Source organism: Affinundibacterium fentianense, from assembly GCF_018139545.1.
Taxonomy (GTDB): Bacteria; Pseudomonadota; Gammaproteobacteria; order Burkholderiales; family Burkholderiaceae_D; genus Undibacterium; species Undibacterium fentianense.
The window spans coordinates 461,373-503,683 of record NZ_JAGSPJ010000004.1; the positions used below are offsets into that span (position 1 = coordinate 461,373).

General features: G+C 46.6%; 31 protein-coding genes (1 of these 31 only partly in view). 16 read left to right on the top strand and 15 right to left on the bottom strand.

What is annotated here, in order from left to right; translation table 11 throughout:
• Together KDM90_RS11770 and KDM90_RS11775 are read left to right on the top strand one after the other, a co-directional pair.
• Positions 1 to 1,449, top strand: partial view of an efflux RND transporter permease subunit gene (locus tag KDM90_RS11770; protein WP_212675794.1) — the 3' portion only. Its footprint begins 1,767 nt before the window's first position; 1,449 of the gene's 3,216 nt are visible here — the last part of the coding sequence; its start codon lies off the left edge, out of view; it ends in the stop codon at positions 1,447 to 1,449.
• 336 nt (positions 1,450 to 1,785) lie between these two features.
• Positions 1,786 to 3,753: a PhoX family protein gene (locus tag KDM90_RS11775; RefSeq protein WP_212675795.1), complete on the top strand. Its 1,968-nt coding sequence runs from the start codon at positions 1,786 to 1,788 to the stop codon at positions 3,751 to 3,753.
• A gap of 73 nt (positions 3,754 to 3,826) precedes the next feature.
• On the opposite strand, the gene chrA is transcribed toward KDM90_RS11775, so the two are convergent.
• On the bottom strand, positions 3,827 to 5,164 hold the full coding sequence (gene chrA, locus KDM90_RS11780) for a chromate efflux transporter (RefSeq protein WP_212675796.1): 1,338 nt from the start codon (positions 5,162 to 5,164) through the stop codon (positions 3,827 to 3,829).
• Positions 5,165 to 5,300: 136 nt separating this feature from the next.
• Here chrA and KDM90_RS11785 point away from each other — a divergent pair, with 136 nt between their 5' ends.
• On the top strand, positions 5,301 to 5,885 hold the full coding sequence (locus tag KDM90_RS11785; protein WP_212675797.1) for a TMEM175 family protein: 585 nt from the start codon (positions 5,301 to 5,303) through the stop codon (positions 5,883 to 5,885).
• A 56-nt stretch (positions 5,886 to 5,941) separates the two neighbouring features.
• Positions 5,942 to 6,994 carry a proline iminopeptidase-family hydrolase gene (locus tag KDM90_RS11790; protein ID WP_212675798.1) on the top strand — a complete coding sequence of 351 codons (1,053 nt, stop codon included), beginning with the start codon at positions 5,942 to 5,944 and terminating at the stop codon, positions 6,992 to 6,994.
• 152 nt (positions 6,995 to 7,146) lie between these two features.
• On the opposite strand, the gene KDM90_RS11795 is transcribed toward KDM90_RS11790, so the two are convergent.
• Positions 7,147 to 8,781 carry a DUF4214 domain-containing protein gene (locus KDM90_RS11795; protein ID WP_212675799.1) on the bottom strand — a complete coding sequence of 545 codons (1,635 nt, stop codon included), beginning with the start codon at positions 8,779 to 8,781 and terminating at the stop codon, positions 7,147 to 7,149.
• 262 nt (positions 8,782 to 9,043) lie between these two features.
• Entirely contained in the window at positions 9,044 to 9,739 is a 696-nt protein-coding gene (locus KDM90_RS11800; protein WP_212675800.1) for an HAD family hydrolase, read from the bottom strand.
• Between the two features lie 218 nt (positions 9,740 to 9,957).
• Here KDM90_RS11800 and KDM90_RS11805 point away from each other — a divergent pair, with 218 nt between their 5' ends.
• The 3 genes from KDM90_RS11805 (at position 9,958) to KDM90_RS11815 (ending at position 12,941) form a co-directional block, all read left to right on the top strand.
• Entirely contained in the window at positions 9,958 to 10,515 is a 558-nt protein-coding gene (locus KDM90_RS11805) for a GNAT family N-acetyltransferase (RefSeq protein WP_212675801.1), read from the top strand.
• A 95-nt stretch (positions 10,516 to 10,610) separates the two neighbouring features.
• Positions 10,611 to 11,162: an adenylyl-sulfate kinase gene (gene cysC, locus KDM90_RS11810; protein ID WP_212675802.1), complete on the top strand. Its 552-nt coding sequence runs from the start codon at positions 10,611 to 10,613 to the stop codon at positions 11,160 to 11,162.
• 270 nt (positions 11,163 to 11,432) lie between these two features.
• Positions 11,433 to 12,941, top strand: coding sequence for a peptide MFS transporter (locus KDM90_RS11815; protein WP_212675803.1), 1,509 nt, complete (start codon positions 11,433 to 11,435; stop codon positions 12,939 to 12,941).
• Between the two features lie 92 nt (positions 12,942 to 13,033).
• Here the strand turns inward: KDM90_RS11815 and KDM90_RS11820 are convergent, their stop codons facing one another.
• From KDM90_RS11820 to KDM90_RS11830, 3 genes are all read right to left on the bottom strand, one after another.
• The gene (locus KDM90_RS11820; RefSeq protein ID WP_212675804.1) at positions 13,034 to 14,539 is read right to left on the bottom strand and encodes a YdgA family protein; all 1,506 of its coding nucleotides are present in this window, start codon (positions 14,537 to 14,539) and stop codon (positions 13,034 to 13,036) included.
• Between the two features lie 329 nt (positions 14,540 to 14,868).
• Positions 14,869 to 17,313 (bottom strand): sensor domain-containing protein, encoded by a 2,445-nt coding sequence (locus tag KDM90_RS11825; protein WP_212675805.1) that lies wholly within the window; start codon positions 17,311 to 17,313, stop codon positions 14,869 to 14,871.
• On the bottom strand, positions 17,310 to 18,587 hold the full coding sequence (locus KDM90_RS11830) for an HD-GYP domain-containing protein (protein WP_212675806.1): 1,278 nt from the start codon (positions 18,585 to 18,587) through the stop codon (positions 17,310 to 17,312). The genes KDM90_RS11825 and KDM90_RS11830 overlap by 4 nt, the downstream gene beginning before the upstream one ends.
• A 288-nt stretch (positions 18,588 to 18,875) precedes the next feature.
• On the opposite strand from KDM90_RS11830, the gene KDM90_RS11835 reads away from it, so the two are divergent.
• The 5 genes from KDM90_RS11835 to KDM90_RS11855 all read left to right on the top strand — a co-directional run bounded on the left by KDM90_RS11835 (position 18,876) and on the right by KDM90_RS11855 (position 26,890).
• Positions 18,876 to 19,619, top strand: a complete 744-nt coding sequence (locus tag KDM90_RS11835) for a metallophosphoesterase family protein (RefSeq protein WP_212675807.1) — start codon at positions 18,876 to 18,878, stop codon at positions 19,617 to 19,619.
• Positions 19,620 to 19,623: 4 nt separating this feature from the next.
• On the top strand, positions 19,624 to 21,117 hold the full coding sequence (locus KDM90_RS11840; RefSeq protein WP_212675808.1) for a bifunctional serine/threonine-protein kinase/universal stress protein: 1,494 nt from the start codon (positions 19,624 to 19,626) through the stop codon (positions 21,115 to 21,117).
• Positions 21,118 to 21,146: 29 nt separating this feature from the next.
• Positions 21,147 to 24,536, top strand: a complete 3,390-nt coding sequence (locus tag KDM90_RS11845; protein WP_212675809.1) for a ligand-binding sensor domain-containing protein — start codon at positions 21,147 to 21,149, stop codon at positions 24,534 to 24,536.
• 207 nt (positions 24,537 to 24,743) lie between these two features.
• Positions 24,744 to 26,372: a M28 family peptidase gene (locus KDM90_RS11850; RefSeq protein ID WP_212675810.1), complete on the top strand. Its 1,629-nt coding sequence runs from the start codon at positions 24,744 to 24,746 to the stop codon at positions 26,370 to 26,372.
• Positions 26,373 to 26,476: 104 nt separating this feature from the next.
• Complete coding sequence (locus KDM90_RS11855; RefSeq protein WP_212675811.1) at positions 26,477 to 26,890, top strand: hypothetical protein; 414 nt, start codon at positions 26,477 to 26,479, stop codon at positions 26,888 to 26,890.
• A 96-nt stretch (positions 26,891 to 26,986) separates the two neighbouring features.
• On the opposite strand, the gene creC is transcribed toward KDM90_RS11855, so the two are convergent.
• The 3 genes from creC to KDM90_RS11870 all read right to left on the bottom strand — a co-directional run bounded on the left by creC (position 26,987) and on the right by KDM90_RS11870 (position 30,464).
• Positions 26,987 to 28,435: a two-component system sensor histidine kinase CreC gene (gene creC, locus KDM90_RS11860; protein ID WP_212675812.1), complete on the bottom strand. Its 1,449-nt coding sequence runs from the start codon at positions 28,433 to 28,435 to the stop codon at positions 26,987 to 26,989.
• A 20-nt stretch (positions 28,436 to 28,455) separates the two neighbouring features.
• Positions 28,456 to 29,151 (bottom strand): two-component system response regulator CreB, encoded by a 696-nt coding sequence (gene creB, locus KDM90_RS11865; protein ID WP_212675813.1) that lies wholly within the window; start codon positions 29,149 to 29,151, stop codon positions 28,456 to 28,458.
• Positions 29,152 to 29,276: 125 nt separating this feature from the next.
• On the bottom strand, positions 29,277 to 30,464 hold the full coding sequence (locus KDM90_RS11870) for a serine hydrolase domain-containing protein (RefSeq protein WP_212675814.1): 1,188 nt from the start codon (positions 30,462 to 30,464) through the stop codon (positions 29,277 to 29,279).
• Between the two features lie 68 nt (positions 30,465 to 30,532).
• On the opposite strand from KDM90_RS11870, the gene KDM90_RS11875 reads away from it, so the two are divergent.
• The 3 genes from KDM90_RS11875 (at position 30,533) to KDM90_RS11885 (ending at position 33,388) form a co-directional block, all read left to right on the top strand.
• The gene (locus KDM90_RS11875; RefSeq protein WP_212675815.1) at positions 30,533 to 31,900 is read left to right on the top strand and encodes a glycerate kinase type-2 family protein; all 1,368 of its coding nucleotides are present in this window, start codon (positions 30,533 to 30,535) and stop codon (positions 31,898 to 31,900) included.
• A 151-nt stretch (positions 31,901 to 32,051) separates the two neighbouring features.
• A complete protein-coding gene (locus KDM90_RS11880) occupies positions 32,052 to 32,648 on the top strand; it encodes a methyl-accepting chemotaxis protein (protein ID WP_212675816.1) in 597 nt (198 codons plus the stop codon).
• Positions 32,645 to 33,388 carry an oxygen-binding di-iron domain-containing protein gene (locus tag KDM90_RS11885; protein ID WP_212675817.1) on the top strand — a complete coding sequence of 248 codons (744 nt, stop codon included), beginning with the start codon at positions 32,645 to 32,647 and terminating at the stop codon, positions 33,386 to 33,388. Before KDM90_RS11880 ends, KDM90_RS11885 begins: the two co-directional genes overlap by 4 nt.
• Before the next feature lie 99 nt (positions 33,389 to 33,487).
• Here the strand turns inward: KDM90_RS11885 and KDM90_RS11890 are convergent, their stop codons facing one another.
• From KDM90_RS11890 to KDM90_RS11910, 5 genes are all read right to left on the bottom strand, one after another.
• A complete protein-coding gene (locus KDM90_RS11890) occupies positions 33,488 to 34,033 on the bottom strand; it encodes a nucleotidyltransferase family protein (RefSeq protein ID WP_212675818.1) in 546 nt (181 codons plus the stop codon).
• A gap of 135 nt (positions 34,034 to 34,168) precedes the next feature.
• Positions 34,169 to 34,936 (bottom strand): class II glutamine amidotransferase, encoded by a 768-nt coding sequence (locus KDM90_RS11895; protein ID WP_212675819.1) that lies wholly within the window; start codon positions 34,934 to 34,936, stop codon positions 34,169 to 34,171.
• 171 nt (positions 34,937 to 35,107) lie between these two features.
• Entirely contained in the window at positions 35,108 to 36,727 is a 1,620-nt protein-coding gene (locus KDM90_RS11900; protein WP_212675820.1) for a M20/M25/M40 family metallo-hydrolase, read from the bottom strand.
• A gap of 212 nt (positions 36,728 to 36,939) precedes the next feature.
• On the bottom strand, positions 36,940 to 39,066 hold the full coding sequence (locus KDM90_RS11905) for a TonB-dependent receptor (RefSeq protein WP_212675821.1): 2,127 nt from the start codon (positions 39,064 to 39,066) through the stop codon (positions 36,940 to 36,942).
• Positions 39,067 to 39,461: 395 nt separating this feature from the next.
• The gene (locus KDM90_RS11910; RefSeq protein WP_212675822.1) at positions 39,462 to 40,289 is read right to left on the bottom strand and encodes a D-hexose-6-phosphate mutarotase; all 828 of its coding nucleotides are present in this window, start codon (positions 40,287 to 40,289) and stop codon (positions 39,462 to 39,464) included.
• 197 nt (positions 40,290 to 40,486) lie between these two features.
• On the opposite strand from KDM90_RS11910, the gene KDM90_RS11915 reads away from it, so the two are divergent.
• Positions 40,487 to 41,731, top strand: coding sequence for a GIN domain-containing protein (locus KDM90_RS11915; RefSeq protein ID WP_212675823.1), 1,245 nt, complete (start codon positions 40,487 to 40,489; stop codon positions 41,729 to 41,731).
• 176 nt (positions 41,732 to 41,907) lie between these two features.
• On the opposite strand, the gene KDM90_RS11920 is transcribed toward KDM90_RS11915, so the two are convergent.
• Positions 41,908 to 42,311, bottom strand: a 404-nt coding sequence (locus tag KDM90_RS11920; protein WP_212675824.1) for a M10 family metallopeptidase C-terminal domain-containing protein, incomplete at its 5' end; no start/stop codon positions are given.

The following is a 42,311-nucleotide window of genomic DNA, read 5'->3' on the forward strand; positions in this document are numbered from 1 at the left end:
CGGGCAGCAGAGATGGCGCGTTCGATTCCTGAGGTTAAGGAAACGAATAGTAATATCAATGCGGCAGGTGGACGGATCTATGTCGACATTGGCAAGAAGAATACGCGCAAGCGCAGTGCCAAAGAGATTGCAGTCGAGCTACGCGAAAAAGTGAAGCAATTAGTGGGCGCCGAATATGTGGTTTTGGACGACTTGAATAATGGTGCTCGTAAGCCGATACAAATTGAATTCACTGGACCAGATTCACGCAAGCTCATGGAAATTACAAATGCGTATATGGAACAACTACGCAAAGTGCCGGGTGCGGTGGATGTTGGTTTGTCAGAACAAGATCCGAAAAAAGAATTAAAAATAGAAATGAACCGGGGTTTAGCGAATTCAATGGGAATTTCTATTAATGACGCTGCACAAGCTTTACGGGTTGCTTTCGCTGGTATTGAAGTCGGCGACTGGGTCGATCCAACGGGTGAGACACGTGACGTCGCGGTACGCTTGCATCCATCTGACCGTGTCAGTAAAGAGAATATCGAACGCTTACCGATAGCCATTTCTGGCACCAATGAGATGGTTCCTTTGGATCAAATTGCGACAGTCACGATGGGCAAAGGCCCCTCTGCGATTGAGCACAGCAACGGCAAGCGCACGATCACGGTTTCCGCAAATGCACAAGGCCGTTCTAGTGGTGAGGTCACCAAAGAAGCGATGGCATTAGCAGAATCGTTTAATTACCCACCAGGCTATGGTTTGTCCTTAGCTGGGGCAGGTCAAGATCAGAACGAGTTGTTTACCGAAATGTTGATTGCTTTGATCTCAGGAATTGGCTTGATGTATTTGATACTTGTGATGCAGTTTGGTTCTTTCACCGCACCTTTGGCCGTGATGTTGTCCTTGCCTTTGTCTTTGATCGGCGTGGTGGTTGCTTTGATGATTACGGGTAGTACGATTAACTTGATGAGTTTTATTGGCATCATCATGTTGATGGGACTGGTGGCAAAAAATGCGATCTTATTGCTCGACGCAGCACGTAAGCAGGAAAAAGAAGGGATGGATCGTGAAGAGGCTTTGATGCACGCTGGGCGGGTTCGCTTACGTCCGATTTTGATGACCACGTTTGCTTTGATCGCGGGGATGATTCCGGTTGCACTAGGGCTTGGTGAAGGTGGTGAATTCTATCGTCCACTGGCGATCGCGATTATTGGCGGCACCATCACTTCTACCATCTTAACCTTGCTGGTAGTGCCGAGTTTCTACGACAGTATTGAAATTGCACGCGATCGTATGATGGCGAAAATGGGCCGGCGTGCTGCAAGTTATAACCAAGTATTAGCGGTCTGTGTCACATTGTTAGAAGCTGTGTTGACCTTGACGTTTGTCCGCTTAATTTACCGCTTGGTGATGAAAGTCTTTTATGCCATTAGTGGCAAGAAAGCGAAGGTGGTCGCCTCTTAGAGATTACTTTTGTTGTTAAGCGTATTCAAGTCAGCACCACTTTCTTGAATACGTGATCATGTAGTATGGAAGTGAGTAGTACCGGTTTGAGCCTGCAAATTTTTTTGCAGGCTTTTTTTTGCGTAAAAATGGCTTCGTCTTTATGACAGATTTTAGTGACTTCTGTGTGTCATAAGCTTTGTACTGAAATAGGTTTTCTAATTCATCAATTCGTCACATTTGCTTTCTATACTCGCCAAATCAAGTGCTTCGATCATTTGATCACGCATCCGTATCTGAAGGCGCTGAATTATTCTTGTTCAGCATTTTGTACTTATTGTTTTTGGAACTCTAATCATGTCAAATCAAATTCATCTTGGACGTCGTCAAGCGCTCAAATTTTTAGCAGGCGCACCTCTGCTGCCGCTTGGTTCAGTTTCTGTTGCTTCTATGCTGACAGCTTGCGGCGGTAGTACCAATACGGCGGAGCTTGTAACAAAACCAGCGCCAAGCTTTGTTTCGGCAGTATTTGGTGGTATGCCAGCGCCAACATTAGCAAATCCGGCCGCGATGGCAACGACGACAGTTGGTTCAACGTTAAAAGTGATTATGAGTGACAAGAGCGAGAAAGATTACAAGCTCGCGTATCAAACTTTCTTTATTACAGGTGATATGGTCGATGATGGAAAGGGCGGAAAAATACTCGCGGGTGGTTACTACGATATTAATAATAAGCCGATTTTGGATAGCTCAGTTGCAGGCAAAGAGCGTCAATTTTTTTCTGATTCTCCAGACGGCACCTCGTTACTGTCCCTGCCAAATCCTAGTGTTTCTGGGATTAAGGGCAAAGCAGTCTTCGCCGTTGTTCAATTTGAATACACCACTCGAGATCAAGCTCTCGCAGATCGGTACGGTCAATTACCTTCCCCTATTGCTGTTTTGACACTTGATCAGGACCAAACAACCGGAAAATTAAGTCTCGTCAAATACCATAATGTCGATACCTCAAAAGCCCACGGACTCTGGATCACTTGCGGCTCTAGTTTGTCACCGTGGAGCACACACTTATCTTCGGAAGAATACGAACCTGATGCGCAGTTTATCGACAGCGATGCGCAATTTAAGGCCTTTAGCAAGAATACTTTTGGTAGCGAGACTGCCGCTAACCCATATCATTACGGACACTTGCCCGAAGTGACCGTGAACCCAGATGGAACTGGTACGATCAAAAAACATTATTGCCTCGGTCGAATTTCACACGAATTGGTTCAAGTGATGCCAGATAATCGTACGGTCTTAATGGGTGATGATGCGACAAATAGTGGGCTCTTTATGTTTGTCGCGGATGTAGAAAAAGATTTGTCAGCAGGAACCTTGTATGTCGCGAAAATTGGTGCTGGATTTTCGATTGATCCGGCGGCTGCGGGCGCCAAATTGAGTTGGATCAATTTGGGTCATGCGACCAGCGCGGAAATTGAGACGCTGGCCAACACCTTGAAGCCATCCGACATTATGAGTGTGTCCAAAACTGATCCAGCGGATCCAAGTTATACCAAAATATGGTTTGGTGGAAAAGCAAATTGGGTCAAAGTAAAACCAGGTATGGAGAAGGCAGCAGCGTTTCTAGAGACGCATCGTTATGCTTATTTGGCGGGCGGTAGTATGGGCTTTACAAAAATGGAAGGTACCACCGTCAATATCAAAGACAAAATCGCTTACTCTGCGTTGCAAAATATGGTCGATTCCATGGTCAAAGACAATGCAAAAGGATGGAATGCGCAGAGTGGCATTGCATTGGAAAAACCTTTAGTCGCTGGCGGTATCATGGCGCATACGATGAGCGGTGGACAAAGCGATACAGCTGGAGTAGCTATCAAGTCAGAATGGGTTCCTAATCTTACTAAAGCCCTGTTAGTAGGTGAAGATATTGCGGCTGACACACTCGGCAATTTGGCGAATCCAGATAAAATTGGCAATCCAGATAATCTCAAATTCTCCGAAAAACTACGGACTTTATTTATTGGCGAAGACAGCGGCTACCATGTGAATAACTTCCTCTGGGCATATAACGTGGACACCAAGGTATTATCCCGCTTGATGTCGATGCCGAGTGGGGGCGAAGCGACAGGTTTGCATGTGGTAGATGATCTGAATGGATGGACTTATATCACAAGCAATTTCCAGCATCCAGGTGATTGGAGCGCGTCTTTGCACGGGAAAGTGCAAGCAACTTTGGATCCTTTGGTCCGTGCCAATTACAAAGATCGGTTCGGTGCAGCGGTCGGCTACTTAACGGCGGACGTTAGCGGCGTCAAGTTGGGTTAAGTAATTTGCCTGCGATTTGGATCGCACGAGAAAAGCGATACGCAATTTGGTATCGCTTTTTTTGTCTCAGTTATTATAAAAGCTGGAACGAGAGTCCTAGTCCTGCAAATAGAATCAGGGTCCATTGAATTTTGGCTTTAAAGTGAAATAAAGCAATCACGGCGCAGGCGGTCATTAAGCCAGCCAAAGTATCAATTTGTGCGTTGAATCCATGCGGCCAGACGATATGGTAGGTAAAAAAGATCGCCAAATTCAAGACTACGCCAACCACCGCAGCGGTGATCGCATTGAGTGGTGCTTCAACCTGTAATTTGCCCTGACTGCTTTCAATCAATGGGCCACCTGCTAGAATAAAAATAAAAGATGGCAAGAAAGTAAACCAAGTCACTAAAATTGCAGCAAAGCTTCCCGCTAAAAAGAGTTGTTCTGGACCGAATAATTGCTGCACGTAGGCCGTCACAAAACCAACAAAACTCAGCACCATGATTAAGGGGCCAGGCGTACTTTCACCGAGTGCCAGGCCGTCCATCATTTGGGTCGGCGTTAGCCATCGATAGTAGTCGACGGCCTCTTGCATCACGTAGGGTAAAACGGCGTAGGCTCCGCCAAATGTTAACAAAGCTGTTTTGGTGAAAAACCATGCCATTTGCGTCAAACTATGTTGCCAGCCGAAGGCAATCCAGAGACTGCATAGTGGTAAGGCCCATAGAAATAGGCCAGTCAGGATCACGCGAGATAAACCTGACCAATGGAATAGGGTGTGTTGCGCGCGGGGACTATCGTCATCGATCACAGCGCGCCTTTGATGTGCTGGCGACGGGTTTGTATTGGCCGATGCATGGGACCCGCAAAAGTGTTGAGGTATCCATCTTCCACCAAGAAGGCCCAGCACGGCAGCGCCTAAAATGATGAACGGAAACCCAACCTGAAATGCAAACAGAGCGATAAATGCGATCGCAGCGATACCATAGAGACTACTATTTTTTAATGTTCGAGTACCGATTTTATAGCTAGCGTGGATCACAATAGCAGCGACTGCGGGCTTTATTCCGTAGAGAATCCCTGCGATGATAGGCAAGTTGCCGAATGCCAGATAGACCCACGACAAAATGATGATAAGCAATAGGGAGGGTAAGACGAACAAACTACCTGCCACGATGCCTCCGGGTGTCCCATGCAAAAGCCATCCTAAATACGTCGCAAGTTGTTGTGCCTCTGGACCTGGCAAAACCATGCAATAGTTCAGTGCGTGCAGAAAACGACGTTCGGAAATCCAACGACGTTGTTCGACTAATTCCTGATGCATAATCGCAATTTGTCCGGCCGGACCACCAAAACTGATACAGCCCAATTTGAACCAGAATCGGCAAGCCTCTGAAAAGCTGGGAGAAGTGGTTGAGTGTTCTGACATGGTTTAATTTTCTAAATTGCAGGACGGGGATGGGTTTTTGTCTTTGAATCGGAGAATTCAGGAATAGATTGTAATCGTGGTCGAAAAAGTCGATAGCGTTTTATTTGTGATAAAAATATAAGCAGAGGAGATCAAAATGGGAAAGGGGCGGTTTGAAGCTTTTAGTGATGGTGTCATTGCGATCATCATCACAATCATGGTGTTGGAATTAAAAGTACCGCATGGGAGTGAATTGACGACGCTGTTGCCCTTGCTTCCGGTATTTTTAAGCTATGTGCTAAGTTTTATCTATATTGGAATCTATTGGAATAATCACCATCACATGTTGCATGCGACTCATAAAATTAGTGCGGGCAACCTCTGGGCGAATCTACATTTATTATTCTGGCTATCATTGATTCCTTTTTCCACAGGATGGATGGGCGAAAATCATTTCGCTGCGGGGCCGACGGCGCTCTATGGTCTGAACCTTTTTATGGCCGCATTGGCGTATTGGATGTTGCAATATAGTTTGATTTGTTCGGCCGGTGACAGCTCTTTATTACGAAAAGCGATCGGTGCGGACATAAAAGGAAAATTGTCTCTGTTGCTGTATGCGTTAGCGATTTTGTTGGCCTTTCAACTTGCCCTGCTCTCGCAGTTAATTTATGTTGCGGTGGCGTTGATGTGGCTCATTCCCGATCGCCGTATTGAACAAGTACTAAAAGAAAATAAAGAGTAGAGATGGCTGTCTCAGCAGTTGTCTTCAATAAGAAATCAACATGAAAAGGAGTCGAAATGAAAATAGGGATACTCGCGATATGCTTACTGAGTTTGATGGCCTGTCAAAAGGTCGAATCACCGAAAACCAACACTACCGATCAATTAGCGACCGCATCACCCGCCTACCTTGATTATAGCCAACGAGATGATCGTTTATCGGGTGGGGTTAAATTGGTCAAGATCACCACACCTAAGGGGGATTTCAAGGTATGGACCAAGCGTGTTGGTAACAATCCGACGATGAAAGTACTGCTTTTGCATGGTGGGCCAGGGATGACCCATGAATACTTCGAGGTATTTGATAGCTATTTTCCGAACGCAGGAATTGAGTACTACTACTACGATCAACTTGGATCGTATTACAGTGAACAACCTGAGGATGCAAGTTTGGTTGATTTGCCGCGCTATGTTGAGGAAGTCGAACAAGTGCGTATAGCGCTTGGACTCGATGCCAAAAATTTCTATCTATTGGGGCATTCTTGGGGCGGTATCCTCGCGATGGAATACGCGTTGAAGTACCAGAACAACTTGAAAGGGCTGATCATTTCGAATATGGTCGATAGTATTCCAGCCTATAACGACTATGCAAAAAATGTCTTGATGCCCGCTATGGATCAGTCCGTGCTAAAGGAAACGCAGGCGCTTGAAGCCGCAGGAAAATATGAAGATCCACGTTATATGGAGCTCTTAATTCCGCACCACTATGAGAAACATGTGTTGCGTATGCCCGAGGCAAATTGGCCGGATCCAATGAAGCGCGCGATTAAACACGTGAATGGTAAAATCTACGTATCGATGCAAGGACCGAGTGAACTGGGGGCAAGCGGCAAATTACTCAATTGGGACCGTAGTGCCGATCTTGGCAAGATCACTGTTCCCACTTTAACAATTGGCGGTCAGCACGACACGATGGATCCCGCCTACATGGCGCAGATGGCGACCAAGGTCAAGCGAGGTCGGGCTTTGACTTGTCCGAATGGCAGTCATATGTCGATGTATGACGATAGTGCAAACTATTTTCCAGGGTTAATTCAGTTTATCAAGGACGTCGATCAAGGTAAATTCTAAGGACATCGAAGAGATTAAGTAGCGTAACTAAGTTGAATTAAGTTGAAATAATTTGAATTAAGTTGAAATAATTTGAATTAGCTTGGAATAAGCCGAAATAAAAAGCGAGATTCACGTAATGTGATTCTCGCTTTTTTTCTTCAGTTTTTGAATTATTGGCCTTGTATGCTCAACTTAGTCGCGACCGTTAACACATCTTTTGCTTCGATTTTAGCAGTCAGACCACGGTACTTGGCATCCGCGATTTGCCAAGTGTAGGCGATCCCCGTCGCACCATCACTCGTCGTTTCATTTTTGAATTTGCAGGCGGAGAAGGTTCCCGCTGGAACAGTCACGCTCTCGATTCCTAAGAAGCTCAATTTATCAGTTTGCGTCACTTCTGGATAGGTAATCGGGAATGCACTACCGACCGCTTCTTGTTTTACTTTATAAGTCTGTTCGTAAGTTTCATTCACCGCCATCGAAAAAGGTGTGCGCTTGGGCGGCGTCATGGTTGCTACGACATTGTAGTCGCCAAAGCCTGGTAGAGTGAGTGTGACGATATTGCCATAGGCGAGCGATTCATTGTCGTAAACATTGATATAGGACTTAATTTTGCTGACCGTGCCGGTTCCAACTCCACTTAGTATGGTGGTATCGGTCAATAGTTCTTGCGCATTTGTGCCTTTAAAGTTCACCGTACCATTGGGTTTGTAATTCACTACATACACAGTGGTTGTTCCAAGACTAGCGACCGTGGACGACATCTCGGTGCTATAAGTAACCCCTTGCTTGATCAGATTCATGTTGTAGCAGTCTTTGGATGCGCCCGTTCCACTGCCTGAATTATTGCCACCGTTGTTACCGTTATTGTTTCCGTTGTTGTTTCCAGTATTGCCGTTAGGATTAAACGCAGCGCTTGCGTTGAAGCTGGTATCGAGCATGTTGATCGTGTTTTTTGCTTCCGTGGTACTCGCGGCGGTAATTTTCGCAACAATCGCCATAGTTTTTTCGATCGACTCTTGTGGGGAGTTGTAATTTAACCCTTGCTCGACCGCGAAAAATAGACCAACGTTGACTTTGTTGTCGAGTAATTGCGTGACCCAGCCCCAAGTCGGATCTCCAGCAAAAGTATGCGCTGAATTCAACATGGTTGCGACCAAATTGCCCTTCGATGAATTGCCGCTCGCTAGTTGACCAGCCCAATAGTTGATGTCGGCATCTGGTGGTGCAGTGGTCCCAGTACGACCGAGTACATTTTTATAAATGATTTTGACAAAGTCTGCATTCGACATGCTCGCAGAATAGCCGGTCAAACTGGAGTACTCGACTGCAGCACCGTAGAAACTATTGGATAAGGCATCGACCGTCATGCCATCTTTGATTTTGTCGATCCAATACGATAGACCATCCGCGTCGGGAACACGATTAAAGAAGGCAATATACAACTCAACCAAAGTTTTGAGGCTGGCCTCTGGAATCGTTTTGGACTTATCTCCCACGGCTAGATTGATGCTAACGTCATTGAATTTTAGAATGGACGTATTCGATACGTTGACAGTGCCACCACTGCCTATCTTATCTTGAACTGCAAAACCAGTGGCGGTGCGGGTAATGGAGAAATTGTTGCGAATGCCTGCAAAACTGACTGTATCGACTGGTGCTGCGGGTGGCCCGCTAAAGATACCTAAGCCGATAGCTTTAGGCGGCGGTGTTTGTTTGACGGCTTCCCCACCGCAGGCGACTAAGGATGCAGCAATAATGCTGCATAACAATGCACTCTGGCGCAATTTAACGACGTGACTCATGTTTTGACCCCTCTCAAATGGAATTGGCTTGGTTTCTCTTTGACTGTTCAAGCATGCCAAACGACCTTTGGCTGCGCATTCTTATTGCTTGATAGCATGACGAAATACATGCTTAGAGGTATACGCGAGAAGTCAGGTGAAAATAGCTCAAAAAATTCGACAAAGGCAAAAAACAGATAAGACAGGAATGCAAGGAATTCGCAAATGAAGGCTTCCGTTTTTGATAATGCGATGGAGCAACTTTCCATCGAGGCAAGTGTATTTAGCTTTCTTCAATCGATAAATCGAGTGTGTGGCGTATCCTCAGGCAAAGCTCACTTGGAGTACGAGCAATCAGTTCTTCAGGTATCTCGAACTTTTTATGCAGACGTTTAAAGTTTTCAAAGCCGTAGGAAACCACAAAAGGATGCATCCCAGCGCGGAGCGCGGCTGCGTAGTCTTTGTGTTCATCTCCACAAGTATAGGCGCGTGCTGGGTTGATCTCCCACTGTTGACGGGCTTGTCGAAATGCGTCGGCTTTACTCCCGTGCACTGGGACATGGGCAAAAAAATCGAGCGCAGCGAGATCGATATCGTGTCGAGCGAACAGCTTCTCCATCGTGATTTTAGGTTCAAAACTGACATTCCGCGTGACTAAGCCTAGCCGTATCTGTTTGTGCGCGATCAGATCCTTAATCAGCTGAGCCAAACCATCATACAAGCGTGCTTCCTCCCGATAGACTTCGGTCAGACTGGTTAAGATTTGTTGGCGACTTTTTTTCCCGATCTGCTTTTTGATATTCGTGGGAAATTCTTTGAGGCCGCCGAGATATTTAAAGAATTTGTGCCTTTGTTGAAAGCTGTCTAAATCGCCAATCGCCATTCCATGTAGCGCGAATGTTTGTTCAATTGCACTGAAGGCATCGATAATGGTGCCATCTGCATCAAAAATAATCAGTTTTTGTTTATTTGGGTACATAAGCCATTTTGTTTTTAATAAGCCAATGAAACGTGCAGGATGATATTACTCAACGAGATTGCGCCAGCTTGGAAAGCGACTGTTGGGGTCGGACATGCAGAGTCACAGGCTGCTTGCATCTTGCGTTTTCTTCGCTTAGCTTGTTCCTAGTGATCTTAAGGCGCAAAATTGACAACTTGATGACCCAGCGATGTGACGAAATCAAAGGACGTGTAACTATGCCCACGCAAGCTTTTTCCCAGACCTTCCCGATCCGTCGAACCGGGCGTTTTTTGCTTCGGCAGATTCAACAGTCCGACCGACCACAAATATTCGCAGGGCTCTCCGATCCGAGAGTGATTGCTCACTATGGTATTGAGTATGAGACGGAAGTCGCGACGCAAGAACAAATTGATTGGTATCGACAAATGGAATTGAGCCAAACAGGATGCTGGTGGGCAATCTGTGAGGACCTCAATCCAAACTTGATTTTTGGGTGCTGTGGGATTTATGAGATTGACAGCTTCAATCAAAATGCAGACGTCGGTTACTGGCTTTTGCCGAAGTATTGGGGTTTGGGGATCATGCATGAATGTTTGCTAAGTCTGCAACATTTTGCCTTTGATGAACTTGGTCTGCACCGTTTAGAGGCGGAAATAGAACCAGCGAATATCGCTAGTGCGAAATTAGTGAAAAAACTAGGATTTCATTATGAAGGGCGGCGTCGCCAAGTCGCGCGACGCGGATCGCAGTGGTTGGATTTGGACTATTACAGCAAACTTGCTGAAGACGAGTGATCCTATTCCGTTCCCATGGGGTGCTCGAAGAGTGGGTTTTTCACAGGGTTTTTTCTGTGTATGATGGTCTTTTTTGACGATACTTTCAGGAAACTATGGCAATTCAATCGACTTCAACTCCTAAGTTCGCGTTGACGTGGTGGCTTACCGGATTGTCCGGCGCAGGCAAAAGCACTTTGGCACAAGCCTTGGCGCAACGACTTAGGCAGCAACAAATGGCTGTTTGTGTGTTGGATGGCGATGAGTTACGGAGTGGTTTGTCAAAGGATTTGGGATTTTCCAGTGCAGATCGAGAGGAGCAAGCGCGACGTGTTGCAGAAATCGCGAAAATTTTGAATCAAAGTGGGATATTCGCAATTGTCGCGCTCATTTCGCCGACTGAACAAGGGCGACAAATGGCGCGTGACATTATCGGCACCGAACGCATGACTGAAGTTTATGTTTCGACGCCACTCGAGGTTTGTCAACAACGTGATGTTAAAGGCCTGTATCGTCAGGCTAAACAAGAGTTAAGCTTGCAATTGACTGGAGTGCGCTCCCCCTATCAGGAACCGCGTAATCCTGAAATGACTATCGACACCAGTGTGCTTTCCATTGAAGAAGCACTCGCCAAACTATTGGGCCGCTTAGACGGATGGGACGATTAAATCCAGTAAAGGTCTGAAAGAGGCATCATGATTGCCGCATTGCGCAATAAATCTTGCCTTCCGCCCCCGCACAAATTGGTCTCATCTCAGGCATTTCTAGTTTAGAATGCACCGTCGTTGAAAATCCCCTGCATTTTTTGTAAGTATTTACGAGAGAAAGTGTAGGAGGTGTTTGTCTTCAAATGGGAAGTATCTGAAGATGCAACGGAAAATAAGCGCTTTTAAAAAAATCAAAAGTGGGTTTTACAAAATATAAACAGGAGAAATTGCATGAGCGGTGCTGCAATCACACCGGGTCAAGAGACCCCAATCCCAGAGTTTAAGCAAATCATGGGGCATCCAGCTCCTCTGTGGATGTTATTTATGTCGGAATTCTGGGAACGTTTTGCGTTTTATGGAATTCGATGGGCCTTGGTTTTGTATATCGTCGATCAGTTTTATCAAGGTGACGGATCAGGACAAGCCGCAGCGAATTTGACCTATGGTTCCTATTTGGCATTAGTGTATGCGGCAGCGCTGTTTGGCGGCTATGTTGCAGACCGCGTGATTGGCTACCAACGTTCGATTTTGATCGGTGCCGTATTTATGGCTGCGGGACTCTTTATGATCTCGATTCCGAATCAAGATATTTTTAAATTGGGCCTAGCCACAATTATCATCGGTAATGGCTTGTTTAAACCGAATATTTCAACCATGGTTGGTAAGCTTTATAGCATCGCTGACACGCGCCGTGATTCTGGCTTCACGATTTTTTACATGGGCATCAATGTTGGTGGTTTCTTAGCACCGATTTTCACTCAGTTCCTTGCACAAAAAGTGTTCAGCACAGGTGATACCCCAGCTTACAAGATCGTATTTATCGCGGCTGGTATCGGTATGGTTCTGAGTCTTGTCTGGTTTGCGATTGGTCGTCGTATGTTGAAGGGTATTGGCGCACCGGCAGAAGGCACAGAAAGTATTTCTCGTGTGATTTACGTAGCAATCGGCGGTTTGTGTGTGATCCCTGTCGCGTATTTCTTGTTGTCCATGGGGGCTGCAAAACTGCAAGGCATTTTGACTGTCTTGTTCATTGGATTGGCATTGATGTTGATGGTCGAAGGTATTCGTAATGGTAAAGTCGCGCGCGATAAAGTAATCGCAATGCTACTGATCTTTACGTTCAACATTTTGTTTTGGATGTTTTTTGAACAGGCCGGTAGCTCATTTACCTTCTTAGCAGAAAGTATCGTTGATCGGAATCTGGGCGGTTTTGTCTTCCCAACGGCTTGGTTCCAAAGTGTGAATTCATTGGCGATCATTGGTTTTGCGCCAGTTGTTGCAACGATTTGGGTGATGTTGGGTCGTAAAAATATGAACCCATCAATTCCGCGTAAATTCGGCCTAGGTTTGATTGGCAACGCATTGGCATTTGGATTATTGATGTACGCTTTGACTTTCTTGGTCGATGACAAGAACAAAATTCCTTTCTGGACCTTGTTCATGGTGTATGTGATTCAATCGATTGGCGAATTGTGTTTGTCCCCAATTGGTTTGTCGATGGTGACAAAATTAGCACCGGTGCGCTTGGTTGGCTTAGGCATGGGCGGATGGTTCCTCTCCACTGGTATCGGGAATAATTTGTCAGGTATTTTCGCTAGTCATGTGAGTGGTGATAGCGGCATGTCAGTGGCTTCTGCTTTGAGTGGTTATACATTTGGTTTCTACTCATTGTTGGGCGCTGGTATTGTTTTATTCTTGATTGCTCCCTTGATGCAAAAGTTGATGCATGGTGTGAAGTAAATACTAGGGTGGCTGGAAGATTGATAATTTGATCTTCCAAAAACAAAAGGCCCGCACGAGTGTTTCGTGCGGGCCTTTTGTTTTATTTTTTGTCAGCGGCTAGGTGCCAACGGCGCTGGCGCACCACCCGCGATGCCAGCTTGGTCAGCGGGTAGTGCCGGGAAAGGCTTACCATTGACGAGGAACTGCCCTTCCTTCCAACTGATCTGTGCTTTGTACTGTTTGTTTGCATGATTGATGAAACCTTGTGTTTCCCAAGTTTGAATTTGTGAATAGAACATGCTACGCATCATATTGCGTGCCTCGGGACTTGATTGGCTGCCATCAATTAAATCGTCCACTAATCCATCGTCCAGCTGAATTTCACCTAGGCCTTCTATTTTTGCTAGAACCGCCTGAGGCGTATCAAAATCGCTTTCTGTGACGCCCACGGTACGCAAGCTAGCACTTGCCTTAAATTCGCCACCTTTGCCAATTAATCCCAGGCGGTCTAAGGCAATCACAGGATCATGTTTGAGTATTTCGATCGCGTATTTTTTCCAATTCTGTTCAATTTCCAGCATGGCATCGGGATCATTTTTTTGTGACTCGAGTTTTCTGAGATCGACGATAAATTGGTTGAAACTGGGACCATGCAAATTACGTAATGAGTAATCATAATGAAATCTGCCAATTTTCAGATCATTCATGGTGATGTCTTGAATTCCCATTTTTAGATGGGAATCGATGAGATCATTTTTTGATGAAGTGGTACTTTCCAATTCGACGTCTTTTAGAATGAGGCCTTTGTTAGATGCTTGTGCATTGCTAAAGCTGACATGATTAATCGTTGCTTTCGTCGTGCCGAGATAAATAATGCTGTCAGGATATGCTCTCGTCGCTTCACCTTGTAACTTGATTTCACCAATCTTCAAATTGGCGCTACCATTTGTCGCAATCATTTCTAAGCCAGGAGAAAGTAAATCAAATTGGAGCTTCTTGTATGTCGCATCAAAGCCAATCTCGAAATTCAATCCCTTCCAATCGAATTTGTCCTGACTTGGTCCGACTGTGCTGACCACGGCGGGACTACTTATGCGAAAACGACCGCCACCTGTGTAATGCAATACAGTACGTATTTCGAGAAATTTCTTGTTGCCAAATACTTTCTTAATGCTCGCGAGAGTGGATGCATCTAGGACCAGTTCTGTTTCAATTTTGCCCGCTGCGAACCCAACGATACCTGGTATCGGACCATGTACGATATGGTTGATGACCTGAAGTTGCAGTGGTTTGGGGCGTATCACCTCGGGTAGTTCGGCACTTGCTTCTGCATGACTCTCCTGTGTCGCATCTTGCAAGGCGTTTTCTTGAAAACGATGTGGTTCTGCTTTAGGCGACATACTTGCGATGTCTAATTCGATCGTGCTTTCCTGGGTCGAGGAAAAAATGCCGCGTGTGTACGTTTGCTTGACCACTTTAAAATTGGAAAACAAGATGTCTTGCCCTTCCAATTTTGCTAATTTTGCTTCTAGACGTTTGCCAGTTACCCAAGACGCGGAAGGATACGCAACGGCGAGAGCGGTTAGTACGGTAACAGCAAGCAAACTCTTTTTCATGTCTGGAATCCTTTGTTGACACAGTTAATCAGTTGGGGGCGACGCGGATATTGGTGTCGCTAGTTGAGCGAGAATCATCAATGCGTGAGAAAAGACTTGAGCGAGCCGGTGTCTATTCGCTCCGCTATTTCAAACAATTCGGTCGACGATTGCGGCTAAGATCGTCGCTGCGTAAGGAGCAATGTTAGGGCAATGTGTTCGAATAGTGTAACGATAATTGCACGACATTTGCGCATTTTTTTCGCTATTTTTTTACTTTTCTTTATTTTAGCTGGTGGCGCAATCGGCCGTCTCTTAGCCGTGTAGTCGTGCACTTGCGCGAGAATCGATCATCGTCCTAGTAAAGTCTTATTCGGGAGCTGCTCCAATGGTGTCGCAACCTGCAGGAATTGTGCTTCGAAAGCATGAGGATCTAATGCTTTAGCGACCAGAAAACCTTGGATCTCATTGCAATTGAGCTCGCTCAATAGTTCTTTTTGTTCATCGGTCTCTACGCCTTCCGCAATCACAGTCAGTTTTAAAGCATGGGCTAAACTGATAATCGCCGTGACAATCGCAATATCGCTTTCATCTTTGGTTAGATTCATGATGAACGAGCGATCGATTTTAAGCTTGTGAATCGGAAAACGTTTTAAGTAGCTCAGACTAGAATAGCCAGTCCCAAAATCGTCAATCGACATGCGTACGCCGAGTTTGGCGATTGCATGGAGCTTTTTGAGCGTCTCTTCGACATCACGAATCAGTATTGACTCAGTCAATTCAATATCGATGCAATTCGGGTCGAGGTGCGCATCATCCAAAGCGTTGGCGAGTGTATCGACAAAATTGGCTTGTTGAAATTGTAGTGCGGAGACATTGATGGAAATGCGTAAATGACGCCCCTCCTTGTTCCAAGCAGCAGCCTGGGCGATGGCGGTATGCATGACCCAATTGCCAATGGCAATGATGAGCCCGGTCTCTTCGGCAATCGGAATGAATTTGGCTGGACTCACTTCGCCCAAGTCCTTGTCATACCAACGTAGCAGCGCTTCTGCACCAAATACTTGATTGGTACTTAAGTCGACTAAAGGCTGGTAATGAAGACGAAATTCTTGATGTTCGAGCGCTTGTCGCATCGCATGGTCGATCTTCATGCGCGACAACAGGCCGATGTTCATTTGTTTTTGGTAGAAGCGAAAATCTGAGCGACCACGTTCTTTGACGTAGTACATGGCGCTATCCGCATTCTTGATGAGGTCTTGAATAGATTGGCCGTCCGCTGGATACAATGCAATTCCAATACTGCAAGTGACACTGAATGGAATACCATCCAGACAAAACGGCGCACTTAAATCAGCAAGGACCCGACGTGCGCAAATTTCCGCGCCACTCGCATTTGCTTGATGCAACAGGAGAACAAATTCATCGCCACCTAAACGGGCCGCAGTATCGACTTGACGGAGGCAATTTTTGAGACGTTCTGTTACTTCGATCAAGACGCGATCGCCAAACGGATGTCCTAGTGAATCGTTGATATGTTTGAAATTGTCGAGATCTAAAAATAACAACGCAAATTCGCCATTGTCACGACTGGCGTGCGTGATTGACTGATTGATGCGCTCTTCGAGAAGTAAGCGGTTTGGTAGTCCAGTCAGGGCATCAGAAAATGCGAGTTCTTCGATTTTTTGCTTCGCGTTATAGCTTTCCGTCCGATCTTTGAAAAAGCCGATGGTATGCATCACTTCACCATCTGCATTTTGTACTTGAACCAACGAAATCATACACAGATAGGCATGCCCATCTTTCCGTCTATTCCAGATTTCTCCTTCCCAAAAGCCCTGCTCCGCCAATCCCTCAATCAGCCGTTTAAGCAATTCGGCATTGCTTTGATTTAGAAGAAAATCGGCGATATTCAAACCAACAACTTCGTTTTCCGTGAACAGTGTCAGACGTTCAAAGCTCGGGTTAATCGTGATAATTTTTTGTTCTTGATCGGTGATGAAAATCGCATCCGTGCTAGCCTCGAAAACTTTTGAAGCCAGTTGAATACGTGCTTGATCTGCGAGTTTTTCGGAGATGTCGCGGAACGAATAGACGCGTCCTATTGGTCTGCCCCGAGCATATTGTGGTAGCGTGACGCGTTCCAGTACACGACCCGAGTGCAGGACCAAGATATCCGTCGCCTCCATTAAAGGAGAACGTTTGATGGAGGCGAGTCGTTCATTGTAATGACTGGCGTCGACCATGCATTGATCCATCCAGGCATAGATCGCATCGTCTTGGCGTTGCGTTAATAATTCCTCAGGTAAATTCCAAAGTTTGGCGAAAAGACGGTTATAACTGCGAATACTGCCATCAAGATCGGTGACTAGGATGCCATCAGCGGTCGATTCGAGCGTTGCACGGAGTTCCGCAATGAGCTTTTCTAATTCTGTTTCGACCTGACGTTGATCCGTATGATCACGAATCGCGACCACATATAAGGTCGTTTCTAAATCAAGATGGACTAAACTCACACGTCGTACGACTTGCACAATACTGTCGTCCGCACGTTTTAATAGAGTTTCAGAATAAATATTGTTGGATAAACCTGCTGCGACATCTTCCCAAAAAAACATGTCTTCGGGTGACGACGCAAGATCGACGACGGGTACACCAATCAAACTATTCGCAGGGACACCGAGTAATTTGTGCGCAGAGCGATTGGCTGCCAAAATTTGGAGTTGCAGAGGATCGACGAGCAGCACCCCTTCGATCATGCCTTCTATCAAAGCTTCCCATTGGCCTTTAATCATGACAATCCGTCCTTTATTCCTTGCAGCGAAGCGGGGTCACTAGCACGTTCAAAGAAATAGCACAAACGCTTACGTGGTGACAGATAGTCATACGCTGCTTTGGGCAGTTGTACAGGTTTTAGGCTGCGGCGTATTCCCAATTGCGTCTCATGCTCAAGGTTGATCACCAAAGCTTCGTCTGGTGGAACCTGGGGATCATGAATGATCACTTTGGGCTTGATTGGACGGGTCGAGTTGACCGATACCACCATAGCATAACGTTCATCGTTTAGTTGAACGACGGAACCGGGGGGATAGATTCCCATCATTTTGATGAAAGCCGTTAAAGTGGGTGTATCGGATTGCGTCTTGTTCTTGGTAAATAACAGTGACAGTGCCTCATGCGGGGTAATGGCCTGAATCACGTTGCTGGGATTGCAAAGATTGTCGAAGCGATTCACCAACGAAATAATGCGGCTCAAATGCGACATTTTGTCTGAACGAATATTGCTCGGATAACCGCTGCCGTCAGCATATTCGTGATGTTGTGCGATCAGCAGCGTGGCATTGGTTGATAGTTGTAATTTACGTGCAATATTCACACCGTGCGCCACATGGCTTTGATACAGTTGACGTTCTGCAGGACTACTTTGCTCATCAACCCAACGCAGTCTATCAGGTAACTCCATTTTGCCTACATCGTGCAGTAAGGCACCGATTCCGAGTTCCAGCATGTCTTCTTTAGAGAGCTCTAATGCCTTTCCAAGTAAGAGCGAAATCAAAGTGACGTTGATGCTATGTAGTGCCGTTTTTTCCCCTGCTTTTTCGGATAGCAATCGAATCGCAGCTTCTTCTTCACCTAGTATGCCTTTCAATATACCTTGGACCAGTTGATTCGCACTTTCTTTGGCTTGTTGCGGTTGCGCATGCACGATGTCGGTCAGGTGTTTGAATTCCTGCGTTGCTTGGCCAAATTGTTTTTCGCATTGGGCTAAACTTGCTTGTTGCTGGTGTAGCAATTGTTTTCTGTGTTTGAGTGCAAGTTCGCTATCACTGATTGTAGTCTCGGGACTGGTTTTTATCACGTTGTCCGCGCTCGCACTTAGGTGGCTTTTTTCCGGCGCAAAGCGAATCTTTTGCAAACCTAAACTGCGAATTTTTTGAATCTGTTCTTGATTTCGAATTTCAAAATTATTCACTGGAAATGGATGCTCCATCCAGCCAATATCGAGATAGATATACATACCTATCTTTAAGTCTGCAGCCTGAACAAAGTGAGTTTGAGCTTCTGTCATAGCGCGCACATCGAGAGAAGTGAGTGATGATGAAAGGAAAGTTTCCTAAAATCAATGTTTGAGTATAAGCTGAAAATATGACGTCATGGCTAAAAATAATTTATGACAGCGCGTTATCTGGAAAATAGGCGGAATTTCATAGGTCTAACGTTGTATTCCTACAGCCAAGTGTTGGTTTCTCTACGAACATCGTCAGCTAAGGTTTCGGAAACAGTTTTGTCATATGCCGAATTGACTCGCCTAGCATACAATCAAGTATCTACTCGAATTCAGAATAAGGTTGATTTCATGTTGCTTGCAGTATTAACGGATTTACATGCCAATCGGGAAGCGGTTGAAGCTTGTCTTGCACACGCAGAAGAACGGAATGCGGATCAATTTGCCTTCCTTGGCGACTTGATTGGTTACGGAGCTGACCCGGCTTGGGTGGTTGATACAGTGATGGCATATGTGAATCGTGGTGCCTATGTTTTGATGGGTAATCATGATTTAGGCGTACTTCATGATGACCGTAAAGACATGAATCCGAATGCGCGATTGGTAGTCGAATGGACGCGTCAGCAATTGACTCCGCAGCAAAAAGATTTCATTCGCGATTTGCCAATGCAGTTTGAGTTAGAGCAGTGCTTGTTTGTCCACGCAAATGCGTGGGCACCGGAGCGTTGGGAGTACGTCGATGGCGCAATGGAGGCAGCGCGTAGTATGCGTGCGACGAATGCCCAAATTACGTTTTGTGGCCATGTGCATACGCCTAGTTTGTACCATATGAATCAAGCTGGCAAAGTGGCTGAATTTAGTCCAGTTTCCGATTTGAGTGTGCCTTTAAGCAAATTACGTCGTTGGCTGGTACAACCCGGTTCGGTAGGGCAACCGCGCGATGGGAATCCAGCTGCATGTTACGCACTGTTTGATACACAACAACTGGAACTTACTTTTTTTCGCGTACCGTATGACACCGAAGCTGCCGCGCAAAAGGTGTTGGCAGCAGGCTTGCCCGCCAGCCTGGCGCAACGCCTAATGCACGGAGGGTGAACCCATGTCTGAATCAAAACCACAAGAACTTGCCACCGCAACGGGTCCGTCTGAGCCATCTGAGAAAACGCCGGCAAAAAAACTTAGCCGTTTACAGCCAGGAATGATTGTGGATGGATATCAGTTGGAAGAAAAACTGCATATGGGGGGGATGGCAGCGTTATGGCGGATTACTGACCTGCAAAATCGCTATGTGCAGGCAGATGGGCAGTCTCCGGCGCTGATTATGAAGGTGCCATTGATGTTCAGTATTGATGATCCGACCGCGATTGTTGCCTTCGAAGTTGAGCAGATGATTATGCCCAAACTCAAGGGGCGGCATGTACCGAAATACTATGGCGCAGGTGATTTCGACACCCAACCGTTTATCGTGATGGAGCAAATCGGCGGCGTCTCGCTCCGCACACGCTTTGATGATGCCCCTTTGCCGCTCGAAGAAGTCGTGATGGTGGGAATACGTGTTGCTACCGCATTGCAAGATTTGCACCGTCAACATGTGATTCATTTGGATTTAAAACCCTCCAATATTATGTTTCGTCCGGAAGGTGAAGCCGTCTTGATTGATTATGGATTGTCTCGGCACGATAAATTACCAGACTTATTGGGCGAAGAATTTCGCCTTCCGATGGGAACCGGACCTTATATCGCTCCTGAACAAGTATTGGGGATTAGAAACGAGCCACGTAGCGATCAGTTTTCCTTGGGTGTTTTGTTATATCACTTGGCGACTGGCGAAAGACCGTATGGCCATCCTACTTCTGTCTCTGGTCTGAAAAAACGCTTATACAGGGATCCTATTCCTCCACGTGCACATAATCCGGAGATACCAGATTGGCTGCAGGAAATCATTTTGCGCTGCCTTGAAGTTGATCCTGCCGCACGATTCGACACTGCTGCACAATTGGCGCTGATGTTGCAAAATCCATCGCAAGTACCCTTGACAGCGCGTGCAAAGAAAACGGGTCAAGATGGCTTCATGTCCGTCTTAAAGCGGCGTTTTCAAGCGGCTGGCGCCGAGCCATTCGCGCAATACAGCGTGTCAGACCAACTGTCGCAAGCGCCGATTATCATGGTCGCGTTACATTTAAGCGAGAGTAATACCGAATTGGCTGACGATATTCGGATGATCACGCGGCGGCTTTTACAGACTGAGCCAGGCGCTCGCCTTGCATGTGTCACGATCCGTAAGACGAGTCGAATAGGATTAGACGATGGGATGGTACAAGGTGGACAAAATGTGCATGTGAAGCAATTAGTGGAATTGAAACATTGGGCACGCCCGTTGCAAGTGCGCAACGATAAAATTACCTTTCATGTATTAGAAGCGCATGATCCTGCTGCTGCAATTATCGACTACGCGCATAATAACAATGTCGATCAAATCATTATCGGCTCGCGCGGTAGTTCAACCATACGCCGATACTTAGGTAGTGTTTCCGCGCAAGTGGTGGCAGAGGCTGAATGTACGGTGACGGTGGTTAAACAGCGACGCGAATAATTTCCGTCACATTCGGGGAAAATTCAGGCATGCTCCATCGCATTCGATACATCTGTTCGCATCGTTCGATGGCCTCTTTGTCTCTGCAACTGTTGTTTGGAATCACGGTGTGTTCGAGCGCACTGATAGGTGCGTCGGCAGCAGCGTATTCTCCATCACCGACATTCGAGCCTGCTCTACTTTCATCTGGTTCTCAACGTGTTGATTCCCATCATTGGAGCGCGATGGCAGATGTCGTGTTTCGCCATCTGTCGACACAACAAGGCTTACCCCAATTTAGTGCAACGGCTTTGGCCCAAGATGGAGAGGGATTTATTTGGGTGGGTACGCAAGGCGGTTTAGCGCGCTGGGACGGCTACCGGTTCCGAAATTACCTGCCTATTCCGAACGATCCTCGTAGTCTACCCGACAACTATGTTGTGTCACTTTATAGTGATCATAAAAGCCGACTTTGGGTTGGCACCAACGGTGGTGGTTTAGCCCGTTACGATTACCAAACGGATACGTTTGTGCGGATGCCACTGGGGAATAACGGTTTAAGTCACGTGACGGTCAATGCCATCGTTGGTGACGGCAAGAATGGACTTTGGTTGGCAACCCGTGGTGGGCTCAATCATTTTGATCCCGATACCGGACAGTTCCAGCATTATCGCTTTGACGCGAACGATCCAGAAAGCTTGCCTAGTGATTTTCTGCGTAATGTAGTGGTGGATAGCACGGGGATGGTGTGGGTTGCGACCAGTCAAGGTCTGGTGAAATTTGATGTCCAAACACAGCGATTTACGCAAGTGCGTCTGCCAGTTGATTCCGCTAAAGTCCAAAGGATAGTGAGTATCGGACTGAGTTCAGACGGAAAGTTATGGATAGGGACTTTTGATACTGGCGTTTTCTATTTGGATACTGGACTGGCGCCACAAGCGCAAGTCATTAAGCGATTATTGGTCCCTAAGCCAGGCAGTAAAGAACTGGTTCCGAATACCGAAAACATCTATACCTTACGAGAAACTGCCCCAAATGAGATTTGGTTAGGCACCTATGGTAAAGGTGTATTGGTGGTGAACACACAGACTTTGGAGACGAAGCGGATCATGCATGAGCCGACCCGTCCGAGTAGTCTTGCCGATAATGCTGTGTGGTCGATTCTACGCGACCGTTCTGGTCTGATCTGGGTTGGAAGTCAACGTGGGCTGAGTATTCATGATCCTTCATCGAATGCTTTTGTGAGCGTGTTTGGCGGTGAAAATCGTTCACACGGCTTGGTCGGCACGGATTTCTTTTCTCTACATGGTTTTAAAAATGGCGATCTTTGGGCTGGGTCGCAAACTCACGGAATCGGTATTCTCGAGACCGGCGCGCGAAATTTCAAGATGATAGAGCCAGACGAAGCGCGTCTACAAAATGCTTTACCGCAAGGCGCGATATTTACGATATACCCGACGCGGGATGGCCAAGTTTATATTGGGTCGGATAAAGGCTTGTATGTCAATGATGGTCGTTCAAGCAAAGTGTCGCACTTAAAATTAAGTCCACGCAATCCAGTTTTGCGGGTCGCCACGCTCTTGCAAGTAGACGATAACTTGTTAATAGGTGGGCCCGAAGGTTTGTGGCAAAAGGATTTGCAAGCCAAACAAAGCGATCAAGCAACCCAGCCTGAATGGACTAAACCGATTTCGAATAAATTTATCACCGACTTACAGTTAGCGCCGGATGGTGCAATTTGGGTCGCAAGTCTGCAAGATGGTTTGTTCCGTTACGACCCGAAGAGTGGTCAGCTACTCAATTTGAAACCCAACCCTCAGGATAAATTGAGTTTGACGCACCGCAATGTATCGAGTATTTTTTTTGATAGTCGAGGTTGGTTATGGGTTGCGACGCAAGGAGGCGGCTTGGACCTCATGCGCAGACCTGATGGGCGTGCGCCTTTTGAATTTAAACATTTTGGGAAGGCCGAAAAAATCCCGAACGAACTGGTGAATAAGGTTCTTGAAGATCAGTATGGGGATATCTGGGCCAGTACAGATGAAGGCTTTGCGCGAATTCAAGCGAAAACACTAGCGGTGGATGCCTTTGTGGAATCCGATGGCGTTGCCATTACGGGTTATTGGAGTAACTCGGGTGGCCGTCTAGTCACCGGCGAGTTGGCATTTGGTGGTGTCGGTGGTTTTACCGTGGTACGTCCAGAATTAGTCAAACCGTATTCGTATCGACCGCCCGTCGTTGTCACTAATATTCAATTAGGAGGCAAGCCACTTGCTGCTAACCATGTCGGTTTTGTCGGCGCAGGTGCACGTCCGATAGTTATTCAGCCTGATGCAAATAGCATTATTGTTGAATTCGCTGCTTTGGATTATTCCGCGCCAGAAAGGAATCGATACGCGTATCGTTTGGTTGGTTACGATAAAGACTGGGTGGAAACCGACTACAGTCGTCGCCTTGCTGCTTATACCAACTTACCACCGGGTGAATATCGTTTGCTGCTACGTGGTTCAAACCGCAATGGAAGTTGGAGTGAAGAGCACTTGAGTATGCAAATCCGTGTGCTCCCAGCTTGGTTCCAAACTTGGTGGGCTTATACCCTCTATGTATTGCTATTCGCACTGCTATTTTTTGGATTGGTGCGGTGGCGTTTGTGGCGTTTGAGTAAAGCAAATCGAACTTTGGAATTGGTTGTGCAAGAACGTACGCGCGAACTAGAGTTGTCGCGACGTATGCTGGAAGAACAAAGTTTGACGGATCATTTAACTGGGCTGCGTAACCGTCGGTATTTGAATTTGGGAATCGCAGCGGATATCGCTCAAGTTAATCGCGCCTACCAAGATTTAAGTCCACATGAAATTAATCGTGCACAGTTAAATATCGATATCGTTTTCATGATGGTCGATATCGATTATTTCAAATCGGTTAATGATGAATTTGGACATGCCGCAGGTGATCAAGTATTGATACAAACGACCGCGATTTTGCGCGAGGCCGTGCGTGATACAGATACGATCATTCGGTGGGGTGGCGAAGAATTCTTAATCGTTGCGCGGCAAGCCAATTATTTGGAAGCTGAGGTTTTAGCCGAACGTATTCGGGTGCGCATCGCGGAGCATCCGTTCTCCTTACCTGATGGCAAGCATCTGCATAGAACCTGTTCAATCGGTTTGACTACGTATCCTTTTATTCCAACTTCTGTCGATGCATTTAGTTGGGAGCAAGTCGTTGATATCGCTGATCAATGTTTATATGCAGCCAAACATGGTGGACGTAATGCTTGGGTCGCCTTATTTTTGCTGGGGAACTACTATAGTCGCGGACACATCACTAATCTGGCACAGGAAGTGGAAGATCAAATTGCACAAGGCCACATCGTCGTCAAAACTTCGTTGCCTCCTGACTCCAAGTTGGATTGGTCGCATGGGCGCGATAAGCTCTAAGTTCAATGGTTTTGAACCGTAATCTGGAACTTGATACAAAAAAATGAATCTCAAGCTCATGGCTCCTCACGGTAAAATGCGGTGCTGAGTTTGTAAAATTCCCCCGATAGACTTTATCTAAAATTCGCATGAGCTGGGTCTTGTGTTGAAATTTTCAATTTGACGAATGACCAATAATCAATAACCAATAAATATTTCAGGAGCAATATGAAAAAAACTAACGTCTTAAGTGTCTTAGCTTTCAGTTTGGCAGTAGCCTTCCCAATTCACGCAGCGGTGAAGACGCAACATGGAAAATCAGTACCAGTAGTTGAGGAAGCCCCGTTACGTGCCCACCTTGCCCTCCTCTCCTCTGATGTCTTTGAAGGACGTGGTACCGGACAACGAGGCGGTGATTTGACGGTGCAATACTTGGAAAGTCAGTCGCAGGTTCTCGGCCTTAAGCCAGGAAACGGTAATAGCTATCGTCAACTAGTGAAAATTGCAGGCGTTCGAGCCTTGCCACAACAAAGCAGTTTGCAATTGATCGCCGGTGGAGCACCGTTGTCGATCGAGTTTGGTAAGGACTGGGTTTGGGCACCAGGTGACGTCCAGTCAACGCATCAATTCGATACGGATATCGTTTTTGTTGGCTATGGAATTAGTGCACCAGAAGAAAAATGGGATGACTATAAAGGCCAAGACGTGCGTGGCAAACTTTTGGTAATGATGGTGAATGATCCCCAACCAACCGCAGAAGATGCCCTTCGTTTTGGTGGAAAAGCACTGACATACTACGGACGTTGGACATATAAATATGAAGAGGCAAAACGGCGTGGCGCCGCTGGTGTCCTTTTAATTCATACGGATGCGTCAGCCAGCTACGGTTGGGCAGTTGTAAAAAATGGTGGAACTGTTGAAAAGTTTCAATTACAAGGCGCAGCTTTAGGAACCGGTTTGCAAGGTTGGATGACCGAAGATACCGCACGTAAATTATTTGCTGGTGCTGGCCAAGATCTCGATCAATTGCGTGCTGCTGCTGAGCGTAAAGACTTTAAACCTGTCACGCTAGCTGCCAAATTGAGCGGAGAAGCGAAAGCCGAAATTCGGACGGTTGATCAATATAATGTCGCAGCCGTGGTACCTGGTACAGATCCCAAATTGAAAGAAGAAGTCGTGATCTATAGTGCGCACTGGGATCATCTTGGTAAACAGGGCACAGATAGCGACAACATTTACAATGGCGCGGTCGATAACGGTTCGGGCACGGCCGCTTTGTTAGCGATGGCAAAAGCAGCGGTACAGGCACCAGCGAAACGCAGCCAAATGTTCCTGTGGGTCGCTGCCGAAGAGCAAGGTTTGTTAGGAAGCGCGCTGTATGCAGCGCAGCCTTTGTGGAGCGCGAACAAGACCGCTGCCAATCTGAATCTCGACAGTCTGAACTTCATTGGATTAACTCGAGATATCAGCACGCCTGGCAGTGAACGTACCGAATTAGGCGAAATCGCTGCGAAAGTTGCAAAGCAAATGGGCTTGGTGATTGCACAGCCAGTACCCGATTTGAATGGCGGTTATTTCCGTAGCGATCATTTCAGTTTCGCCAAGGCTGGGATTCCAGCCTTCTCTATCGGTGGTGGAAAAGACTACATCAAAGATCCCGAAGGTGCGAAAGAAAAAGCCAAGGCCTACGGCAAACGCTACCATCAAGTCAGTGATGAATTTGATCCAACTTGGGATTTTTCCGGCATGGTACAACAAGCCCAATTCACTTTGAATTTAGGTCGAGCTGTCGCCGATGCACCAAAGATGCCGGCATGGAAAGCGGGCGACCCACTAGGTAAAGTCCGCGCACAATAGGAAAGTCTGATCAGTAAAGCATGAGGTGTTACAACCTCATGCTTTTGTTTTTTTTGAGCGACTTATTTTCAATCACGTAGTTAAATAGGCACCTGAAAACCATTATGTCGGAAGTGAATACACGACCCAGCGAACTTGTGCTCTTACAAAGAGTGCGGAATCAATTGATCGATTATCTAGAAATTGCTGCATCTTTCCAAGCGCAGCAAGATTTTCAAACACAAGCACCAGAGACTGATGTTGCGACCGAAGTATTGGAACAATGGGCAGATTGGGTGAGTCCTGATTGGCGAGAAGAATTAAGAACTCCGACGTTTTCAGAACAAGAAAGAACGGCCATTGGGCAGTATCAATTGATTTGGGAACAGACTCATAATAATCTGGTCCGCCCTTTACCTGCATTGGTTTATATACACCTAGCGCCTGCTTGGCAAGAATTGCGTGTCGCCGCAGAGCGCTGTTTGGCCGTGTTCATGGTGCGTGGGAAGTTATCCGATATGGAAGAAGCGACAACGTAGAGTGTTGCGACTTGCGACAGCGGTGAAATTTGAATCAGCAACGCATGAAAATGGTTCGAATTCTTTGAGATGACTGATTGAAATGAACCCAATACACTATTTTAGGTTCTCCAAGCTTAAGCATAGCCTTACTCTCACGCCTCGTTGGGGTAAATTCTCTAAATGCACTTCACCCCCATGCAGGCTAATCACTTCCCGTACAAATGGCAATCCTAACCCCGTACTCTTAGCAGCATCCGCTCTTGGAAGAGAGTAAAACCGATCAAAGATTTTGTCGATCGCGTAGGCAGGAATGCCGCTGCCTTGGTCATCGATATTTAAGATGAGATAATTTTGCTCGACTTGCTGATGCAAGTGCAAGTGCCCGCCGTGTGGGCTAAATGCGATGGCGTTATCAATGAGATTGCCTAGGGCTTGGCGCAATAAAAGTGGATCGCCCAGCAGAGTTTGAGTCCGTACTTCAAATTGAATACCTAGATTTTTGCTGGCGATCGCATCGCTAAAATCAAGTAAAACCTGATCCAGTAAATCAACGATATCAATCCGGACAACTTGGCTGAGTTGTTGCTGCTTTTCGACTTTGATCAAAGCTAAGAGTTTCTCAATTAATTGTTTTTGGCGCTGATTTTGTTCAATGATATTGTTGAGAAACTTGGCGCGCTCAGTCGAGGGTAAATTTTCGCGAAGCAACTCAGCTGATCCTTGAATCGCCGCAATCGGACTTTTTAATTCATGCGCTAAAGTATGCATGAGGGTTTCTACATATTCTTTCCCTTCGAGTTTGTGCCGCATACTGTCTAAAGCTCGTCCTAAGTCAGCAATTTCATTGTTGCCGAGATCAGGTAGACTGACTTTCTCGTCGTTCTCGACCGCATGCGCGTACGTCTTGAGTTTTTGCAGAGCGCGATTCAACCACCATGAAAATCCTATTCCGATGATGAGAGAGGCAAATAGCAACCAAAAGCTACGCTGTAGGATTTTTTGCTGACTCCGTTCGATAAACGGGCGGATGGTCGAAGTCGCTTTCGCTACGGTTAGTACGCCGATGATTTTACGGGTTTGGCCATCTTGGTTGTTGTCGATAATCGGTGCCGCAACGTGCATCACCGTGCTGTCTTCGTCATTCGGATCAATCCGCGTACTACGTGCGCCGTACTTGCCTTGCAGCGTTAAGTAGACGTCGTTCCAACGTGAAAAATTTTTGCCGAGATCTTTTTGTTCTGTATCAAAAATCACGATACCTTTGGCATCGGTGATATACACGCGATAATCGAGACTGGCTTTGCGTACCCCACTAATTTTCACATCGACGCTACGCTGCGCGTAATTTTGCATGCGTTGTAAAATAGCGGCATGCTGAAGGTCTCCGTGCTTGACGTCTTCCGCCACTAATTGCGCTAGCAACTGTGCCGTGTCGACTAGTGCATCTTCTAAACTTGCGCGTACCCCTGGCTTGACTTCGGCGACGAAAACATTCAGCACAAACCAAGCTGCTAATCCCAAAATTAGGAAATAACTTAGCAATATCCGTAGGCCGATTTTCATATGGCGTCGATTCTCAGCGGCTAATTGACAGCGATGCTGTAGCCCATGCCTCGATGGGTTTCGATCGGTTCGTCCTGATCATTAATGAGTTTTAGTTTTGCTCGTAACGATTTGATGTGGGTATCGACCGTGCGATCCATGGTGTTGCTGGCATTTGTCCAGACGATGTCCATTAATTGTGCCCGCGAAAAAAGTAGGCCCGGGCGCTCTATCAGAGTCTTAAGCAATAAATATTCGTAACGGGTGAGTTGTAGAATCTGGCCAAAATATAGTATTCGTCCTTCTTCCGCCCGCAATTCGAAGCGCTCAGGAACTTCCTCTGTTTTTGATTGGAGATGGGCGGGTAAAAGTTGACGACGTAATACCGCACGTACCCGTGCCACCACCTCGCGCGGTGAAAAAGGTTTGCTAACGTAGTCGTCTGCACCAATTTCTAAACCGACGATGCGATCGATTTCATCGTTGCGAGCCGTTAAAAAAATAATCGGGATATCCGAAAAGCTGCGTAGTTGTCGGCATACTTCAAATCCATTTAAATCGGGCAAGCCAACATCGAGCACGATCAAGGCGATTTCGTGCGGGCTCGATTGCACAAGATCGATTGCTGCTTGTCCTAGGCTCAGGTGACGTGGGTGAAAGCCATCCGTTGCTAGGGCATAACTTAAATTGTCAGCAATCGCGATCTCATCTTCAACGATCAAAATAGTTTGTGGCATAAGCGGATCAGCATGTTTCGAACGAAGAGTGGCATCTTAGCAGATTCAACCGCAACGGCAGGTCAAAAAAACGCTTGGTAGATCTGCGCTGGTTTTATCGCGACGGTCGGATTGTCGCGATACGTTTAAGTCATGGCTGCATAGGCTAATTTTTTGAATTCAAATGAGTAAGGATGCCAGAACGCCATTTGGCGCTGCGTCATTAAGAGCCCTGCTATATTGTGGCGAGGTGAAATCCACCAGTGGGTGCCCGCGATACCGCCCCACTCAAATTCGCCATGCGCGTTTGCTGGGTCATTCTCACCCGGTTCTAAAGTAACTGCTCCTCCTAAACCAAATCCTTTGCCAGGTACTTCACCCACACCCGGAAAGGCGATTCCCCAGCCTTGTGGTAAATGATTCTGCATCATTAAATACAGAGATTCTTCACTTAAGATTCGAGGGCCATTAGGTAAAAAGCTCCGCATCAGTGCCAGCATATCGTGCATACTCGATACCAATCCACCGCCACCTGAAAAGCGCGGAATAGGCTTTAAGAAGGCCTCGGGATAAGGTGACTTTTCTAGGCGCTTGAGATCACGGTTTAGAACATTCATTGGATCAGTGCCTGCGTAGTAGGCACTTAAGCGCGCATGTTTATGGGGCGGCACCCAAAAACTCGTATCGTTCATGCCTAATGGCGACAAAATATGGGCGTGTAGATAAACATCAAAATTATCGCCGCTGATGATTTCTACTAAATGCGCCAGGACATCGGTTGCGATTGAATATTCCCAGCGTTCGCCCGGATGGAAACTGAGCGGCAATTCTTCTAAAACCTGCAGTAATTCTGACAAAGGCGTAAAGGCATTCAACACTCTACGTTCGACATAGGCTTTATAGATCGTGCTGCCATGATCCAGTAGTCCGTAGCTAAGTCCCGATGTATGCGTCAGCAATTGACGCACAGTGATTGAGGAACGCGCTGGCTCTGTTTGCGAAATGTCGGTGGCACCAGGCAGCAAAACTTGACGTTGTCCTAACTGTGGCAGGTATCGTTCAACTGGATCGTCTAGACTGAGATGATGTTGCTCGATCAATTGCATAATTGCGATGGAGGTCAGTAGCTTGGTATTTGAGAAAACCCGAAACAGATGATCATGGCGTAGTGGAATCTGGTTCTCGATATCAGCCCAACCGGCAGTATGAAAATAGACCAAATCTTGCCCATGGAGAATTGCAGATGACACCCCTGCAAGAATTTTTCGATCGACGTAGGATTGCATGGCGGGTGCAATGGTCTTGAAATTAAATGCGCTGGGCGTAACAATCATGCGTAAGATCCAGAATAAATCGGGTATTTTAGCTGTTTGACCTCATCTTCCCAAGCAAAGTAATGGGCATGCCAACATGGAATCGACACAGTGCGGACGTCTTTCTGCGTGAGCTATGGGCACAGGCGCTCGCTGCCGTCAGCGCCGAACGCTGTTTGCCCCCCTACCTGCCCGCTGTCCCTACGCAGAAAGACGGACGTCTCTTGGTCATCGGCGCTGGCAAAGCAGCCGCTGCGATGGCGCGATCCTTGGAGAAGCACTATCAAGCTACTGTAGGTTCAGAGTTGAGCACAACATTCAGCTCACAACGAGTGAATCAACAATTGCGCCTATCGGGGATGGTGATTGTGCCTTACGGCCATCGCGTCGAGTGTGCTTGGATACAGGTACGTGAAGCCTCGCATCCGATTCCCGATGCAGCCGGAAGTGAGGCTGCGCGTGAAATGTTGGAACTTGTACGGGGCTTATCTGCGCATGACAGCGTTATTTGCCTCCTGTCTGGCGGCGGTTCCGCATTGATGAGTTTGCCCGCAGAGGGCTTGACCCTCGAGCAAAAACAAGCAATCAATCGAGCGCTGTTACGTAGCGGTGCCCGCATACATGAGATCAATTGCGTACGCAAACACCTTTCGGCAATCAAGGGGGGCCGGCTTGCCTTGGCTTGTGAACCAGCACGGGTTTGGAGCTTTATTATTTCAGATGTGGCCGGAGATGATGCCAGCATCATTGCGAGTGGTCCGACTTTACCGGACGCTAGCACCACTGTGGAAGCTTTGGCGATTTTGCGGCATTGTCAAATTGATATACCAAACAAGGTCTTAGAATACCTGCAAAGTCCAGCGGCTGAGACGCCCAAGGCAAACCTTCCTTCGTTACATAATCCGCACTATCAGATTGTCGCAAATGCGCGGGACGCCTTAGAAGGCGCAGCAACTTGGGCGCGCCAACAAGGTGTTAGAGTTGAAATTCTCTCAGATTGCTTAGAAGGCGAAGCCAGCGACCTAGGTTATCAACATGCAAGCTATGCTCGTTCATTGGCGAACCAAGGTGATTCTTGTGGCTCTGTTGATCGACAGGGACCTATCCTATTACTCTCAGGTGGTGAAACGACGGTGACATTGAGTGGTGGCGATCAGAGTGAGGGACGCGGCGGGAGAAATACCGAGTACTTATTGAGTTTGTGTCTGCATTTGAAAGGTGATCCGCGTATTTATGCTCTAGCAGCAGATACAGATGGGCGCGATGGTAGTGAAGCAAACGCGGGTGCTTTATGTTTTCCTGATAGTTTGCTGGTGGCAGCGTCGGCTGGCGTCAATGCTGAGACAAGTTTGGCACGACATGATGCCTTTACGTTTTTTGAGACAACGGGAGATCTCTTGTTCAGCGGACCAAGTCTGACTAACGTAAATGATTTTCGCGCGATATTGATCGTATAACGAAGCCAAGACGGATCAGAGTTCGATGCTTGGTTGCAACACTGTGCGAAGGCAAAATACTAAGTTGATTTAGAACAAGGTAAATTATGCCGAATCCACGTACAAAGTCATACTTTGCAAAGCATTCCATTGCAGATTGGGAGTTGGGTCTATGAATGTTATTGAACAAGAATCCGATTTAAGTTTGTCGGTTTCCATTAATCAAGGCCTGAAACAGGTCGTTGATATTTCGCATCAGATTAATTTGGTCGCCATGAATGCAATTTTGGTTGCGAAACGTGCAGGCGCACAGTCGGCAGGCTTTCGCGTGGTGGCAATGGAATTGCGCGTATTTAGTCAAAAGATGGAAGAAATCATGAGTACGCTCAGTCGTATGATATTTCAGTTGGTGAGGCGAATTGCCGCCTTACGTAAATTGGAAAAAAATTTGCGTTCCATTAATCGGACCGTTACTAAAAATGTGAATGGCATCCATCATATTGGCGATGCATTTGAATCGAAGCAGCAAGCATATCAAGACTTAAAAAATGCAACGGATCAAGAGTGGCAAGCATTAGAAAAAGAGATCCGTCGGTCGCTTAATTTGTGCAGCTCAGGTGCAATGTTGTCGCACAATGCGCGAATCGAAGCAGCTTACGGTGGTTCCATGCTGGCGGATATGCAGCAAGTTGCTGGCCGTATTGAAGAGATCATGAATCAAGCAATAGACCACCTGAAACATTTGACAAAATCGACTAGGACAGCATGAAAAAATATCAAACTATTTTCGAGCAAGGTGATCATCAATGGGCTGTCATTACACGTGACCCAGAAAAGCCAGACTATTTAATTGATACCAATGAGTATTTGGTGATACAAGGTGATAAAGCGATCCTCACAGATCCAGGTGGAATGGAGATATTTCCTGAGGTTTTTTCCGCTATCAATACGGAGTTTGATGCACGTAATATTTTAGCGCTATTCTCATCTCATCAAGATCCTGATGTCATTTCCTCTTTGGCCTTGTGGTTGGATTTCAATCCGAAGTTGCAATGTTATTTGAGTTGGCTGTGGAGTTCATTTATTCCGCATTTTGGTGGAAATGCTGATACCTTTATTCCCTTGCCAGATGATGGATTGGATATCGCTTTAGGTCGTTTGCGTTTGCGAGCTGTTCCTGCGCACTATTTGCATTCATCTGGAAATTTCAATTTGTTTGATCCTGTTGCTAAAGTATTTTTCTCTGGCGATATCGGTGCTGCGTTGTTGCCTCTTGGCGAGGATGACCTTTTTGTTAAAGACTTTGATCGCCATATTCGTCATGCAGAGGGTTTTCATCGCCGTTGGATGGGGTCGAATGAAGCCAAATTAGATTGGTGTCGCCGCGTTGCCGACATGCAAATTGATATGTTGTGCCCGCAACATGGTGCGATTTATCAAGGCCCCGACGTCATGCGTTTTATCAATTGGTTTTCTGAATTGCAAGTTGGATCGGGGATACGACGTTGAATTTGGCGTACATTCTGTTTGATTGAGCCCCTTCTTTTGCTATCTTGGGAAATCATATGCAAGAGTGCTCTTCAATCAATCAGGTGCGCTCGGCACGCTTCATTCGAAGCGTTGCAACCAAGGCCAACGTTGTTGATACGATGATGCTTTTTTCTCGTAGAGTTCGCGATAGGGCGTAAGCGGATTCATACTCAGTACACCTTGGTACAACTTCTCAAATCCATGCGGTGCATAGACCGAATCGGGATTGATTCCGACACACGTGGCAGGAATTAAGAAACGATCGATGCCTTCGCAAGCGCTGTTCAGCTGTGGATAGGTCTGTCCGAAATAAGATTCGTACCATAGATGGACTCGTGCTTGATTGCATAATTCCAAACGGATCGGTAAGTCAGCAAAAATCGCCTCTGCGCGCTGCTGCAGGGAGGTTTCTTTTTCTGCAGACAGATCGTTTGGATCAAAATAAAAAATATCGTAATCTTTGATCCCAAAATCCGCCGCTTGGTGTGACAGACGATTCCACACCGTTTGAAAAAGACATCCAGCAACCAGCCACGCATCCGGCAAATCGAGTGTTTTCCAGCGTGCCAAAATGTTGGCATTGTGGTGGTTGCTGAGAACGTCAGCGATGAATTGTTCACGCATGGTTGAAGTCTGGACAAAAGAGGCAACTGCTTGGTAAGAAAGCCATAGTACGATAACGTGAGGATCGATGAGAGAACAGACGTAGGACTTAGGTGTGCCCGCACTGTCGGTTTACTTTCGGCGCAATCTTGACTCTTAAACCAATGCACGTCCATCAACAAAGACTTTCATTTCACCTGATTGTATTGCAGTCCAATGTTCGTTACTTGTTAGTGGCTCGGTGACGATTACGGCGACGCGATCTTTTGGCGTAGTCACTTGGGCGAAATCGACGGACACATCTTCATCGGATAATGCGGCGGTATTAAATGGATGTTGACGTTCAATGTAATGCAGTTTAGTAGAACAATGCGCAAAGAGTACGCCACCGTTAGAAAGCATCATATTGAATGTACCGTGTTTGGCAATTTGATTGCAGAGACCAGCCAAAAATGTACGCAACTCTTCCAGTGTTGGCATGTGCATTCCAAATCGCGTGCGGAGGCATTGCATGATATAGCAAAATGCACGCTCGCTATCGGTGCTGCCGATTGGTAAAAAACTGCCATCGAGTTGTGGTTCAAAGTCTTTCAAATCGCCATTATGCGCAAACACCCATTGGCAACCCCAAGCTTCCCGAATAAATGGATGGCAATTTTCTAGAGCAATCACACCTTGTGTGGCTTTGCGAATATGTGCGATGACATTCGTCGATTTGATGGGATAACGTTTAATCAGCTCAGCAATGGGTGAATCGATGGCAGCTTGATGATCCACAAAATGACGTACGCCTTTACCTTCAAAAAAAGCAATTCCCCAACCATCTTTGTGTTCATCCGTGCGCCCGCCACGAGTTGCAAAACCTGTAAAGCTAAACACGATATCGGTGGGCGTATTGCAATTCATTCCTAAAAGTTGGCACATGGTGAGCGGTCGTGAACTGTTATTAATCTAAACAATAACCTTAACATCGATAGCTCCACGGACGAAATACACGCTGGCGATTTGCTTATATGTTTTTGACGGAGAAATGTAAAAAAGCCAGCAGACCCAAAAGTGTGCTGGCTTCTTGTCGTCGATCGCGAGGAATCGATCTTAGCGGCTTGCGGCTGCAGGACGAGCTGGTTCTGGTGGCAAGGGTTTGCGTGGCATTAATTCATCACGATTTGCGGTGTGTGCGACGAAATTGGCCATGATCATCGCCGCTTGCATCATGTCAGCTTTTTGGAGTTTGTCATACACGTCCATATTGCTGTGATGGGTGCGGGTGAAGTAGTCCATCGGTTCTTGGATGAATTGGAAGCCAGGAACACCGACCGCATCAAACGAAACGTGGTCCGTGCTGCCAGTTTTACGCAAAGTGGAAGTTTTTGCACCCAAGTCGTGGAATGGCGCTAACCAAGCATCAAAGATGACTTTGGCTGCAGCATTATTTTCCGCATAGATGCCACGAATCTTGCCGCCACCATTGTCAAGGTTATAGTAAGCGGAGATTTTGCCGTGCATCGGTTTGAAACTCAATGGACCAGTCGGACGACGCATAAAGCTTGGCAAATCCTTTTCTTTTGGATCGTTTACTTCTGGCCGTGATGCAACGTTCTTGTTGATAAAATCGCGTGAACCCAATAAGCCTTGTTCCTCGCCACCCCATAGTGCAATACGGATGGTGCGACGTGGTTTAAAGTTGATCGCTTTCAGTAAGCGAACGGCTTCCATTGCTACGGCAACGCCCGCTGCATTATCGGTTGCGCCTGTGCCGGCATGCCATGAATCTAAGTGACCACCGAGCATGACGATTTCATCTTTTTTATCTGTTCCTGGTATTTCTGCAAAGACGTTGATGGAATTGGCTGGATCTTCATCACCAAAATTTACCGCAACTTCGACTTCAGCTTCGACGTCTTTTTTCTTTTCGAGCAAACGGAAAATGCGATTGTATTGCTCGGTTGACATGACCAAGGCGGCTGGGCCAGTCGGTTCATCTTTTTTGTACGAGCCACCACCTTGTACGAAAATAGTACCGTCATCACCGCGTGAGACGTTAATTGTGGCAATCACGCCTTCTTCTGTAAGGTAAGGATTGATTTTTTTTGCGAATGCGAGACGTTTAGCAATCTCTGCCATGTCCATTGGTGGACGGCCAGTTGCACCACCTAAATCCAAACTTTCCATCTCTTGCAATTCTTGTTCGGTATAACGCTTCGCATCACCCGTGGTATGGAGCTTGGTTGGGGTCATCGCATCGCGTAACAGGATTACGCCTTTTAATTTGCCTTTCCATTTCGCCAAATCGTCTTCGGTTTCTAGTTTGGCATACATCACTTTGCCGCGCTTTAGGCCGTCTGTACCGGGTGTCCAAGCTTTAGGGATTGCATCCAACACTAAATTGGAAGGTGCGACCATGCGCATGGACGATTTTTCTAAAACCCAGCTACGACCAAATGGAGCAATACTGACTACTTGCGCATTTTGTAGCCCCCATTCCGTGAGTTGGGACTTGGTCCAGTCACCTGCTTTGCGTAAGCCTGGTGAGCCAGTTAAACGTGGGCCGATTTCGTCGGTCAGTACACTGAGGGTTTCCATAATTTTGGAACGGTTGGTGCCCTCGTCTCGAATTTTATTGACCAGATTTAAATCGACTTTTTCATCGGCTGCAATAGCAGGTAGGGTGGCGCTCACAAATAGTGAACACACCAGAACACTTATCAAACGCATCTTTTTATTCCTTTTAGGGTTGAAGTACCGGAAGTTCGGGCAATACGTACAAATAAACGATTGCCATCGAAGCCAATTGGATAAGCATGTAGTGAAATTGGTTCCCATTCATAAAAAGAAAATGTGGATCAGGGATGTTGCATCGCAAAACAAAAAAGCCCCAAGCATTTGCTTAGGGCTTTTGTTGAAAGTGGAAAATGTGCGGTTTTTTCTCAGTATTTGAAATGTATACCGAGCTTAAATGCCCGTGGAGAACCCGGCGTAATATTATTATTGCTATTCGCTGAGGCGTAATATTTCTTGTCACCTAAGTTTTCAATATTCATTTGCACTTGTACCGTTTTGTCCCACTTGTAAAAAAGTGCTGCATCGATGCGGGTGAATCCAGGCAATTCGACAGTATTGTCAGTTGATGGATAGATCGCACCACGATAAACCAATCCGGCTGCAACACCCCACTGACGACTAAAGTCATACCGATTCCAGACGGAGGCGCTATGAGTTGGTACTTGCGCCAATGTCGCTCCTGCTAAGGCGGTTGCGGATAAGGTTCGTTTGATTTTAGCGTCTTGATAGGCGTAGCCGCCCATGATGTTCCAGTTGGCCGCGAGTTTGCCATTGATCGCTAATTCGACACCCTTGGTCCGCTGACCATCGATCAAAATCGATTTGGTGGAATCGCTTGGGTCGGTAATTGCCACATTGCTGCGATCTAATTGGTAGATTGCTGCGCTCAGGCTTAAGTCAGGGTTTACGTCCCATTTTGCCCCTAATTCTAGGTTCTTAAATTCTTCAGGGTCAAACGTCTTGTTGCTGGCGGTGAGGGAAGAAAGTTGATCGCCAGCACGTGGCGCGAACGCAAGGCTGTAACTTGCGTAGAGAGATATTTCTGTGGCTGGCTTGTAAATCAAACCTGCGCGCGGAGAAACAGGCGTGTCGGTGACATTGATTTTTTCACCCGTTCTATTATTCGTGAAATCGACACCAAAACTGTCCCGACGCAATCCGATGATGGCTTGCCATTCAGGGGAAAATTCCATTTGGTCTTGCGCATAGATGCCAACGGTCGTGGCGACACCATGATTATTCGCATCAGTCGCCGATTGGCGGAACACCACATTATTTGTATAAGGATTGCTTAGCGGAACACTGATACTGTTGGCGTTGGTGCTGACACTGGGGAAATAGCCCGTGTTGCGCAAATTGTCGGTGGTTTGCTGGCCGAGTTCTAAACCTGCTAAGAGTTTATGTTTGATCGTGCCGCTTTGAATTTCAAAGCTTAAATCAGTTTGATTGAACAGATTTTTGCGTTGCGTTGCATTGTTGTAGGCGCTCAACGAGACGCTAGTTGCACTGCTATTCACTGCACCCGAAAAAATATTTTGATAGAACTTATCGTAATCGGCGTAGCGCGTGCGGTTACGTAGACTAAAACCATTCCCTAGATCGTGATCAATCAGTGCCGTGAACGCATCAACCCTTGAAGACGTTGGGCTTAAAGCAGCATTGCCGAAGAAAACTTGGCTATCGATATTTAATGGCTTACCTTGATAGGAAGGAATGCCACGATCTGCCGTCCGTTCGTCTTTGAAATGCTCGTATCCTAAGACGACGCTGGTATTTTGACCTGCTCGGATTGCGAAAGTTGGATTGATCCCGTGTCGTTTGATGCTAACGCCTTCGCGATAACTGTCGGAATTTTCTACCATGCCTGTAACGCGAAACGCCAGATTCTGATCCAATGCTTGACCCACATCTGCAGTTGCTCGCCGATTATTCCAAGAGCCAAGAGTGAGCGTCGCCTCACGCACAGGTGACCATTGTGCTTGTTTGGTCACGCGATTAATAATGCCGCCTGAGCCGCCACGGCCGAAAATCATCGCATTCGACCCCTTTAGTGCCTCGACACTCTCGATATTATAAAAATCGCGATAGTACTGCACGTCATCGCGTATGCCGTCAACAAAAAAGTCACCTGTCGAACTATTTCCTCGGAATACGGCTGTATCGCGGTTGCCTTCGCCCTGTGCAGTGACCACGCCCGGCACGTAGCGAATGGCATCGGCCATACTTTGCATCGCTTGATCTTTGATCAACTCTTTTGTCACCACGGTGATGGCTTGTGGCGTATCACGAAGTAGGGTGTCGGTCTTGGTCGCCGTACTGCTTATCTTGCTGACGTATTTTTGCTCGCCTGCTCCAACAATTTGTACCTCTGGTAATTTGGTTTCTTGTGGTGAGGTGGTGTTTTGTTGAGCCAACACTGGCAGGCTTAGGATGGACAGTATGGCGGCTGGCAGCGTCGCTAAAATATATGGGCTAGGACGGTTGGATGACATGAATATTCTCACTTTACAACGCAGATAATTTAAAGGTAGGTAGGTAGGGACGGGTTGTCGACTCAATGCTAAATTGTCCCTCTCATTCCTCATATTATAAATGCGAATTATTATCATTTGCAATTAAAAATCGGTTCAAGCCTCGCCCAAGGATTCATGAAGTTGATAAAAATCAAACACTTGAGCGCTTTATCGGGTGACATCCAATGCAGCGCAACAGCCATTTACTCAAGAGCAGTGCGAGTCGCTGTAACGTGACAAGTCGGAATGGGATGGTGCCCAACCCGACTTCGCGACTGCTTTTACACGAAAAGAGCGTCTAAAACGACAAGAGGGCCTTGTCATGATGAACAATGACGCAAATCTGAGGAATGAAAAAAGAGTGTATAGATTGACTACCCAAGCGTTGGCACCACGGTGAGACATTGACTACCGACCCAGCTTTGCCCAGGCGCTAGATGGATGGGTTTCAGTATTTGGGCTGCTTCCACACAGACCATGTAACGATAGCCGTCTGTCTCCAAATCCTTAAGTTCAGCCCCTTTGCGTGCACCAGGATTCCATACAACGGCATCCTCAAACCCTGTTTGTCGCACGATGACAGTCTGGTGTGGTTGCAGTATTTTGAGATCTGAGCTGATATCGGCGTAGATTCTGTCGGTCTCACCTTGGAATTCAAGGATGGCCTCTTCTTGATACCGATTACGATCGTCGGTCACCGTATCGTGATAGTGTAGACCGCCAAGGCCAGCTATGCGGGTATCTTCGAGCGCGCCGATGCGGAAATAGGTATGCAAAGCCGCTTGAAAATGCAATTCCATTTCGCCTAAATTACTGACAGAAAAGTCCATTTGCAAACTATCCTTTTCCACAGTAATCGTGAATTCAGCACGAAACGCATGAGGCCAAATAGACCGACTGCTGACATCGTCTTGTAATGTAAAAATTGCCTGTGCGGCTCCTTCCGACAGTTGTTCAGCGCGGACTAATTGCCAATACGCAGTGCGCGCAAAACCGTGTTTTGGTAGTGGGCCTAAGTTTGAAAACTGTGGGAAGACAATAGGCACACCTCCACGGATTGCCGCCCCTTCCCGAAACTCAGATGCATCGCTCAAGAATAACTGTTCCACGCCTCCGCTGGGGATCCAAGAGCAGAGATGTGCGCCGTGCTGGGTGATCTCAGCTCGTGCGCCATCGCGAGATTCGAGTAAAACTTTGTTCATAAAAGGCGGACTTTCTACTTTAGGAGAGGAGGTTGATTTGAAGAGAGTGCATTTTATCGCCTCTCCACCCAAATTTTGACCATTGAGGCAGTGATTTTTGCATTCTGTCGTTTACCTAGAGTTTATGAATGCCTCTTCACGTAAACTAACAACATCGACAATTCAATTCGATTTTCAATCTTTGAGGGGACGAAATCATGAAAAAACTAGCCATAAGCACTGCGATCGCATCGACACTCGTAATGGCCTTGAGTGCATGTGAAATTAGCATCAATGATGATGGAATTAAAGGCAGTGGGAATATCATTACCGAAACACGAGAGGCGAAAGGAATTGAGGCGATTATCAATCATTCTCCTTTTGACATTGACTTGGTCGTTGATGGAAAGAATAGTGTGGTGGTCGAAGGTGATGATAATTTTGTAAAAGAAGTCGAAACGGTTATGGAAGGGAATACTTTGGTCGTTCGCACCAAGCGTCAGGGTAATTTTCACTTCTCGTGGAAACATACGCCCACAACGGTTAAGGTCAGTGTCGCCTCGTTACATAAATTACTCAACACGGGCAGTGGCGATGTACGTTTGCGTCAATTGAAAGACGAGAAATTGGAAATGACTAACGAAGGTTCTGGTGATATTAGTGCGTCAGGCAGCAGCACTGAATTGATTTTTCATGCGAATGGCAGTGGTGACGTAAGTATGCGTCAATTCACGACGAAAAAAGCAGTGATAGAGATGAATGGTTCAGGTGACACCGAATTTGGTGAGGTGCTACAAAGCTTGCAAGCAAAATTGACAGGCAGTGGCGATTTACATGTCGCGAAATTAAAAAGCGAGCAAACTACCTTGGCAATTGACGGCTCGGGTGGAATTAGTCTTCGTGGCGTGACTAAAAATCTAGAAGTTGAAATGTCGGGCTCGGGCGATCTCTCTGTCGATGAAGTGCAAGCAGAGAAAACCACAATTAGTGTGTCCGGACCGGGGGAAGTGAGTTTGTCGGGTGAAACCAAGGCCTTAAAATTAAGGGTCAGCGGCTCGGGTAGTGTGGATGCCTCAAGATTGAAAGTGGGTGACGCGGAAATTCGCAATTCTGGACCAGCAGATTTGCAATTCAAGCTCATTAGCGGCAATGTTTCGATCGATACATCGGGTTCGGGTGATATTGAAGCGGATCTCGCAATGGCGAAGATCATCGACATTAATTCCGATGGGCCAGGTAGCATTACACTTCATGGAAACGGAAAGAAGTTAAATGCGAACTTAAATGGCTCTGGTGATTTACATGCGAATGATCTAGTTCTTGAACTGGCATCGGTCAAAGTTAATGGACCAGGCGAAGCGACCGTGAATGTGAAAGCTGCGGGAGGTAATTCAAGCGAGGAAAGTACGATCAAGAATGGCTCACGTGTGATTACAATCGATCGCAATGGGGTCGTGAAATAACGTTCGACTCCATGGCGATCTATTCTATCCTGACAGAATCAAGGCATTTTTAGCGATCCACATATTTCAAAAAATGGATCGCGCTAACGACAGAAAAGATTGTTCGTATAGCCACGCGTGTTGTGGGTAGCCGGCACAGCTACCCACAAACACAAAGAGCCAAAATCTGCCGCATGCTAGAAAACAACCATGAAATCCGAAGCGGTGAGTGTCGGTTGTCCAGTCAAGATGGCAAACAGGATCGGAGAAGCTGCGCCGGAACCATCAGAGTCATAGAAAAGCTTACCGTTAGTGGTGTTGTAGAGAATGTAGTCGTTCGCGTCGCGCGCAGCGGGATTGGTGTTTGCGACAAAATTGTCTGACGAGATTTGAGGGCCTACAGGAAGATGAGAAAATACAAAACGCGACAAGGCAATAGAATCAACGCCATGTTTAAACCACGATATCGTATCAACGTTGGTATTTGCGTCAAGGACTGAACCGAAAACCACGATATCCACACCTGAACCGCAACTGATCGTATCGTTTCCAGCTCCACCTATAATTGTATTGTTACCGGAACCGGCCACGATATTGTCAT

What these genes read in the sequence shown, in the direction of transcription:
- KDM90_RS11775 (WP_212675795.1), top strand. Translation starts at nt 1,786, where the DNA reads ATGTCAAATCAAATTCATCTTGGACGTCGTCAAGCGCTCAAATTTTTA.
- chrA (WP_212675796.1), bottom strand. Translation starts at nt 5,164, where the DNA reads ATGTCAGAACACTCAACCACTTCTCCCAGCTTTTCAGAGGCTTGCCGA.
- KDM90_RS11785 (WP_212675797.1), top strand. Translation starts at nt 5,301, where the DNA reads ATGGGAAAGGGGCGGTTTGAAGCTTTTAGTGATGGTGTCATTGCGATC.
- KDM90_RS11790 (WP_212675798.1), top strand. Translation starts at nt 5,942, where the DNA reads ATGAAAATAGGGATACTCGCGATATGCTTACTGAGTTTGATGGCCTGT.
- KDM90_RS11795 (WP_212675799.1), bottom strand. Translation starts at nt 8,781, where the DNA reads ATGAGTCACGTCGTTAAATTGCGCCAGAGTGCATTGTTATGCAGCATT.
- KDM90_RS11800 (WP_212675800.1), bottom strand. Translation starts at nt 9,739, where the DNA reads ATGTACCCAAATAAACAAAAACTGATTATTTTTGATGCAGATGGCACC.
- KDM90_RS11805 (WP_212675801.1), top strand. Translation starts at nt 9,958, where the DNA reads ATGCCCACGCAAGCTTTTTCCCAGACCTTCCCGATCCGTCGAACCGGG.
- cysC (WP_212675802.1), top strand. Translation starts at nt 10,611, where the DNA reads ATGGCAATTCAATCGACTTCAACTCCTAAGTTCGCGTTGACGTGGTGG.
- KDM90_RS11815 (WP_212675803.1), top strand. Translation starts at nt 11,433, where the DNA reads ATGAGCGGTGCTGCAATCACACCGGGTCAAGAGACCCCAATCCCAGAG.
- KDM90_RS11820 (WP_212675804.1), bottom strand. Translation starts at nt 14,539, where the DNA reads ATGAAAAAGAGTTTGCTTGCTGTTACCGTACTAACCGCTCTCGCCGTT.
- KDM90_RS11825 (WP_212675805.1), bottom strand. Translation starts at nt 17,313, where the DNA reads ATGATTAAAGGCCAATGGGAAGCTTTGATAGAAGGCATGATCGAAGGG.
- KDM90_RS11830 (WP_212675806.1), bottom strand. Translation starts at nt 18,587, where the DNA reads ATGACAGAAGCTCAAACTCACTTTGTTCAGGCTGCAGACTTAAAGATA.
- KDM90_RS11835 (WP_212675807.1), top strand. Translation starts at nt 18,876, where the DNA reads ATGTTGCTTGCAGTATTAACGGATTTACATGCCAATCGGGAAGCGGTT.
- KDM90_RS11840 (WP_212675808.1), top strand. Translation starts at nt 19,624, where the DNA reads ATGTCTGAATCAAAACCACAAGAACTTGCCACCGCAACGGGTCCGTCT.
- KDM90_RS11845 (WP_212675809.1), top strand. Translation starts at nt 21,147, where the DNA reads ATGCTCCATCGCATTCGATACATCTGTTCGCATCGTTCGATGGCCTCT.
- KDM90_RS11850 (WP_212675810.1), top strand. Translation starts at nt 24,744, where the DNA reads ATGAAAAAAACTAACGTCTTAAGTGTCTTAGCTTTCAGTTTGGCAGTA.
- KDM90_RS11855 (WP_212675811.1), top strand. Translation starts at nt 26,477, where the DNA reads ATGTCGGAAGTGAATACACGACCCAGCGAACTTGTGCTCTTACAAAGA.
- creC (WP_212675812.1), bottom strand. Translation starts at nt 28,435, where the DNA reads ATGAAAATCGGCCTACGGATATTGCTAAGTTATTTCCTAATTTTGGGA.
- creB (WP_212675813.1), bottom strand. Translation starts at nt 29,151, where the DNA reads ATGCCACAAACTATTTTGATCGTTGAAGATGAGATCGCGATTGCTGAC.
- KDM90_RS11870 (WP_212675814.1), bottom strand. Translation starts at nt 30,464, where the DNA reads ATGATTGTTACGCCCAGCGCATTTAATTTCAAGACCATTGCACCCGCC.
- KDM90_RS11875 (WP_212675815.1), top strand. Translation starts at nt 30,533, where the DNA reads ATGCCAACATGGAATCGACACAGTGCGGACGTCTTTCTGCGTGAGCTA.
- KDM90_RS11880 (WP_212675816.1), top strand. Translation starts at nt 32,052, where the DNA reads ATGAATGTTATTGAACAAGAATCCGATTTAAGTTTGTCGGTTTCCATT.
- KDM90_RS11885 (WP_212675817.1), top strand. Translation starts at nt 32,645, where the DNA reads ATGAAAAAATATCAAACTATTTTCGAGCAAGGTGATCATCAATGGGCT.
- KDM90_RS11890 (WP_212675818.1), bottom strand. Translation starts at nt 34,033, where the DNA reads ATGCGTGAACAATTCATCGCTGACGTTCTCAGCAACCACCACAATGCC.
- KDM90_RS11895 (WP_212675819.1), bottom strand. Translation starts at nt 34,936, where the DNA reads ATGTGCCAACTTTTAGGAATGAATTGCAATACGCCCACCGATATCGTG.
- KDM90_RS11900 (WP_212675820.1), bottom strand. Translation starts at nt 36,727, where the DNA reads ATGCGTTTGATAAGTGTTCTGGTGTGTTCACTATTTGTGAGCGCCACC.
- KDM90_RS11905 (WP_212675821.1), bottom strand. Translation starts at nt 39,066, where the DNA reads ATGTCATCCAACCGTCCTAGCCCATATATTTTAGCGACGCTGCCAGCC.
- KDM90_RS11910 (WP_212675822.1), bottom strand. Translation starts at nt 40,289, where the DNA reads ATGAACAAAGTTTTACTCGAATCTCGCGATGGCGCACGAGCTGAGATC.
- KDM90_RS11915 (WP_212675823.1), top strand. Translation starts at nt 40,487, where the DNA reads ATGAAAAAACTAGCCATAAGCACTGCGATCGCATCGACACTCGTAATG.